Origin of the sequence: Leifsonia williamsii, from assembly GCF_030433685.1 — a bacterium.
GTDB classification, from domain to species: Bacteria; Actinomycetota; Actinomycetes; order Actinomycetales; family Microbacteriaceae; genus Leifsonia; species Leifsonia williamsii.
On the sequence record NZ_JAROCF010000001.1, the window covers coordinates 2,032,932 to 2,089,069 of the forward strand.

Annotated in this window: 53 protein-coding genes (2 of these 53 cut by a window edge); 41 read left to right on the forward strand and 12 right to left on the reverse strand. The window is 70.8% G+C overall.

Translation table 11 applies throughout. The annotated features are described in order from the left end of the window. Positions 1–22, reverse strand: the start of a protein-coding gene (gene cysK / locus P5G50_RS09515) for a cysteine synthase A (RefSeq protein ID WP_301210707.1). The gene continues 917 nt to the left of window position 1, outside the view; the window shows 22 of its 939 coding nt (coding positions 1–22); it begins with the start codon at positions 20–22; the stop codon falls past the left edge of the window. A gap of 87 nt (positions 23–109) precedes the next feature. On the opposite strand from cysK, the gene prmC reads away from it, so the two are divergent. Further along, positions 110–985 carry a peptide chain release factor N(5)-glutamine methyltransferase gene (gene prmC / locus P5G50_RS09520; protein WP_301210706.1) on the forward strand — a complete coding sequence of 292 codons (876 nt, stop codon included), beginning with the start codon at positions 110–112 and terminating at the stop codon, positions 983–985. On the opposite strand, the gene P5G50_RS09525 is transcribed toward prmC, so the two are convergent. Beyond that, on the reverse strand, positions 982–1,956 hold the full coding sequence (locus P5G50_RS09525) for a TetR/AcrR family transcriptional regulator (protein WP_301210705.1): 975 nt from the start codon (positions 1,954–1,956) through the stop codon (positions 982–984). The two genes, prmC and P5G50_RS09525, sit on opposite strands and share 4 nt — an antisense overlap. 118 nt (positions 1,957–2,074) lie before the next feature. On the opposite strand from P5G50_RS09525, the gene P5G50_RS09530 reads away from it, so the two are divergent. Next, positions 2,075–2,986 carry an ATP-binding cassette domain-containing protein gene (locus tag P5G50_RS09530; protein ID WP_301210704.1) on the forward strand — a complete coding sequence of 304 codons (912 nt, stop codon included), beginning with the start codon at positions 2,075–2,077 and terminating at the stop codon, positions 2,984–2,986. Continuing rightward, positions 2,983–3,795 (forward strand): ABC transporter permease, encoded by an 813-nt coding sequence (locus tag P5G50_RS09535; RefSeq protein ID WP_301210703.1) that lies wholly within the window; start codon positions 2,983–2,985, stop codon positions 3,793–3,795. The genes P5G50_RS09530 and P5G50_RS09535 overlap by 4 nt, the downstream gene beginning before the upstream one ends. Here the strand turns inward: P5G50_RS09535 and P5G50_RS09540 are convergent, their stop codons facing one another. Further along, a complete protein-coding gene (locus P5G50_RS09540) occupies positions 3,796–4,428 on the reverse strand; it encodes an HAD family hydrolase (protein WP_301210702.1) in 633 nt (210 codons plus the stop codon). 85 nt (positions 4,429–4,513) lie between these two features. Here P5G50_RS09540 and P5G50_RS09545 point away from each other — a divergent pair, with 85 nt between their 5' ends. The 13 genes from P5G50_RS09545 (at position 4,514) to P5G50_RS09605 (ending at position 15,360) form a co-directional block, all read left to right on the forward strand. Beyond that, positions 4,514–5,224 carry an L-threonylcarbamoyladenylate synthase gene (locus P5G50_RS09545; protein ID WP_301210701.1) on the forward strand — a complete coding sequence of 237 codons (711 nt, stop codon included), beginning with the start codon at positions 4,514–4,516 and terminating at the stop codon, positions 5,222–5,224. 1 nt (position 5,225) lies between these two features. Further along, the gene (locus P5G50_RS09550) at positions 5,226–6,524 is read left to right on the forward strand and encodes an MraY family glycosyltransferase (protein WP_301210699.1); all 1,299 of its coding nucleotides are present in this window, start codon (positions 5,226–5,228) and stop codon (positions 6,522–6,524) included. Beyond that, entirely contained in the window at positions 6,521–7,015 is a 495-nt protein-coding gene (locus P5G50_RS09555) for a Cg1360 family ATP-synthase-associated protein (RefSeq protein WP_301210698.1), read from the forward strand. The genes P5G50_RS09550 and P5G50_RS09555 overlap by 4 nt, the downstream gene beginning before the upstream one ends. Before the next feature lie 172 nt (positions 7,016–7,187). Further along, on the forward strand, positions 7,188–7,985 hold the full coding sequence (atpB, locus tag P5G50_RS09560; RefSeq protein ID WP_301210696.1) for a F0F1 ATP synthase subunit A: 798 nt from the start codon (positions 7,188–7,190) through the stop codon (positions 7,983–7,985). 51 nt (positions 7,986–8,036) lie between these two features. After that, positions 8,037–8,258, forward strand: coding sequence for an ATP synthase F0 subunit C (gene atpE, locus P5G50_RS09565; RefSeq protein ID WP_064111451.1), 222 nt, complete (start codon positions 8,037–8,039; stop codon positions 8,256–8,258). A gap of 32 nt (positions 8,259–8,290) precedes the next feature. Further along, positions 8,291–8,845 carry a F0F1 ATP synthase subunit B gene (locus P5G50_RS09570; RefSeq protein ID WP_301210695.1) on the forward strand — a complete coding sequence of 185 codons (555 nt, stop codon included), beginning with the start codon at positions 8,291–8,293 and terminating at the stop codon, positions 8,843–8,845. Continuing rightward, the gene (locus P5G50_RS09575; protein ID WP_301210694.1) at positions 8,845–9,636 is read left to right on the forward strand and encodes a F0F1 ATP synthase subunit delta; all 792 of its coding nucleotides are present in this window, start codon (positions 8,845–8,847) and stop codon (positions 9,634–9,636) included. Before P5G50_RS09570 ends, P5G50_RS09575 begins: the two co-directional genes overlap by 1 nt. A 23-nt stretch (positions 9,637–9,659) precedes the next feature. Next, positions 9,660–11,297 carry a F0F1 ATP synthase subunit alpha gene (gene atpA / locus P5G50_RS09580; RefSeq protein ID WP_301210693.1) on the forward strand — a complete coding sequence of 546 codons (1,638 nt, stop codon included), beginning with the start codon at positions 9,660–9,662 and terminating at the stop codon, positions 11,295–11,297. A 30-nt stretch (positions 11,298–11,327) separates the two neighbouring features. Then, a complete protein-coding gene (locus P5G50_RS09585; protein WP_301210692.1) occupies positions 11,328–12,227 on the forward strand; it encodes a F0F1 ATP synthase subunit gamma in 900 nt (299 codons plus the stop codon). Between the two features lie 36 nt (positions 12,228–12,263). Further along, complete coding sequence (gene atpD, locus P5G50_RS09590) at positions 12,264–13,727, forward strand: F0F1 ATP synthase subunit beta (protein ID WP_301210690.1); 1,464 nt, start codon at positions 12,264–12,266, stop codon at positions 13,725–13,727. 1 nt (position 13,728) lies between these two features. Continuing rightward, positions 13,729–13,989 carry a F0F1 ATP synthase subunit epsilon gene (locus P5G50_RS09595; protein ID WP_301210689.1) on the forward strand — a complete coding sequence of 87 codons (261 nt, stop codon included), beginning with the start codon at positions 13,729–13,731 and terminating at the stop codon, positions 13,987–13,989. A gap of 1 nt (position 13,990) precedes the next feature. After that, entirely contained in the window at positions 13,991–14,548 is a 558-nt protein-coding gene (locus tag P5G50_RS09600) for a P-loop nucleotide/nucleoside kinase family protein (RefSeq protein ID WP_301210688.1), read from the forward strand. Beyond that, complete coding sequence (locus P5G50_RS09605; RefSeq protein ID WP_301210687.1) at positions 14,548–15,360, forward strand: YaaA family protein; 813 nt, start codon at positions 14,548–14,550, stop codon at positions 15,358–15,360. The genes P5G50_RS09600 and P5G50_RS09605 overlap by 1 nt, the downstream gene beginning before the upstream one ends. A gap of 324 nt (positions 15,361–15,684) precedes the next feature. Here P5G50_RS09605 and P5G50_RS09610 read toward each other — a convergent pair whose 3' ends face one another. Together P5G50_RS09610 and P5G50_RS09615 are read right to left on the reverse strand one after the other, a co-directional pair. After that, positions 15,685–16,365 (reverse strand): DNA-3-methyladenine glycosylase I, encoded by a 681-nt coding sequence (locus tag P5G50_RS09610; protein ID WP_301210686.1) that lies wholly within the window; start codon positions 16,363–16,365, stop codon positions 15,685–15,687. Continuing rightward, entirely contained in the window at positions 16,362–16,859 is a 498-nt protein-coding gene (locus P5G50_RS09615) for a methylated-DNA--[protein]-cysteine S-methyltransferase (RefSeq protein WP_301210684.1), read from the reverse strand. The genes P5G50_RS09610 and P5G50_RS09615 overlap by 4 nt, the downstream gene beginning before the upstream one ends. Before the next feature lie 113 nt (positions 16,860–16,972). Between P5G50_RS09615 and P5G50_RS09620 the strand changes: the two genes are divergently transcribed. Next, positions 16,973–17,944 (forward strand): aldo/keto reductase, encoded by a 972-nt coding sequence (locus P5G50_RS09620; protein ID WP_301210682.1) that lies wholly within the window; start codon positions 16,973–16,975, stop codon positions 17,942–17,944. 43 nt (positions 17,945–17,987) lie between these two features. On the opposite strand, the gene P5G50_RS09625 is transcribed toward P5G50_RS09620, so the two are convergent. Then, on the reverse strand, positions 17,988–18,803 hold the full coding sequence (locus P5G50_RS09625; protein ID WP_301210680.1) for a DUF1206 domain-containing protein: 816 nt from the start codon (positions 18,801–18,803) through the stop codon (positions 17,988–17,990). Between the two features lie 108 nt (positions 18,804–18,911). Between P5G50_RS09625 and nusA the strand changes: the two genes are divergently transcribed. From nusA to P5G50_RS09650, 5 genes are all read left to right on the forward strand, one after another. Continuing rightward, on the forward strand, positions 18,912–19,916 hold the full coding sequence (gene nusA, locus P5G50_RS09630) for a transcription termination factor NusA (protein WP_301210678.1): 1,005 nt from the start codon (positions 18,912–18,914) through the stop codon (positions 19,914–19,916). A gap of 80 nt (positions 19,917–19,996) precedes the next feature. Continuing rightward, positions 19,997–20,275, forward strand: coding sequence for a YlxR family protein (locus tag P5G50_RS09635; RefSeq protein ID WP_301210677.1), 279 nt, complete (start codon positions 19,997–19,999; stop codon positions 20,273–20,275). 79 nt (positions 20,276–20,354) lie between these two features. Next, entirely contained in the window at positions 20,355–23,129 is a 2,775-nt protein-coding gene (gene infB / locus P5G50_RS09640; RefSeq protein ID WP_301210676.1) for a translation initiation factor IF-2, read from the forward strand. An 86-nt stretch (positions 23,130–23,215) separates the two neighbouring features. Further along, positions 23,216–23,710 (forward strand): 30S ribosome-binding factor RbfA, encoded by a 495-nt coding sequence (gene rbfA, locus P5G50_RS09645; protein ID WP_301210674.1) that lies wholly within the window; start codon positions 23,216–23,218, stop codon positions 23,708–23,710. A gap of 79 nt (positions 23,711–23,789) precedes the next feature. Continuing rightward, positions 23,790–26,357 carry a LuxR C-terminal-related transcriptional regulator gene (locus P5G50_RS09650; protein ID WP_301210672.1) on the forward strand — a complete coding sequence of 856 codons (2,568 nt, stop codon included), beginning with the start codon at positions 23,790–23,792 and terminating at the stop codon, positions 26,355–26,357. A gap of 33 nt (positions 26,358–26,390) precedes the next feature. Here the strand turns inward: P5G50_RS09650 and P5G50_RS09655 are convergent, their stop codons facing one another. Together P5G50_RS09655 and P5G50_RS09660 are read right to left on the reverse strand one after the other, a co-directional pair. Continuing rightward, positions 26,391–27,293 carry a class C sortase gene (locus P5G50_RS09655; RefSeq protein ID WP_301210671.1) on the reverse strand — a complete coding sequence of 301 codons (903 nt, stop codon included), beginning with the start codon at positions 27,291–27,293 and terminating at the stop codon, positions 26,391–26,393. A gap of 85 nt (positions 27,294–27,378) precedes the next feature. After that, on the reverse strand, positions 27,379–28,932 hold the full coding sequence (locus P5G50_RS09660; protein ID WP_301210669.1) for a SpaH/EbpB family LPXTG-anchored major pilin: 1,554 nt from the start codon (positions 28,930–28,932) through the stop codon (positions 27,379–27,381). A 404-nt stretch (positions 28,933–29,336) separates the two neighbouring features. On the opposite strand from P5G50_RS09660, the gene P5G50_RS09665 reads away from it, so the two are divergent. The 7 genes from P5G50_RS09665 (at position 29,337) to P5G50_RS09695 (ending at position 41,251) form a co-directional block, all read left to right on the forward strand. After that, on the forward strand, positions 29,337–32,864 hold the full coding sequence (locus tag P5G50_RS09665; protein ID WP_301210667.1) for a VaFE repeat-containing surface-anchored protein: 3,528 nt from the start codon (positions 29,337–29,339) through the stop codon (positions 32,862–32,864). Positions 32,865–32,998: 134 nt separating this feature from the next. Further along, positions 32,999–34,144 (forward strand): lysyl oxidase family protein, encoded by a 1,146-nt coding sequence (locus tag P5G50_RS09670; protein ID WP_301210665.1) that lies wholly within the window; start codon positions 32,999–33,001, stop codon positions 34,142–34,144. A gap of 239 nt (positions 34,145–34,383) precedes the next feature. Beyond that, on the forward strand, positions 34,384–37,920 hold the full coding sequence (locus P5G50_RS09675) for a VaFE repeat-containing surface-anchored protein (RefSeq protein ID WP_301210663.1): 3,537 nt from the start codon (positions 34,384–34,386) through the stop codon (positions 37,918–37,920). Between the two features lie 182 nt (positions 37,921–38,102). Then, positions 38,103–39,185, forward strand: coding sequence for a lysyl oxidase family protein (locus P5G50_RS09680; protein ID WP_301210661.1), 1,083 nt, complete (start codon positions 38,103–38,105; stop codon positions 39,183–39,185). A 31-nt stretch (positions 39,186–39,216) separates the two neighbouring features. Then, on the forward strand, positions 39,217–39,627 hold the full coding sequence (locus P5G50_RS09685; RefSeq protein WP_301210660.1) for a hypothetical protein: 411 nt from the start codon (positions 39,217–39,219) through the stop codon (positions 39,625–39,627). Next, positions 39,628–40,947 (forward strand): hypothetical protein, encoded by a 1,320-nt coding sequence (locus P5G50_RS09690; RefSeq protein WP_301210659.1) that lies wholly within the window; start codon positions 39,628–39,630, stop codon positions 40,945–40,947. Positions 40,948–40,960: 13 nt separating this feature from the next. Continuing rightward, positions 40,961–41,251 (forward strand): YciI family protein, encoded by a 291-nt coding sequence (locus tag P5G50_RS09695; RefSeq protein WP_301210657.1) that lies wholly within the window; start codon positions 40,961–40,963, stop codon positions 41,249–41,251. 22 nt (positions 41,252–41,273) lie between these two features. Here the strand turns inward: P5G50_RS09695 and P5G50_RS09700 are convergent, their stop codons facing one another. Then, positions 41,274–42,143 (reverse strand): HhH-GPD family protein, encoded by an 870-nt coding sequence (locus P5G50_RS09700; protein ID WP_301210656.1) that lies wholly within the window; start codon positions 42,141–42,143, stop codon positions 41,274–41,276. A 98-nt stretch (positions 42,144–42,241) separates the two neighbouring features. Here P5G50_RS09700 and P5G50_RS09705 point away from each other — a divergent pair, with 98 nt between their 5' ends. Then, positions 42,242–42,811 (forward strand): nucleoside/nucleotide kinase family protein, encoded by a 570-nt coding sequence (locus tag P5G50_RS09705; protein WP_301210655.1) that lies wholly within the window; start codon positions 42,242–42,244, stop codon positions 42,809–42,811. 84 nt (positions 42,812–42,895) lie between these two features. On the opposite strand, the gene P5G50_RS09710 is transcribed toward P5G50_RS09705, so the two are convergent. Next, positions 42,896–43,903 (reverse strand): ketopantoate reductase family protein, encoded by a 1,008-nt coding sequence (locus P5G50_RS09710; protein WP_301210653.1) that lies wholly within the window; start codon positions 43,901–43,903, stop codon positions 42,896–42,898. Positions 43,904–44,006: 103 nt separating this feature from the next. Continuing rightward, positions 44,007–45,518, reverse strand: coding sequence for a DHA2 family efflux MFS transporter permease subunit (locus P5G50_RS09715; protein ID WP_301230585.1), 1,512 nt, complete (start codon positions 45,516–45,518; stop codon positions 44,007–44,009). Positions 45,519–45,588: 70 nt separating this feature from the next. On the opposite strand from P5G50_RS09715, the gene P5G50_RS09720 reads away from it, so the two are divergent. Genes P5G50_RS09720 through P5G50_RS09745 form a run of 6 tightly spaced genes read left to right on the forward strand, consistent with a single transcriptional unit; the run spans position 45,589 to position 50,174 of the window. Continuing rightward, positions 45,589–46,218 carry a TetR/AcrR family transcriptional regulator gene (locus P5G50_RS09720; protein WP_301212605.1) on the forward strand — a complete coding sequence of 210 codons (630 nt, stop codon included), beginning with the start codon at positions 45,589–45,591 and terminating at the stop codon, positions 46,216–46,218. Next, a complete protein-coding gene (truB, locus tag P5G50_RS09725; RefSeq protein WP_301212604.1) occupies positions 46,215–47,123 on the forward strand; it encodes a tRNA pseudouridine(55) synthase TruB in 909 nt (302 codons plus the stop codon). Before P5G50_RS09720 ends, truB begins: the two co-directional genes overlap by 4 nt. Further along, the gene (locus tag P5G50_RS09730) at positions 47,120–47,488 is read left to right on the forward strand and encodes a hypothetical protein (RefSeq protein WP_301212603.1); all 369 of its coding nucleotides are present in this window, start codon (positions 47,120–47,122) and stop codon (positions 47,486–47,488) included. The genes truB and P5G50_RS09730 overlap by 4 nt, the downstream gene beginning before the upstream one ends. A gap of 42 nt (positions 47,489–47,530) precedes the next feature. Further along, positions 47,531–48,010, forward strand: a complete 480-nt coding sequence (locus P5G50_RS09735; RefSeq protein WP_301212602.1) for a hypothetical protein — start codon at positions 47,531–47,533, stop codon at positions 48,008–48,010. Continuing rightward, entirely contained in the window at positions 48,007–48,948 is a 942-nt protein-coding gene (locus tag P5G50_RS09740; RefSeq protein WP_301212601.1) for a bifunctional riboflavin kinase/FAD synthetase, read from the forward strand. The genes P5G50_RS09735 and P5G50_RS09740 overlap by 4 nt, the downstream gene beginning before the upstream one ends. Next, positions 48,948–50,174, forward strand: coding sequence for an MFS transporter (locus P5G50_RS09745; RefSeq protein ID WP_301212600.1), 1,227 nt, complete (start codon positions 48,948–48,950; stop codon positions 50,172–50,174). The genes P5G50_RS09740 and P5G50_RS09745 overlap by 1 nt, the downstream gene beginning before the upstream one ends. 105 nt (positions 50,175–50,279) lie before the next feature. Here the strand turns inward: P5G50_RS09745 and P5G50_RS09750 are convergent, their stop codons facing one another. Next, positions 50,280–51,233: an ROK family protein gene (locus P5G50_RS09750; protein WP_435870920.1), complete on the reverse strand. Its 954-nt coding sequence runs from the start codon at positions 51,231–51,233 to the stop codon at positions 50,280–50,282. Between the two features lie 83 nt (positions 51,234–51,316). Here P5G50_RS09750 and P5G50_RS09755 point away from each other — a divergent pair, with 83 nt between their 5' ends. The 5 genes from P5G50_RS09755 to P5G50_RS09775 form a co-directional block, all read left to right on the forward strand. Further along, on the forward strand, positions 51,317–52,312 hold the full coding sequence (locus P5G50_RS09755) for a sugar-binding transcriptional regulator (protein ID WP_301212598.1): 996 nt from the start codon (positions 51,317–51,319) through the stop codon (positions 52,310–52,312). A gap of 1 nt (position 52,313) precedes the next feature. Next, on the forward strand, positions 52,314–53,342 hold the full coding sequence (gene deoC / locus P5G50_RS09760; RefSeq protein ID WP_301212597.1) for a deoxyribose-phosphate aldolase: 1,029 nt from the start codon (positions 52,314–52,316) through the stop codon (positions 53,340–53,342). A 22-nt stretch (positions 53,343–53,364) separates the two neighbouring features. Next, entirely contained in the window at positions 53,365–54,861 is a 1,497-nt protein-coding gene (locus tag P5G50_RS09765) for an aldehyde dehydrogenase family protein (RefSeq protein ID WP_301212596.1), read from the forward strand. Next, positions 54,858–55,718 (forward strand): aldehyde dehydrogenase family protein, encoded by an 861-nt coding sequence (locus P5G50_RS09770; protein WP_301212595.1) that lies wholly within the window; start codon positions 54,858–54,860, stop codon positions 55,716–55,718. Before P5G50_RS09765 ends, P5G50_RS09770 begins: the two co-directional genes overlap by 4 nt. An 81-nt stretch (positions 55,719–55,799) precedes the next feature. Further along, positions 55,800–56,138: the 5' portion of an SGNH/GDSL hydrolase family protein gene (locus tag P5G50_RS09775; RefSeq protein ID WP_301212594.1), read on the forward strand. The gene runs 255 nt beyond the window's last position; 339 of the gene's 594 nt are visible here — the first part of the coding sequence; the start codon lies at positions 55,800–55,802; its stop codon lies off the right edge, out of view.

Sequence of the window (56,138 nt, forward strand, 5' to 3'; positions counted from 1 at the left end):
TGTCGTAGATCTGGCCGGTCATGGGTCTCTTCCTCGTGACGGATGGACGGTGTGGGGAAGGCAGGAGCGTCACCCACTCTAATCCCGCACGCTATAGGCTCGACGGGCGATGTCATCCGAAGCGCCAGCCCCCACCGTCCGCACCCTCCGAGACGCCACCGCCGCCGTGCTCGCGCGCGCCGGGGTGCCCGATCCGGAGGTCGACGCCGAACTGCTCGTCGGCCACGTCCTCGGCGTGAGCAGGGGCAGGGTCCAGGCCCTCGCGGTGATGGGGGAGGAGGTGTCGGCCGACGACGCCGCGCGCCTCCGCGAGTACACCGAGCGCCGTGCCGCCCGCGAGCCGTTGCAGCACATCACGGGCGTCGCGCCGTTCCGCTCGCTCGAGCTGGCCGTCGGGCCCGGCGTCTTCGTGCCGCGCCCCGAGACGGAGCAGGTGGCGCAGTTCGCGATCGACGCCCTGCGCGCCGTACCGTCGCCGGAGCCCGTGGCCGTCGACCTCGGCACGGGCAGCGGCGCGATCGCCATCGCGCTCGCGACCGAGGTGCCGCACGCCAGGGTGTTCGCGGTCGAGAACTCACCGGAGGCGTTCGTCTGGGCGCGCGGCAACATCGAGGCTTCCGGGGCGACCAACCTCCGCGCGGTCTTCATCGACCTCGCCGACGCGCTGCCCGAGCTCGACGGCACGGTCGACGTCGTCATCTCGAACCCGCCGTACGTGCCGGACGACGCCATCCCGCGCGACCCGGAGGTGCGCCTCCATGATCCCGCCGCCGCGCTGTACGGCGGACCGGACGGGCTGGATGTCGTGCGCATCATCTCCGGCGTCGCCCGCCGGCTGCTGCGACCGGGCGGCACGCTGGTCCTCGAGCACGGCGAGCTGCAGGGGGCGCAGATCCGCGACCTGCTGACCGCCGACGGCTGGCGCTCGGCGGCGACGCAGCGCGACCTGACGACGCGCGACCGCGCGACGACGGCCGTCCGCTAGCCGCGCTGGGCCGCGCGCTCCTTCTCCCGCTCGGCGCGCTCCCGCTCGCGGTCCGCACGCTCCCTCGCGCGGGCGATCGCCTCGCGCTCCCGCTTGCGGGCCTCGCGCAGGGCGGACTCCGCCTCCCGTCGCGCCTTCGCCGCCTCGCGCACCGCCTTGTCGCGGGGGAGGGACTCCGGCCGGGCGGGCGCCGCCGCTGCCGGCTCGCCCGCGGCCCGTGCCGCGACATAGCGCTCGATGCCGTCGAGGATGCGCTCCAGCCCGAAGGCGAAGTCGTCCTGCTCGTCCTCGCCGTCGGAGTAGGCGCCCGAGAGCACGAGCGGCGCGAGGTCGGGGAACCGCTCGGGCGTGACCAGCGCCGCCAGCGCCGCGGTGAACGCCTCGCCGTGCTGCGGGGGCGCGTCGTCGCCCCGTGATCGCGCGACGTCGCGCTCGACGACACCGACCGCGCGCGCGTACGACGAGAGCAGCAGCGCCGTCGACATCTTCTCGGCGTCGCTCAGCGGCAGCGGCCGCATCTCGCGGAGGCCCCAGTCGAGCACCGCGAGGTTGTTCGGCATCAGCGGGACGCCCGAGATCGGGATGTCGGGGAACCAGGGGTGCTCCTGGATGACCTCGATCGTCGCCATCGCCCAGCGGCGCAGCCCGGACCTCCAGTCGTCCGTGTCGCCCTCCGCCGGGATCGGGATGTCGCACACCGCGTCCTGCATGAGCGCGAGCACGTCGTCCTTGCCCGTGACATAGCGGTACAGCGACATGGTCGTGAACCCGAGCTCGCTCGCGATCCGGCTCATGGAGACGGCCGCGAGCCCGTCCGCATCGGCCACCGCGATGGCGGTGTCCACGATGCGCTCGACGCTGAGCTCGCGCTTCGGTCCGCGCTGCGGCGCCTCGGCGACGCCCCAGCTGAGCGCGACCGCCCGGGGGAGCGCCTCCGCGGCGTCGGCCTGCTCCTGCCCGGCCTCGACCATGCTGCGCCCCTTTCGGATCGGTTGTTGACACCCATCCTAGAACTGTGTATCACTTAAACAACCGTATGCGACATAAACAGTTTGCAGCATAAACAGAAGACACGGAAAGGAGCCGCGCATGATGACAGCGGCGATCGAGGTCACGGGCCTGCGCAAGGCGTTCGGCGAGCAGACCGTCCTCGACGGGATCGACCTGCGGGTGGAGGCGGGGGCGGTCTTCGCCCTCCTCGGCCCGAACGGAGCGGGCAAGACGACGCTCATCTCCATCCTCACGACCCTGGTGCAACCGGATGCGGGGACCGCCGCGGTCTGCGGCCACGACATCCTCACCGACCCCGACGGGGTGAAGCGCTCGCTGAGCCTCACCGGCCAGTCCGCCGCCGTCGACGGTGTGCTGACCGGCGAGGAGAACCTGCGCATGATGGCGCGGCTCTCCGGCTTCGACGCACGCGGCGCGCGGTCACGCGCCGCCGAGCTGATCGAGCGCTTCGATCTCGCTGCCGCCGCGCGCAAGCGCGTCGCCACCTACTCCGGCGGGATGCGGAGGCGGCTCGACCTCGCGCTCAGCCTGGTCGCGACCCCGCCGGTCATCGTGCTCGACGAGCCGACGACCGGCCTCGACACCCGCAGCAGACAGGCGCTGTGGGAGATCATCCTCGACCTCGCCGCGCGCGGCACGACGGTCCTGCTCACGACCCAGTACCTGGAGGAGGCGGACCAGCTCGCCGGCCGCATCGCCGTGCTCGACCGCGGCGCGATCGTCGCCGAGGGCAGCGCGGCCGAGCTGAAGGCGCGCGTCGGGGGAGAGGTGGTGGAGCTGCGCGGCGCCGATGACGTCGTGCTCCGCGAGGTGCCGACCGACGGCAGCCTCCTCGCCCTGCGCGCCGCGATCGACGTGCTGGACGCCGAGCTGGCGAACCGGCCGGTCTCCGGCGCGACCATCGCGATCCGCAAGCCCACCCTCGACGACGCCTTCCTCGCGCTCACGACCACGACATCCACCCCGAACCGGCAGGAGGCCCTCCGATGACCGCCATCGCATCCACCCCGCGCACGAGCACCGCGCCGCTCGACCGGACCCCGTCCCGGCTCACCGCGACCACCGTCTTCATCGGCCGCAGCGTGCGCCACTCCCTCCGCAACGTGGAGGCGCTGACCATGGCCGTCGTCCTCCCGGTGATGCTCATGCTCCTGTTCACCTTCGTCTTCGGCGGGGCGCTCGACGAGGGCGGCGGCTACGTCGACTACGTCGTGCCGGGCATCATCCTGCTGTGCGCGGGCTTCGGCGCCTCCAGCACGGCGGTGGACGTGGCCGACGACCTGGGCAACGGCATCGTCGACCGGTTCCGCACCATGCCGCTGCGCGCCGGTGGCGTGATCACCGGGCACGTGGTCGCCAGTCTGCTGCGCAACCTCCTCGCCACCGGTGTGGTCATCGGCGTCGCCCTGCTGGTCGGCTTCCGCCCGACCGGCGGCCCGCTGGAGTGGCTCGCGGCGATCGGCGTGGTCGCGCTGTTCATCCTCGCCATCACGTGGCTGTACGCCGCCATCGGGATCGCGGCGAACAGCCCCGCGGCCGCGAGCGGCTACGGCTTCGCGCTGCTGTTCCTGCCCTACCTGTCGAGCGCGTTCGTCCCGACCGACACCATGCCGGAGTGGCTGCAGTGGGTCGCCGAGAACCAGCCCATCACGCCGATCATCGAGACGATCCGCGCGCTCCTCTTCGGGCGCGACCCGGGTGCCGACCTGTGGTGGGCGATCGGCTGGTGCGCGCTGATCATCGCGGGGGCGTACGTCTGGGCGGCCTGGCTGTTCCGGCGTGCGTCCGGGCGGCGCTGACTAGCGGTCCCGCTCGGCGAACGCGTGGATCGCGGCGACCATCGCCTCCGTGTCGAAGGTCCCGTCCTCGCGCTTCGTGAGCCGGTGGGCGTGCATCCCGGCCGCCCGCGCCCCCTCGACGTTCGCCGCCGAGTCGTCGAACAGGATGGCGTCCTCCGGCCTCACGCCGAACCGCCCGAGCGCGCGCGTGTAGATGCGCCGCTCGGGCTTCCGCGCGCCGAGCACCGCCGAGACCAGGTCGTTGTCCTGCAGCACGTCGACGATCTCGGGCGTCAGCACCGGCAGCGAGTCCTTGAACGGGATCGGGTTGTTCGACAGCAGCGACACCGTGCCGAGCGTCGCGGCCTCGTGCAGGGCGGCGATGGAGCCGGGGATGGGCGTCATGGCGGCCTTGCGCGCCTCCTGCCACTGCTCCAGCGTGAGCGTCGCACCGGTGACGTCGGCGAACGCCTCCAGGTACTCCTCGCTGGTCGCGTACTCGCCGATCTCGGCCGCTCGCTCGAAGCCGCCTGCCCACCAGGTGGAGGCCAGCCGGTACTGGCTCACCCCGCCCAACTGCGCGAGCCGGGGCAGGCGCTTGTGGAAGTCGTAGTCGTAGAGCGTCTTGTCGCAGTCGAAGAAGTAGACATCCATCGAGACCAGTATCGACCGTCCCGGCTGGGCGTCCCCTCCCTGGCGCAGGAGGCGCGGAGGTGCCGCGGCTATCATTGGGGGCGTCATGGCTCCCATCTACGACTGCTCGGTCGACTCCGAGCTCCTCTCCGGCATGCGTCTGGCCCGTGCGGCGATCGGGCGCGGCGAGCTCGTCGTCATCCCCACCGACACGGTCTACGGCGTCGCCGCCGACGCCTTCTCGCCGGCCGCGGTGCAGCGGCTCCTCGATGCGAAGGGCCGCGGCCGCCAGTCGCCGCCGCCCGTGCTCGTGCCGGGCATCCCGACGCTCGCGGCCCTGGCCGAGTCGGTCCCGCCCGAGGTGGACGCGCTCGTGAAGGCGTTCTGGCCGGGCGGCCTCACCATCGTGCTGCCCGCGGCGCCCTCGCTGGTCTGGGACCTCGGCGAGACCCGCGGCACGGTGGCACTGCGGATGCCGCAGGACACCATCGCGCTCGAGCTGCTCTCCGAGACCGGCCCGCTCGCCGTCTCGTCGGCGAACCTCACCGGCCGCCCGGCCGCCCGCACGGCCGCCGAGGCCGAGGCGATGCTCGGCGACTCCGTCTCCGTCTACCTCGACGGGGGAGAGGCGGGCTCGGCGTACGAGCGCGTCGAGGGCAAGGACTCCTCGTCGACGATCATCGACGCGACGGCGCTCGCGTCCGGCTCCGGCCCGCTCCGCATCCTCCGCCACGGCGTGATCTCGGCCGAGCAGCTGCGCGAGGTGGTCGGCGACGCCCTGCCGGAGGAGTCGGCAGAGACCCGCTCGGGCACCTGACGTGACCCTCCTCCTCGCCCTCGCCCTGATCTCGGCCGTCATCACGTTCGGGATGTCGCTCGTCGTCTGGAAGCTGGCGCTCAAGTACAAGCTGTACCCGGCGGTCAGGGCCAGGGACGTGCACACCCGGCCGACGCCGCGGCTCGGCGGGATCGCGATGTTCCTCGGCATCCTGGTCGCCTTCGGCGTCTCCTGGCTGCTGTCGAGCCAGTTCGGCGTGCTCTCGCTGATCTTCTCCGACTCCGGGCCGATCCTCGCCATCCTCGGCGCGGCCCTCCTCATCGTCGTGATCGGCGTCGCCGACGACATCTGGGACCTCGACTGGATGACCAAGCTCGCCGGTCAGTTCGTGGCCGCCGGCCTCGTGGCCTGGCTCGGCGTGCAGATCTACTCGCTGCCGATCGGCGGGCTCACCGTCGGCTCCCCGGTCATGAGCATCGTGCTCACCCTGTTCGCGATCGTCCTCGTGATGAACGCCATCAACTTCATCGACGGGCTCGACGGCCTCGTCGCCGGGGTCGCGCTGATCGCCAACGGCACGTTCCTCATCTACACGTACCTGCTGCAGCGCGAGATCAGCCCCACCAACTACTTCAGTCTCGCGGGCGTCATCGCGGCGATCCTGGTCGGCGCGTGCGCCGGCTTCCTGCCGCTCAACTGGCACCCGGCCAAGATGTTCATGGGCGACGCGGGAGCGCTGTTGATCGGCCTGCTGATGGCGACCTCCGCCATCTCGGTAACGGGGACCATCAATCCCGAGACGCTGCAGACCCTCGGCAAGTCGTCGCTGGTGCCGGCGTTCATCCCGATCATCCTGCCGTTCGCCGTGCTGGTCATCCCGCTGCTCGACTTCAGCCTCGCGGTGATCAGGAGGCTGCGCGCCGGCAAGTCGCCGTTCAGCGCCGACCGCAAGCACCTCCACCACCGCCTGCTCGACATGGGCCACACGCACCTGCACGCGGTCCTCATCTTCTACGCGTGGACCGCGGTGCTCTCGATCGGCTGCCTGCTGTTCTTCTTCGACCCGTACTGGATGGCCATCGTCTTCGTCGCCGTCGGGCTCGTGGTCTGCACCGCCGTCACCCTCGCCCCGCTGAGCCGCCGCAAGGCCAACGAGGCCGCCGCGGAGCTCGCGCCCGCCGGGACGAGGGAGGCCGTGGAGACCGCGCGGTACGACGCCCTCGACGCCGCCAGCGAGGCCCACCGCGCGGCCGCGCAGCCCGTCGTCGTCACCACGGGGGCCGTCCCCGCCGAACAACCCGCATCCACCCCGCCCGCGCAGACCGAGGAGAACCGATGACCGACCCCCAGGACGGCGCCCCCGCCCCACGGCCGGCCCAGCAGCCCGCCCAGCCCACCTCGACCCCGGTGCTGCGGGACGTGCTCAAGTACGGCCTGATCCTCGCCGGCGTCATCGCCGTGGCCGGGATGCTGCTCGGCGGCCTCTTCGCCGGCTGGATCGGCGTCACCAGCGCGTTGATCGGCACGGTGATGGCCGCGGTCTTCCTCAGCATCACCGCTCTGAGCATCCTGATCGCCAACCGGTTCATCGGCTCCGACCTGTTCGTCGGGCTGTTCTTCGGCATCGTCCTCGGGGGCTGGATCCTCAAGTTCGTGCTGTTCCTGGTGCTCGCGATCGTGCTGCGCGACCAGCCGTGGATCAACCCCGTCGTGCTCTTCCTGAGCCTGATCGCGGGGGTGATCGGGTCGCTCGTCGTCGACATGATCGTCGTGTTCCGGTCCCGCGTCCCCTACGTCAGCGACGTGACCCTCCCGGGGGAGAAGCGCTGAGCCGTTTTCGATTCGTTACCCTGCGAAAACTCTTGTAGAGTTGTCGTGATCCCCCCACCCGAACGCGCCACCAGCTTCATGGGCGCGGTATTCCCGGGTGTCCACCGTTCGTCGTCGCGAGAGCCCTCGGCTCGACGCCCCGAAACAGGAGATAGCGCTGTTAGCTAACGCTGTGAACCTGCTGGTCCAGGCCGCAAGCTCCGATGATGGAAGCTTCCAGGGTCCCTCGATCAACGAGTTCTTCCCCCCGACCCTGTTCACCATCGGTGGCCTCGAGTTCAACCGCATCATCGTCGTGCGCCTCCTCGCCACGATCGCCCTGATCCTCATCTTCTGGCTCGGCACCCGCCGCATGAAGCTCATCCCGGGCCGCTTCCAGTCCGTCGTCGAGATGGGTCTCGACTTCGTGCGCGTGAACATCGCGGAGGACCTGCTCGGCAAGAAGGACGGTCGTCGCTTCCTGCCGCTGCTGACCACCATCTTCTTCATGGTGCTGTTCTTCAACATCACCGGCATCATCCCCTTCCTGAACATCGCCGGCACGTCGGTGATCGCCGTGCCGCTGCTGCTCGCGATCGTCGCGTACGTGACCTTCATCTACGCCGGCATCAAGAAGAGCCCGAAGAACTTCTTCAAGAACGCGCTCTTCCCGCCCGGGGTGCCGTGGTTCCTCTACATCATCGTGACGCCGATCGAGTTCGTCTCGACGTTCATCCTGCGCCCGATCACGCTGACCCTCCGACTCCTGATGAACATGGTCGTCGGGCACCTGCTGCTCGTCCTGTTCTTCACGGCGACGACGTTCTTCTTCTTCAACGCCGGCGGTTTCTGGGCCCTCTTCGGAATCGGCACCTTCGCCTTCGGCTTCGTCTTCACGCTCTTCGAGATCCTGGTCGCAGTCCTGCAGGCCTACGTCTTCGCGCTGCTCACCGCTGTCTACATCCAGCTGGCAGTCGCCGAGGAACACTAAGAACGATCCGCGCACCCGCACGGATCGCCATCACGGAAGGAAACACACAACGTGGACATCGCTGCAATCAACGGCAACATCGCCACCGTCGGTTACGGCCTCGCCGCCATCGGCCCGGCCATCGGCGTGGGCATCGTCGTCGGCAAGACCATCGAGGGCGTGGCCCGTCAGCCCGAGCTGGCCGGCCGTCTCCAGGTCCTGATGTACATCGGTATCGCGTTCACCGAGGCGCTGGCCTTCATCGGCATCGCGACCTACTTCATCTTCGTCTGAGTCCCCTTCAGCCCGTCCTGTAAGGAGGAACGATGCTTAACGGCGTGCTCAGGGCCGCCACCGAGGAACAGCACAACCCGCTGATCCCCGCGTGGCCCGACATCATCGGCGCGCTCATCTGCTTCATCGTCATCCTGTTCTTCTTCTGGAAGCTCGTGCTTCCGCGCATGAAGAAGCTGCTCGATGAGCGTGCTGAGGCGATCGAGGGCAACATCGCGAAGGCCGACGAGGCCCAGCACAAGGCCGAGGCGCTGCTGGAGGAGTACACCGCCCAGCTCGCCGACGCGCGTGCCGAGGCCGGTCGCATCCGCGAGCAGGCCCGCACCGACGGTCAGAAGATCGTCGCCGAGGCCAAGGAGACCGCGACGGCCGAGGCCGCGCGCGTCACCGCGTCCGCTCAGGCGCAGATCGAGGCCGAGCGTCAGAGCGCGCTCGTCTCGCTCCGCAGCGAGGTGGGCTCGCTCGCGATCGACCTCGCCTCCGGCGTGGTCGGCGAGGCGCTCACCGACGACAAGAAGTCGCAGGCGATCGTCGACCGCTTCCTGGCCGACCTCGAGGCGAGCGAGAAGGCAGGGTCGAGCAAGTAATGGGAAGCGCCACCAGAGAAGCATTGGCCCGGTCCGCGTCGGCTCTGGCCGGTCTGGGATCCAAGGCCGATCTGGCGACGGCTGAAGACCTGTTCGCCGCAGGACGAGTCGTCGCCGACTCCGCCCAGCTCCGTGCGGTCCTCAGCGACCCCTCGGCGGACGCCGCCGGCAAGAAGGCCCTCGTGCAGCGCATCTTCGGATCGCTGTCCGCGCCGGCCGTCGAGCTGCTGACGGTCGTCGCCGGCGAGCGCTGGTCCGGACAGGACGACCTCACTGCCGCCATCGAAGAGCTCGGCATCCGCTCGATCGCCGCTTCGGTGCCGGCCGACGTCGACCTCGTCGCCGAGCTGCTCGCGTTCGGAGGCGCCGTGACCTCCGACGCGCAGCTCGAGCTCGCGCTGCGCAGCAAGCTCGCGGACCCGCAGGCCAAGGCGGCTCTCGCCGAGCGCCTCCTCGCGGGCAAGGCGTCGGCGCAGACCGTCGCCATCGTGCGCCAGCTGGTGCTGCAGCCCCGCGGGCGCAGCATCCGCGAGGCGCTGCGCGAGGCGACCCGCGCCGTCGCCGCCCAGCACGGACAGACGCTCGCGACCGTCACCACGGCCAAGCCCCTTCCGGCGGCCCAGGTGGAGCGGCTGCGTGCGACGTTGTCGGCCACCTACGGCGAGCTCAAGCTCTCCGAGGTCGTCGACCCGGCCATCATCGGCGGTCTGCGGGTGCAGATCGGCGACGACGTGATCGACGGCAGCGTCGCGTCGCGCCTCAACGAACTACGACTTCAGCTGGCGGGCTGACCGCCTCTACAGAGGGAACAACCATGGCAGACATTCAGATCAGCCCCGACGAGATCCGGAGCGCGCTCCAGGACTTCGTCACCACGTACGAGCCGAGCAGGGCGGAGACCACCGAGGTCGGACACGTCCTCGACGCCTCCGACGGCATCGCGCACGTCGAGGGCCTCCCCGGCGTGATGGCCAACGAGCTCATCCGCTTCGCCAACGGCACGCTCGGCCTCGCCCAGAACCTGGACGAGAACGAGGTCGGCGTCGTCATCCTCGGCGAGTTCGACGAGATCGTCGAGGGCATGGAGGTGACCCGCACCGGCGAGGTCCTCTCGGTCCCCGTCGGCGACGGCTACCTCGGCCGCGTGGTCGACCCGCTCGGCAACCCGATCGACGGCCTCGGCGAGATCGCCAGCGAGGGCCGCCGCGAGCTCGAGCTCCAGGCACCCGGCGTCATGCAGCGCAAGTCGGTGCACGAGCCGCTGCAGACCGGCATCAAGGCGATCGACGCCATGATCCCCGTCGGCCGCGGTCAGCGCCAGCTGATCATCGGCGACCGCCAGACCGGCAAGACGGCCATCGCGATCGACACGATCATCAACCAGAAGGCCAACTGGGAGTCGGGCGACGTCAACAAGCAGGTCCGCTGCATCTACGTCGCGATCGGTCAGAAGGGCTCGACCATCGCCTCGGTGAAGGGCGCCCTCGAGGACGCCGGCGCGATGGAGTACACCACCATCGTCGCGGCCCCCGCCTCCGACCCGGCCGGCTTCAAGTACCTCGCCCCTTATACCGGCTCGGCCATCGGCCAGCACTGGATGTACGGCGGCAAGCACGTCCTGATCATCTTCGACGACCTGTCGAAGCAGGCAGAGGCCTACCGCGCCGTGTCGCTCCTCCTCCGGCGTCCGCCGGGACGCGAGGCCTACCCGGGTGACGTCTTCTACCTGCACTCCCGCCTGCTGGAGCGTTGCGCCAAGCTCTCCGACGAGCTCGGCGCCGGCTCGATGACCGGTCTGCCGATCATCGAGACCAAGGCGAACGACGTCTCCGCGTACATCCCGACCAACGTGATCTCGATCACCGACGGCCAGATCTTCCTGCAGTCCGACCTGTTCAACGCCAACCAGCGCCCCGCGGTCGACGTCGGCATCTCGGTCTCGCGCGTCGGTGGCGACGCCCAGGTCAAGTCGATCAAGAAGGTCTCCGGCACGCTCAAGCTCGAGCTCGCCCAGTACCGCTCGCTCGAGGCGTTCGCGATGTTCGCCTCCGACCTCGACGCGGCCAGCCGCCGTCAGCTCGCCCGTGGCGCCCGCCTCACCGAGCTGCTCAAGCAGCCGCAGTACTCGCCGTACCCGGTGGAGGAGCAGGTCGTCTCGATCTGGGCCGGCACCAACGGCAAGCTCGACGAGGTCGCGGTGGAGGACGTCCTGCGCTTCGAGTCGGAGCTGCTCGACCACCTGCGTCGCAACACCGACATCCTCACCACGCTGCGCGAGACGAACGTCCTCGACGACGACACCGTCTCCAAGCTCGGCGCCGAGGTGGACAAGTTCAAGCTCGAGTTCCAGACGGGTGAGGGCAAGCCGCTCGCCTCGGTCGGACGCGAGGAGTTCGAGGCCATCGCCGAAGAGGACGTCGACCAGGAGCGTATCGTCAAGGCCAAGCGCTGAGACGCGCGCGGCTAGGTATTTAGGAGACACATGGGAGCCCAGCTTCGGGTCTACCGGCAGAAGATCCGCTCTGCCCAGACGACCAAGAAGATCACCCGTGCGATGGAGCTGATCTCCGCCTCACGCATCCAGAAGGCGCAGGCGCGAGTGGCCGCCTCCTCGCCGTACGCCCGCGCGATCACGCGCGCGGTGTCGGCGGTGGCGACCTACTCGAACGTCGAGCACGTGCTGACCACCGAGCCGGAGAAGATCGAGCGCGCAGCGATCGTCATCTTCTCGTCGGACCGCGGTCTGGCCGGCGCGTTCAACTCGAACGTGCTCAAGGAGTCCGAGAAGCTCGCCGAGCTGCTGCGGAGCCAGGGCAAGGACGTCGTCTACTTCCTCGTCGGACGCAAGGCGCAGGGCTACTTCAGCTTCCGCCGCCGCGCGTTCGAGCGGGTGTGGACCGGCAACACCGATGCGCCCGAGTTCGAGCAGGCCAAGGAGGTCAGCGACGCGATCCTGGAGTCCTTCCTGCGCGACGCCTCCGACGGCGGCGTGGACGAGATCCACATCATCTACAACCGCTTCGTCAGCATGCTGACCCAGGAGCCGCAGGTCGTCCGCCTGCTCCCGCTCGAGGTCGTCGAGGGCGTGGAGGAGCCGGACCGCACGCAGGTCCTGCCGCTCTACGAGTTCGAGCCCGACGTCGGCACGGTGCTGGACTCCCTGCTCCCGGTGTACATCGAGAGCCGCATCTTCAACGCGATGCTGCAGTCGGCCGCCTCCAAGCACGCCGCGACGCAGAAGGCGATGAAGGCGGCCAGCGACAACGCCGACAAGCTCATCACCGACTACACCCGCCTGGCCAACAACGCCCGACAGGCCGAGATCACGCAGCAGATCTCCGAGATCGTGGGCGGCGCGGACGCGCTGAGCTCCGCCAAGTGACCCGGACGAACGTCTAACACGAGAAGAGAACGAATCATGACTACCGCTACCGCCGAAGCCCAGGCTTCGACCGCGCAGCCGGCCGGCGTGGGACGCATCGCCCGCGTCACGGGTCCGGTCGTCGACATCGAGTTCCCGCACGACTCGATCCCGGGCATCTACAACGCCCTGAAGACCACCATCACCATCGGCGACCAGTCGACCGAGATCACGCTCGAGGTCGCGCAGCACCTCGGCGACGACCTCGTCCGCGCCATCGCCCTGAAGCCGACCGACGGCCTGGTCCGCGGCGGCGAGGTGCGCGACACCGGCGCCCCGATCAGCGTCCCGGTCGGCGACGTGACCAAGGGCAAGGTGTTCAACGTCACCGGCGACGTCCTCAACGCGGAGCCGGGCGAGACCATCGAGATCACCGAGCGCTGGCCGATCCACCGCCAGCCGCCGTCGTTCGACCAGCTCGAGTCCAAGACCCAGCTGTTCGAGACCGGCATCAAGGTCATCGACCTCCTCACCCCGTACGTGCAGGGTGGCAAGATCGGCCTCTTCGGCGGTGCGGGCGTCGGCAAGACCGTCCTCATCCAGGAGATGATCCAGCGCGTCGCACAGGACCACGGCGGTGTCTCGGTGTTCGCCGGTGTCGGCGAGCGCACCCGTGAGGGCAACGACCTCATCCACGAGATGGAGGAGGCGGGCGTCTTCGACAAGACCGCGCTCGTCTTCGGCCAGATGGACGAGCCGCCGGGGACCCGTCTCCGCGTCGCGCTCTCGGCTCTGACGATGGCGGAGTACTTCCGCGACGTGCAGAAGCAGGACGTGCTGCTCTTCATCGACAACATCTTCCGCTTCACCCAGGCCGGTTCCGAGGTGTCGACCCTGCTCGGCCGCATGCCGTCCGCGGTGGGCTACCAGCCGAACCTCGCCGACGAGATGGGCCTCCTCCAGGAGCGCATCACCTCGACCCGCGGTCACTCGATCACCTCGCTGCAGGCGATCTACGTGCCGGCCGACGACTACACCGACCCGGCGCCGGCGACCACGTTCGCGCACCTCGACGCCACGACCGAGCTCTCCCGCGAGATCGCGTCGAAGGGTCTGTACCCGGCCGTCGACCCGCTGACCTCGACCTCTCGCATCCTCGACCCGCGTTACCTGGGCGAGGACCACTACCGCGTGGCCACCACGGTCAAGCAGATCCTCCAGAAGAACAAGGAGCTGCAGGAGATCATCGCGATCCTCGGTGTCGACGAGCTGTCCGAAGAGGACAAGATCACCGTGTCGCGCGCCCGCCGCATCCAGCAGTTCCTCTCGCAGAACACCTACATGGCGAAGAAGTTCACCGGTGTCGAGGGCTCGACCGTCCCGCTGAAGGACACCATCGAGTCGTTCGACGCCATCGCCAAGGGCGAGTTCGACCACGTGGCCGAGCAGGCCTTCTTCAACGTCGGTGCGATCACCGACGTCGAGGAGAAGTGGGCGCAGATCCAGAAGGAGAACAGCTGACATGGCTGTCCTCAACGTGAGCGTCGTCGCCGCCGACCACGAGGTGTGGTCGGGCGAGGCGAGCATGGTCGTGGCGCGGACCGTGGAGGGGCAGATCGGTATCCTGCCCGGCCACGAGCCGCTGCTCGCCATCCTCGCCGAGGGCGAGGTGCGCGTCACCCTGAACGGCGGGGAGTCCATCGCGGCGCAGGCCGACGACGGCTTCCTCTCCGTCGAGAACAACACGGTCACGATCGTGGCCCGTCAGGCGGAGCTCGTCTGACATGACCGACAAGGCAGCCCCGCTGGAGCGGCAGTTCGGAGACGTCCGCGTCCCCGTCCTGGTCGCGATGGCGGGGCTGCCCGGTTCGGGCAAGTCCACCATGGCCGAGATCCTCGCCGGCCGGCTCGGTGCGACCGCCATCTCGGTGGATCCCATCGAGGCGGCCATCCTGGCCGCCGGGATCGACGCCGACCAGCCGACCGGCCTCGCCGCGTACCTCGTCGCGGAGAAGATGGCCGAGCAGGTGCTCCAGTCCGGCCACTCGGTGGTCGTCGACGCGGTCAACGCCGTCGAGCCGGCGCGCCTGCAGTGGCGCGACCTGGCCCAGCGGTGCCAGGTGAAGCTCCACATCATCGAGACGGTCTGCACCGACGACGCCGTCCACGAGGAGCGCCTGTCGAAGCGGACGGGTCTCGTCACCGGGTACGCCGTCGAGCAGAGCATCGCCGACTACGACGAGTGGCGCGGCGCGGCCGCGTCGCTCCCGCGCATCAGCCTCGACACGTGTCGCCCGCTCGGCGAGAACGTCGAGGCGGCGCTGGCCTTCCTGGAGCGGTAGTGCTGATCCTCCTCCCGCCCTCCGAGACGAAGAGGGACGGGGGAGCGGGTGCGCCCCTCGACCTCGGTGCCCTCCGTTTCCCGTCGCTCGCGCCGATCCGCCGCGAGGTGGTGGAGGCGGTGCTCGCGCTCTCCGAGGATCACGACGCCACCCTCCGCGCCCTGAAGCTCGGCCCGAAGCAGGCCGGAGAGGTGGAGCGCAACCGCGCCATCCCCTCCTCGCCGACGCATCCGGCGCTGCTCCGCTACACGGGCGTCCTGTACGACGCGCTCGACGCCGACTCTCTCACCGAGGCGCACTGGGCGTACGCGGCCGAGCACGTCGCGGTGCAGTCGGCGCTGCTGGGCATCGTCGGAGCGGCCGACCCGATCCCCGCCTACCGGCTCTCGTTCGACTCGCGTCTCTCGACGGAGCGGGGCGTGCCCTCCCTCAAGAAGCGGTGGGCCGCAGCGGGAGCCGCCGCGCTCGTGCAGCGTCCCGGGCTGATCCTCGACCTGCGCTCGGAGGGCTACGCCGCCCTCGCTCCGCTCCCTGACCGCGACGGCGCCCATTACGTGCGCGTCCTGGCCCGCGACTCGGGCGGGCACGTGCGCGCGCTCAACCACTTCAACAAGCAGGCGAAGGGGCTCTTCACGCGCGCCCTGATCGAGGCGGGGGTGGTGCCGGCCACCACCGACGAGCTGCTCGCGTGGGCCGCCGACGAGGGGTACGAGCTCACCCCGGCGGACGACGGGACCCGCGATCTCAACCTGGTCGTGCCGGAGGTGGCCGGCGCGCCGGGCAGGCTCATGGCTGTGCTGCGCGCCTCCTGAGGCGAGTGCTCCGGTGCGGCCGCGCCTGCGGCGTGATCGCGCCGGCCCTGCGGTCGGGCCGGGAATGCGGTCGGGCCGGCAGTAGCGTTGTCCGGGGCCGTTCTCGCTGGTGGAGCGGCGTCCGCTCGTGCCCGACCGCACGCGGATTCACACCGTCCCCACCCGGCCCCGGCTGAACGTGGAACACGTCCGTGACGCACGCCGCCGGCCCGACTGGGCGAGTAGACGGCACCCCCGCGGCGCCGCCTGCTCGGATCTCACGATCCTTTCTCGCTTGTGGTGAGCATAACTCAGTTTTAGGACTTCAACAAGGATGCGCGCGGGTCAGGCGCGGAAGCATCCCTCCAGGTGGTCGTCGACCATCCCGGTCGCCTGCATCAACGCATACATCGTGGTGGGCCCCACGAAGCGGAACCCGCGGCGCCGCAGCTCCTTGCTCATCGCCGTCGACTCGGGTGTCACGGCCGGGATGTCGGCCCATTCGCGAGGCCGACGTGGCGACGGCTCCGGAGCGAAGCTCCACATGAGCTCCTCCAGGGGGACGTCGAGGGCGAGGACCGCCTTCGCGTTGTTGATCGTCGCCTCGATCTTGCCCCGGTGCCGGATGATGCGCGCGTCCACGAGCAGCGCCTCCACCTCGGCATCGCCCATGGCGGCGACGCGCTCGGGCTCGAACCCGTGGAACACCTCCCGGAACGCGGGCCGCCGCCGCAGGATCGTGATCCACGACAGCCCGGCCTGGAACCCCTCCAGGCACAGCTTCTCGTAGAGCGCGCGCGGATCGTGCTGCGGCGTGCCCCACTCCTCGTCGTGATAGCGCCGGTACTCCGCGTCGTTCGCCGACCAGGCGCAGCGAGCCACTCCGTCATCGCCGACGATCACCGGCTGTCGCGCGGACACAGGTGCCGCCGCGGGGGCGTCCACGGGTGCATCCACCGCGGGTGCCGCAGCAATCCCATCGGGTGCGCCGGCGGGGGAGGAGGTCGTCTCGTCCGTGGTGCTCATGCGGCCAGCGTGATCCCCTCGTGCTCGAGGAGCCACAGCTTGGTCGGGATGCCCTCGCCGCCGCTGTACCCGGTCACGCGACCACTGGTCGAGAGCACGCGGTGGCAGCCGACGATGATCGGAACGGGATTCGCGCCGACCGCTCCGCCGATCGCCCGCCCGTAGCGCGGGTAGCCGAGCATGGCCCCCAGCTCGCCGTACGAGGTGATCGTGCCGAAGTCGAGCCGGGCGAGCTCCTCCCACACCGCCCGCCGGAAGGGCGTGCCCTCGAGCCGGACCGGCACGTCGAAGCGGCGCCGCTCGCCGGCGAAGTACTCGCCGAGCTGGCTCGCGGCGGTGTCGAGCACGGCGTTGCTGCGCTCGGGGTGCTCGTCGAGTGGGAGGCGGCTCTGGCGCTCGATCGCGAGGGAGGTGACGGCCTCGCCGTCGCTGGTCAGCTCGATGCGGCCGATCGGACTCGGCAGCCGGAGGAGGTATTCGGTGGAACTGCTCATGGGTCGACTCTAGGCGGAGCCGCCGACGCCGTCTCGCGGGAATCGGACATCGGGGACAACGGTCACGAGCCCCCGGCCTGTGGAGAAAATCGCGGCCGCCTAGACTCGAAGCCATGGCGAACATCGAGTACCGCACCCTGGGCGAATCCGGCCTCATCGTCTCCACGATCGGCCTCGGCTGCAACAACTTCGGCCGCAAGGACACGGCGACCGAGACCCAGGAGGGCACCGACGCCGTCATCGGCGCTGCGATCGACGCCGGCGTCACGCTGTTCGACACCGCCGACATCTACGGCAAGGAGCGCGGCCTCTCCGAGACGCTCATGGGCCGCTCGCTCGCCGGCAAGCGCGACAAGATCGTCCTCGCCACCAAGTTCGGCCAGGACATGCAGGGCGCGAACGGCCCGGACTGGGGCGTCCGCGGCTCCCGCCGCTACATCCGGCTCGCGGTGGAGGCGTCGCTGCGGCGCCTGCGCACCGACTGGATCGACCTCTACCAGCTGCACGTCCCCGACCCGGTGACCCCGATCGAGGAGACGCTGGAGACGCTCGACGACCTCATCGCCGAGGGCAAGATCCGCTACATCGGCCACTCGAACCTGTCAGGCTGGCAGATCGCCGAGGCGGAGTTCACGGCGCGGCTGGGCGGCCACCCGAAGTTCGTCTCGGCGCAGAACGAGTACAGCCTCCTCGCGCGCGACGCTGAGCGGGAGGTGCTGCCGGCGGTGAACCGGTACGGCCTGGGCTTCCTGCCCTACTTCCCGCTCTACAACGGGCTGTTCACCGGCAAGTTCAGCCGGGAGGGCGGCCCGAGCGACAGCCGCATCATGATGATCCGCAAGCACCTGCTCGACAACGCGCCGTGGGACCGGATCGAGCGCTATCAGGCGTTCTGCGACGAGCGCGGCGTGAGCATGCTCGCCGCGACCTTCGGCTGGCTGCTGGCCCAACCCGGGCTGACCTCCGTCATCGCCGGTGCGACCAAGCCGGAGCAGATCGTGGCGAACGCCGAGGCGGCGACCGCGTGGACGCCGACCGCCAAGGAGGCGGCGACCATCTCCGCGATCTTCGAGCCGGCCGCCTAGCAGGGCGCCGTTCGCTCAGAGCGAACGAGCCCCCGGCCGCTGCTCACAACCGCGCGGCGACCGCCCGCACGCACCAGAACACCCCGTACGCGATCAGTCCGAGCGCGATCAGGATGAGCAGCACCGGCCCGAACGGGATCTGCAGCAGCGCCTTCAGGCTGCCGTCGAGCCCGCCGGCCTTCTCCGGGTCGTACGTCACGGCACCGGCCACGACGAGGCCGCCGACGATGATCAGCGCGACGCCCTTCGAGACGTAGCCGACCCTCCCGAGCGTGCGGGTGGCAGTGGCAAGGCGGTTCGGCGGGAGGCGCATGTCCTTCTCGAACCGGTGGGTGACGCCGTTGCGGATGAACACCGCACCGGCCACCGCGATGCCGATGCCGATGGCCGCGAGCACGAAGACCCCGCCCGGCATCTCCAGCAGCCGCGCGCTCATCGACTTCTCCGAGTTCGACGCGTCCTGCTTGCCGCCCATCGCGATGGAGATCGCGATCACGGCCAGGGCCGCGTAGACCACGCACTTCACGATCTCGGTGACCCGGGTCCCCGCCCGCGGCGACATGATCGCCACGAGGATCTGCCAGAGGGAGAGGAAGACGAGCCCGACGATCACGAGCCAGACGGCGAAGAGCCCGCCGGGCACGGCGACCAGCGCCTGCAGCGCGCCGGACTGGTCGGCGTTGCCGCCGCCTCCGCCTCCGCCGCTGCCGCCGCTGCTCAGGCCGCCGATCGCCAGGGCGAGCGCGATGGCGCCGATGAGGATGTGCAGCACGCCGATCGAGGCGAGGCCGACCCGTGCGAGCACCCGCACGGCGGGGTTGCCTGCGACGCGCGAGGCGGCCCTGGAGGGGGAGGTCATGCACCGCACGGTACGCGACGTTCCCGCCTTCGGGAATCTCGGGTACCGTAGTGAGTCGAGTCCGTCGCGCCATCGTGCGGCGGCGCAATCTGAATAGAGGAGGCCGGCATGGACATCGACCTCAGCGTCTTGCGTCTCATGGAGCGCGAGAAGGAGATCCCGTTCGACGAGCTGGTGCAGATCATCGAGCAGGCGATCCTCACCGCGTATCTGAAGCACACCAATCAGGCCGACCACCGTCACGGCCACGGCGAGCCTCCGGCCGCCCGGGTGCACCTCGACCGCAAGACCGGGCATGTCACCGTCTACGTGCCGGAGCGCGACGAGGAGGGCAACGTCATCGGCGAGGCCGAGGACAGCCCCAGCGACTTCGGCCGCATCGCTGCGTTCGCGGCCAAGCAGGTCATCAACCAGCGCCTGCGCGACATCGCCGACGACGCGGTGCTCGGCGAGTTCCGCGGCCGCGAGGGCGACATCGTCGCGGGCGTGATCCAGCAGGGTCCGAACCCGCGCATGGTGCACATCGACCTCGGCAGCGTGGAGGCGATCCTCCCGCCCGAGGAGCAGGTGCCCGGCGAGGACTACGCGCACGGCTCGCGCATCCGGGTGTACGTCACGAGCGTGTCGAAGGGGCCGAAGGGTCCGTCGATCACGGTGTCGCGCACGCACCCCGCGCTGGTCCGCAAGCTGTTCGCGCTCGAGGTCCCCGAGATCGCCAGCGGCGTCGTCGAGATCGTCTCCCTGGCTCGGGAGGCGGGCCACCGCACCAAGATGGCGGTCCGCGCCACCGAGCCCGGCGTCAACGCCAAGGGCGCCTGCATCGGCGAGCTCGGTCAGCGGGTCAGGGCGGTCACGGCGGAGCTCAACAACGAGAAGATCGACATCGTCGACTACTCGCCCGATCTCGCGACGTTCGTCTCGAGCGCGCTGTCGCCGGCGAAGGTCACCAGCGCCTTCGTGATCGACGAGTCGCTGAAGGCCGTGCGCGCTCTCGTGCCCGACTACCAGCTGTCGCTCGCGATCGGCAAGGAGGGCCAGAACGCCCGCCTCGCCGCGAAGCTCACGGGCGCGAAGATCGACATCCAGCCGGACTCGATCCTCGACCGCGACTAGCCGGAATGCCGCGGGGAGCCGTCGCGTTGTTCAAACCGTGGCCTCCCGCCGTTTCGGCGCCCATGCGCCGGAGGGGTAAGATGGAAGCTGTCAGAACGTGCGTCGGATGCCGTTCTCGCGCTCAGCGGTCCTCACTTCTGAGGGTCGTCGCCCAGGAATCGCAGATCGTGGTGGACCCGTCCGCCACGCTGCCGGGGCGGGGCGCGTGGCTGCATCCGACTTTCGAGTGTCTCGACAAAGCCCAGAACAGGCGGGCCTTCGGGCGCGCCCTCCGGGTGGAGGGGACCCTCGACACCGCGGCCATCCGGTCGCACCTCACGAGAGAACAGGCTGAAGAAGCAGTGACTTCACATGAGTGAGAACCGATGAGCGGCTCGAAATGAGAACCGTCCGCAACTAACGCCTGCCCTGTCTGGGTAGGCCCAGACAGGAGAATTTGTGGCTGCAAAACCACGCGTACACGAGGTCGCGAGCGAGCTCGGCGTCGACAGCAAGGTCGCGCTCGCGAAGCTCAAGGAGATGGGCGAGTTCGTCAAGGGCCCGTCCTCGAGCATCGAGCCTCCGGTGGCCCGCAAGCTGCGTGCCGCCCTCGAGGCCGAAGGACACACCACCGACAAGGCGCAGCAGGCGCCGAAGGCCACCGCGCCGTCGGCGGGCGCCCCGCGTCCGCAGGCCCCGCGCCCGGCGCAGTCGTCCGAGCCGCAGGAGGCGCGCTCCGGCGCCCCCAAGCCGCAGGCGCCGATGTCGGTCGCCGAGCGTCAGGCTGCCGCCGAGAAGGCTGCCGCCGAGAAGGCTGCCGCCGAGAAGGCCGCCGCTGCTGAGGCGACCCCGCAGGCCAAGCCGGAGGCCGCGTCCGACGCGGTCAAGCCGTCCGGCCCGCGCCCCGGCGGCGGGTCGATCCCGCGTCCGGGTGCCCCGCGCCCCGGCAACAACCCCTATTCGTCGAACCAGGGCATGGGCCAGCGCCCGAGCAACCCGCGACCGGGCAACAACCCGTTCGCGAGCTCGCAGGGCATGGGCCAGCGGCCGTCGCCGGGCAACATCCCGCGTCCGGCGCCGCCTCGCCCCGGCTCGCCGCGCATCGGCGCGCCCGGTCAGGGCGGCCAGGGTCGTCCCGGCGGCCAGCGCCAGGGTGGCGGCGGCGGTCGTCCCGGCTTCCAGCAGCGCCCCGGTGCCGGTGCCGGTGCCGGTACCGGCGGCGGCTTCCAGCGTCCGGGCGGCGGCTTCAGCGGCCCCCGTCCCGGTGGCGGCGGCGGTCGCGGTCGCGGACCGGGCGGCGGCACGGCCGGCGCGTTCGGTCGCGGCGGCGGCAAGAGCAAGGCCCGCAAGTCGAAGCGCGCGAAGCGTCAGGAATTCGAGATGCGGGAGGCCCCGTCGCTGGGCGGCGTGAGCGTCCCCCGCGGCAACGGCAGCACCGTCGTCCGGCTGCGCCGAGGCGCCTCCATCTCGGACTTCGCCGACAAGATCGACGCGAACCCCGCGTCGCTGGTCACCGTCCTCTTCCACCTGGGTGAGATGGCGACCGCGACCGAGTCGCTCGACGAGGCCACCTTCGAGGTGCTCGGCGAGGAGCTGGGTTACAAGATCCAGGTCGTCTCGCCCGAGGACGAGGACAAGGAGCTCCTGGAGGGCTTCGACATCGACCTCGACGCCGAGCTGGAGGGCGAGTCCGACGAGGACCTCGAGATCCGTCCGCCGGTGGTCACCGTGATGGGTCACGTCGACCACGGAAAGACGCGCCTCCTCGACGCCATCCGCAACGCGAACGTCGTGGCGGGCGAGGCCGGCGGCATCACCCAGCACATCGGTGCGTACCAGGTGTGGACCGAGCACGAGGGCATCGAGCGCGCCATCACCTTCATCGATACCCCTGGTCACGAGGCGTTCACCGCCATGCGTGCCCGTGGTGCCCAGGTGACCGACATCGCGATCCTCGTGGTCGCGGCCGACGACGGCATCATGCCGCAGACGATCGAGGCGCTGAACCACGCCCAGGCGGCCAACGTGCCGATCGTGGTCGCGGTCAACAAGATCGACAAGCCGGAGGCGAACCCCGCCAAGGTGCGTCAGCAGCTGACCGAGTTCGGTCTCGTGGCCGAGGAGTACGGCGGCGACGTCATGTTCGTCGACGTGTCCGCCCGCAACGACATCGGCATCCAGGACCTCCTGGACGCGGTGCTGCTGACGGCCGACGCCGGGCTCGACCTGCGCGCCAACCCGAACAAGGACGCGCGCGGTGTCGCCATCGAGGCGAAGCTCGACAAGGGCCGCGGCGCCGTCGCGACCGTGCTCATCCAGTCCGGAACCCTGCGCGTCGGCGACGCGATCGTGGCGGGCACCGCCTACGGCCGCGTCCGTGCGATGGCCGACGAGAACGGCGACCCGGTCCTCGAGGCCGCGCCGTCCCGCCCGGTCCAGGTGCAGGGCCTCTCGAGCGTCCCGCGCGCCGGCGACACCTTCCTCGTCACCGAGGAGGACCGCACGGCCCGTCAGATCGCCGAGAAGCGCGAGGCCGCCGAGCGCAACGCGCAGCTGGCGAAGGCCCGCAAGCGCATCTCGCTCGAGGACTTCACCCGGGCCCTGGAGGAGGGCAAGGTCGAGGCGCTCAACCTCATCATCAAGGGCGACGTGTCCGGTGCCGTGGAGGCGCTGGAGGAGTCGCTCATGAAGATCGAGGTCGACGAGTCGGTCAGCCTCCGCATCCTGCACCGCGGTGTCGGCGCGATCACCGAGTCGGACATCGACCTGGCGACCATCGACAACGCGATCGTGATCGGCTTCAACGTCCGCCCGGACGTGAAGGCGCGCGAGCGTGCGGCCCGCGAGGGTGTGGACGTCCGCTTCTACTCGGTCATCTACAACGCCATCGAGGACATCGAGAACTCGCTCAAGGGCATGCTCAAGCCCGAGTTCGAAGAGGTCCAGTCCGGTGTGGCCGAGATCCGCGAGGTGTTCCGCTCCTCCAAGTTCGGCAACATCGCCGGTGTCATCGTCCGGTCCGGCACGATCACGCGCAACGCCAAGGCGCGCGTCATCCGCGACGGCGCCGTGGTGGGGGACAACCTCGCCATCGAGTCGCTGCGCCGGTTCAAGGACGACGTCACGGAGGTCCGTACGGACTTCGAGGCCGGTATCGGACTCGGCAAGTACAACGACATCCAGATCGGCGACGAGATCGAGACGACGGAGCTTCGCGAGAAGCCGCGCGTCTGATCCAGAGCGCTCCGAAGGCCCGGCGGTTCGTCCGCCGGGCCTTCGGGCTTACGGCCCTCGGGCCCACGGAAGGTAGGAGGCACACCATGGCCGATCCGGCACGCGCGAGGAAGCTCGCGGACAGAATCAAGGTCATCATCGCCAAGCGGCTCGACCGCGGCCTGCGCGACCCGCGCCTCGGCTTCGTCACGATCACCGACGTGCAGGTGACCGGCGACCTCCAGCACGCCACGGTCTTCTACACCGTGTACGGCAGCGAGGAGGAGCGCCAGGGCACTGCTGCGGCGCTCAAGGCGGCGACCGGGATGCTGCGCACCGAGGTGGGCAAGAACATCACGGCCCGGCTCACGCCGACCCTCGAGTTCCAGCTCGACGCGATCCCCGAGAACGCCGCCCACATCGAGGACCTGCTGCGCCAGGCGCACCAGCGCGACACCGAGGTGGCCGACCTGGCCGCCTCCGCGCAGTACGCCGGCGAGGAGGACCCGTACATCAAGCCACGCGACTACGACGCGGAGGAGGACGACGAGCTCGACGGGGACGACGACCTCGACGGCGACGAGGCGGCCGACCGCCGCTGAATCGACCCGTTGCGCACCGCGACGCCCGCACGAGAAGATATTTCTCATTCGGGTTCCGGTGCGAAGCGAGGTCACGTCCATGTCCGTCGGGGGAGCGGAGGCACGGCGCGTCTTCCAGAGCGCCACGTCGGGCAGGAACGTCGAGCTCGTCGGCCCCCGCCTCTCCGGCAGATCCCACGTCTTGCGCCTGGTCGAACAGGAGTATCGGCGGGCGGGCTACACCGTCGTCGTCGTGCGGGGTGCCGGTGACCAGCTGCCACTGGCGGCGCTCCGTCTTGCTCTCTCGGATGCCGCGGAGCTGACGCGCCCCGGTGCGCCCGCCCCGGCCAGGATCGCGGGCATCCTCGCGGAACGGCGGCCGGCGGCGGTCCTCGTGGACGACGCCGACCGGCTCGACCAGCCGTCGTGGGAGGCGGTCGCCCTCGCTCATCGCACCGCCGGATTCCCCATCGTCGCCGCGGTCGGCCGAGGAACGAGCGTTCACGACCCGCGGGCGCTCGGGCAGCTCGCGCCTCCGGTGCGGGTGGCGCTCGAGCCGCTCTCGCTCGACGACGTCCAGGACGTTCTCGTCCACCTGCTCGACGGCGACGTCGCCCCGACGCTCGCCTCGCGCCTGCATACGAAGTCGGGCGGCCGGATCGGCCTCGTGACGGCTCTCGCCGGTGCGGCGGTCGCCGAGGGTCGCATCCGTCGCCGAGAGGAGACGTGGACCGACCTCCCCGACCTCTGGTCGGACGCGCTCGCGCCCGTCTACGACGCTCTGCTCGCCGACGCCGACGAACCGCTCGCGGAGGCCGTGGAGATGCTCGCGCTCGCCGGCGTGATCGAGCTCGACACCGCCCTCCGTCTCGTCGGGGAGGAGCGGGCGGAGCGATTGGAGCGGGCGTCGCTGCTCCGGGTGTTCATGGTCCGCTCCCGGGCGATGGCTGCCGTGGAGCCGCCCGGGCTCACGGACTATTTCCTGCATCGACCGCACTCCGCGCGCCGCAGCCGCCTCCTGACGGCGATCGAGGCGCTGTCGGCGGCGCAGCGCGACTCCCGCAACGCTCCGGTGCCGTCACGCGCGCTGCCCGAGCCCGTGGCGGGCACGACCGAGCTGCCTCAGCTCGCCCACATGTTCCGCGACGCCTTCGCCGGCGCGTCCAGCGCAGCGGCGTCGGAGTGGCGGCAGACGCGGTCGGTCTCCGCCGCCGTCCGCGTCCTCTCGCTGCAGCTCACGGGGCCGGTCGACCACCAACTGGTCGAAGAGATCCTGAGCGGCACGCTCCTCGACGGCGCCGCCGAGGAGGATGCGCTCGCGTTCCGCTTCCTGGCCTCGCGCTGGCGGCTGACCACCGGCGAGGGGCCGGAAGCGGCGATCGACACGCTCCGGGAGGGCGTCTCGCCGGACGCGGTGTTCTCTCCTGCGGTGGAGGCTCTCACGATCTGCCTGCGCATGGAGACGTCCGCCGTCGCTGCCGACGCCGTCGTCGCCCTCGAGCGCCGTGCCGCCGGGGAGGATCCGAACGCCGCCGTCGCGCGTCTGGTGCTCGCGTTCGCCTCCATCGTCTCCGGTCGCGGCCGCGAGGCGCTCGCACACCTCGACGCCATGCCCGCGCCCGTTCGAGGCACCATCCTCGCCGCGCAGCACGAGTACGCGTACGGTCTCGCGCTGTACGCGGCCGGCCGGCTCGAGCAGGCCGCCGAATGGGCGGGTTCGCACCTGCAGCGCTGCCTGGCCGAGGCCGATCGGGATGGACTGGTCGGACATGCGTACGTGGCGGTTCTCGCGCGTGCGGCATTGGGGCAGTTCGACGAGGCGTTCAGCACGGCGCAGCTCGTCCTGAGCACGGGCGCCACCGCGGGTCAGCTGCTGTTCGCTCCCGATCGCGCGGTGTTCGTGGTGCTGGCTTTCGTCGCGATCCGCACCGGCAGGGGTCCGGCCGCCCGCTCGCTGGCCGGTCGGGCGGCCGACCTGCCCGGTCGCAGCGACGCCCTCCCGTTCGGATCGACCTCCATGGTGGAGGCCGCGAGACGTTCGGCGGAGGGGGCGGGCGAGGAGGCGGCGGCCGCGTATCGCGATCTCGCCGACGCGGTCCGCGACCGCGGATATCTGCTGGCGGCGGAGACGCTGGAGCTGCTCGCGGTGCTGGCGCATTTCGATGTGGAGGCGGCCGCGAGCCTGTCCACGGCCGGGGGTGCGGCGTCCGGCGACCTCTACCGCGCGTGGATCACGGGCCTGACGGCACAGGCCGCCGGCGACGCGGACGGCCTCGTGGAGGCCGGACGCGACCTCGGCGCGCTGGGCGCGCGCGATCAGGCGATGAAGCTGCTCGGCCAGGCGGCCCGCCTCTACCGGGCGCGCGGGGACGACGCCGGGGCCGAGCGGGCGCAGGGCGAGCTCCGTCTCCTGCTCGATGAGAGCGTCCACACGGCGGGCGGCGCCATCGACGATCTCGGGCTGAGCGAGCGGGAGGCCGACATCATCCGCGAGATCGCCGCCGGCCGCTCCAACGTGGAGATCGCCGGCCGGCTGGGCGTCAGCGTGCGCACGGTCGACTCCCACCTGCGGAACATCCGGCAGAAGACCGGGGCGGTCGATCGTGATGATCTTGCCCGGATCGCCGGACGGTCCGCGCCCGCAGCGACGGAGCATCCGGTTCCGTGACGTTCGCGATGCGAGCCGTGCGAGCTGCTCCGCTCACGCGTCGCCGGTGACGGGGGCCCTTCGGTACGGACCGCGCCGCCCCTCGCTCCGCCTGATGAGCGGGTGCAGCACGTAGGCGGCGCCGAGCAGCGTGGCCCCGGCCGCGATGACCGCCCACCAGGGGAAGGGAGCGGCAGGGGCGACCGTCGCCGACTCCTGGGCGAGCGCGTCCGGGGCGGCGATGCGCTCACCGCGGACCAGCAGGCGGTGGGAGTTCACGTGGAGCGGTGTGCACGTCACGAGCGTCACGTAGTCCTTCCCCGGGACGATCTGGAGCGCGCTGATGTCGTCCGGCTCGACCACGGCGATGTGGTCCACCCGGTAGAAGAGCGGTTTGTTCACGGTGGTGACGCTGAAGACGTCGCCGACCTTCACCTTGCCGAGGTCGGTGAACATCGTGGCTCCGACGAGCCCCGAGTGCGCGGTGATGACGGCATGGGTGCCAGGCCCGCCGATGGGCAGCGACGACCCGTAGAGGTGTCCGGCTCCCAGGTCGAGGGTGTGCGGGCTCGTCCCGTGCATGACGGGGAGGCTGAGGTCGATGGAGGGGATGGTCACGCGGGACATCACCTCCACCCCGGGCACACGGAGCTGGGTTTCGTAGTCGGCCTCGGCCGCGGTCGCGGGGGCCGCAGCGGTCTCGTCCGCGAGCTCGTACGGGTCGCGGAGCACGCCCTCGGGAAGGTTCGCGTTGTAGCGCTGGGCCCGTTCCAGCAGGTCGTCGACGCGCGTGGGGCTCAGGGCCGCCGAGTTCGTCGCAAAGCTTCTGAGCTGTGAGGCGTGCGCCTCGTCCGAGAACCACGTCGAGGCGGGCGGGTACAGCATGAGGCCGACGCCGAAGGCGACGGCCGTGACGGACAGGAGCCTGCGCCTGAGGGGGTGGCGGGTGCCGGCCATCGGTTCTCCTCTTCTGGTCGGGTACGGGGACGACGGCAGGCCGGGGGAAGGGAGGTGTTCTCCTTCCCCCGGCCTGCGGCGGGGATCAGCTCTGCTGGGCAGGCTGACGGCGTCGGCGGACCGTCATGTAGACGACACCGGCGATCACGACGAGTGCGCCCGCGCCGTAGAACAGGGTGGCGCTGAGGGGGGAGCCGGTGAAGGGGAGGGTGAAGCCGTCGTTGTGCTTGGCGTTGTCGATCTCGAGGGTGGTGGCGTTGGCGCCGAGGCCCATCGCGGTGGTCTTGATCGGCTCGGCGAGCAGCTCACGGCCGGTGGGGGCCTTGGTCTCGACCAGCCAGAAGTACTGGTACTTCGGGTCGGTGGTGGAGGTGAGCTGCTGGTTGTCGGCGAAGTCGGACTGCCGCAGACCGGTGATGGTGACGGTGCCGTCGGCGCCGGTGGTCCACGTGCTGGTGCCGTCGATGGTGATCGCGTTGGTGCCCGCAGCGGCGTCGGCCGCGGTCGGGTAGAGCTTGAACTGGGCGCCGGCGAGGGAGAGCGCCTGGTTCTCGGCGGCGCGCTTGTGGATCTTGATCGCGGCGAGCTTGGTCTCGACCGGGCCGACGGGTACCGGGGTCGTGGGGATGTTGGGGTCGGTCGGGGTGCCGGGGGTGGTCTCGCCGGGCTTGCCGGGCTTGATCGCGAAGCTGGCCTGGTTGGGGTAGACCCAGGCGACGTTGATGATGTCGCCGTCGATGCCGATGCCGTTGCTGACGGCGTTGACGATGGTGTCGAGGACGACCTTCACCTGCGCGGAGGCGTCCGCGGTCTTCGCCGCGGCGAGCTTGTCGCGGCCGGTCGCGGTGAACTCGACGGTCACGGTGTTGGACGCGGCGTCGAAGCTCGTGGTGTAGTCGGTGCCGGAGCTCAGGGCGGGGCCGGAGGTGAGCGTGACCGTGGCGGTCTTATAGGTCAGCCGCGTGTCCAGCGGGTCGACGATGCGGTAGCCGTCGGTGGCGGGGCCGGCGGGGATGTCGCCGAGGATGGTCCAGACCACGGGGCCGCCCATGGCGATCTCGGTGGCGTCCTTGACGGTCTTGGAGCCGCCGACCTTCGAGTTCTTGGGGTAGACGTGGACGTCGTACATCCACTTGTCGAGGTTGGCCGGGTCGGTCATCGGGACGGTGATCAGGAACGGCGCGGCCGGGGTGACGCCGGCGGGGTACTTGGTCTCCGTGACGTAGTAGAGGCCGAGGTCGAGGTTGCTCGCCTTGGCGATGCCCGTGCTGGCGGTCGTGACCACCGACTTCGTGGCCGACAGCTGGCTCTGCGCCTGTGCGGGGGTGAGGGTGGTCGCGGTCTTCCAGCCGGCGTTCGTCGTGAGATCGACGTTGTTCACCTTCGTGATGGTGAACTCGACGCCCTGCATCGGGGTCAGACCCGCGAGGTCGCCGTGGTCGGCGCCGTCGGCCTCCACACCGGGGCCCGCGGCGGGCATCTCGTACTTGTGGATCGTGATCGAGCCCTTCTTGGTGGCGTCGATCGTCGACGGGGTGACGGCTGCCGACGCCATCGATGCGCCGGCGAGCGCGAGCAGCGCACTGGCCGCCGTAGCGGCGACGAGCTGCACGGCCCGCTTGGTGATGCGTGAATGCACGGGAGTTCCTTCTGCTTTCTCTGTCGGGATGCATCCACGGGAAGTGCCGTGGCGCCCGTCAGAGAATAAGAAATATCGCCGACTGGTCGCGGGCTGTCCACCGGACCTACGTCGGTGCAGCCGAGGGAGTACGCGACCGCATCCAGGGCAGAGGGAGTCCAGGGCCCCGTCGTACGCCCGTCGGCCACTCGCGTAGGCGGTAGGGGACGGTGCGTAGAGCGAATGCGGCGCGGACGCGTTTGTCGCAAGGCCGGCGCGTAACGGCTCAGCCCTGCGAGGGGATGCCGTGGAGGGCCGACGTACGCTCTCGATCCAGGCCCGCAGACAGAACCGCCCGACCGAGTCGCAGGCGCGTGTATCTGCCCGGCCCCACGAAACCAAGCACGACTCGAGGAAGCCCCGCAATGAACCCGATCGAAAAGCGCCCGTCCCGCCCGGCCCCCGCTGCCGTCGCCTCCCGGCGGCGGAAACAGAACACGACGCACGTCTCCGATCGGTGGCGCCGGTCACTGGGCATGGCGCTGGCGTGCGGCATCGTGCTCGGCGGCGGCACGGTCACCGAGCAGCTGTTCGCACCGGCTCCGACCGCGAACGCGGCGACCGCTGTGTCCGGCATCGTCAACTCGTATCAGGCGGTGTCCGCCGTCTCCGGGACGGCGGTGACCGTGACCGGCTCGGTGACGGGCGCGGGTACGGCGTTCAAGGTCGGCGACCAGGTGATGCTGATCCAGATGACCGGTGTCTCGCCGGCGGTGTCCGGTTCGAACTTCGGTCACTACGACAACACGACGATCACGGCGATCTCGGGCAGCACGATGACGCTCGCCGCCGTCACAGCGACCTACAGCCCCAGTACGGAGAAGGTGCAGCTGGTGCGCACCTACACCGATACCGGGACGACGACCGTCACCGGGGATGTGAAGGCGAAGGCGTGGGACGGCACGACCGGCGGCGTCATCGCGATGGCGGGAGACGCGCTCGCGCTGACCAAGAACATCGACGCGTCGGGCTCGGGGTTCACCAGCGCGAACCCCCCGACCAAGGCCGTCGTGCCGACGAAGTCCTCCGGTGCGGGTCAGACCACTGGGCGCGGTCAGGACGGTCGACAGGGGCCGCCCGCCACGTCGGCCAACTCCGCGGGTACGGGGATCCAGATCACGGCCAAGCGTTTCGGCATCGGCGGCGGAGGGCTCGGCGGTGGTGGCGGGACGACCGGCACGTCGGCGGGAGGCGGCATGGCCGGCGGCGCCACGGACGGCAACGGCAAGGCGGCGGCCGGCGCGAACGGCGGTGACGCCATCAAGAAGGGACTCACCGGAGACGAGACCTGGTTCGGCGGCGGCGGCGGCGCAGCGGGTGGCGGCGGCGGCATCCTCGGTGGCGGCGGTGGTGGCGGCGGCCTGGCCTCGGGCGGCGGCGGCGGCACGGACGGCGGCGGCAGCGGCGGCGAATGGACCGGATGGGAAGGCCTCGACAAGGGTCTCGGTTCCGGCGGCGGCGCCTCCGGAGGTGTGGGAAACGGCGGCAACGGTGTCGTCGGCGCCTCGAACGTCTCGAGCAAGGATTCGAACGATGAGGGAAGTCCCGGCGGCGGCGGCGGATCGTACGGCGGCGGCGGCGGTGCGGCATCGAACTACGAGGGCGGTTCGATGGGTGCCGGCGGCGGTGGCGGCGGCAGCTGGTACGGCGGCGGCAAGGGAGGCACCGGTGGAAACGGCTACGGCTTCGCCTTCCCGTCCGGAGGCGACGGCAATGCTCCCGTCGGCACCGCCGTACCCGACGCCAGGAACGGTCTGAACCCCGCGAACCCGTATCTCATGATGGGCGGTGCCGGCGGCACCGGGTCGCAGGAGGCCGGCTCGAGCGCCGGCGGCGCCGGCGGCGGTGTGGTGTATCTCGACTACACGACGATCACGAGCTCCGGTGGCAACGTGCTGTCCAACGGTGCGGCAGGAGTCTCGCCCGCCGGCGGCGGCGCGCACTCGGGGTCGGGTGGCGGCGCCGGTGGACAGATGCGGATCCGCGCGCGGACCTTCAGCGCACCCGTCAAGCTGTCGGCCAGCGGCGCGATCGGCGGGCAGCCGACGGCGAACAAGTACCACGCCGGCCTTCCGGGGTCGGGTGGCGGCGGCGGTGGGATCTGGCTGGAGACGGCCACCACCAGCCCGACCTGTCCGGCGCCCACCGTCTCGAACGTGACCTTCGCGATCTCCGGCGGCCAGGCGGGCAACACGATCACCAACCCGAAGAACGCGGCGTCGACACCCGTCGGCGGTACCGGTGGTGACGGGCTCGCCTGCGTCACCAGGCTCAAGCTCCCGCCGACACTGACGACGGTCGCGCTCGACAAGGCAGACGGCGATCACCTGCTGCCTCAGTCGGGTGGCACGGTAAAGGACACCCTCACCTACACGGACCTGACGCCGGGCGCCACCTACACGGCCAAGGGCACGCTCTGGGACAAGGCGACGGCGAAGGCGACGTCGATCACGGGGTCGACGACGTTCACGGCCGACGCCTCGGGATCGGGGACGGTCGATGTCGAGTTCGCCGTGCCCGGCGGCAACTACGGGAAGTCGTTGGTGGCCTTCGAGTCGATCTTCGATGCGGCGAACACGGTGGTGGTGTCGCATGAGGACCTGGCGGATGCGGCGCAGACGGTGTCGATCGCGGAGGTGACGACGGTGGCGGTGGACAAGGCGGATGGCGACCACACGCTGACGGCGGCCGGCGGTGTCATCCAGGACACGCTGACCTACAAGAATCTCGTGCCGAATGCGCCGTACACGGCGAACGGCACGTTGTGGGACAAGGCGACGACGACGGCGACATCGATCACGGCGACGAAGACGTTCACCGCCTCCTCGACAGGGTCGGGGACGGTGGTGGTGGAGTTCGCGGTGCCCTCCGGCTTCGGTGGGAAGACGCTGGTGGCCTATGAGCGGATCATGTCCGGCTCCACGCTGGTGGCGAATCACGAGACGATCACCGACAGCAACCAGACCGTGACGCTGCAGGTCAAGCCGTTGATCGTGAACAAGGTCGACGAGACCGGCCGGCTCATCGGCGGCGCGACCTTCCAGCTCTGCCAGGAGGTGATCGCTCAGCTCGTGTGCACCGGCCTCCCCGGGTTCACCTCGACGGCGGCGGGCGTGTTCAGCATCTCCTCGCTGCCGGCGGGGACGTACCAGCTGAAGGAGACGCAGGCTCCCGCCGGCTATTACGCTCTGGCGGATCCGGTCCGGTTCACCGTCGCCGCCGACGGCACGCTGGCGCTGCTCTCGAGCGACCCGAATGTGACGCTGAGCGACGAGACGATCACGGTGAAGGACGTCGCGATGCCGGTCGACATCGTGAAAGTCGGCTCGGACGGAGCCACGAACGTGCCGTTGAACGGTGCGGCGTTCCTGGTGTTCCCGTTCAGCGGGTTGGACGCGCAGGCCCGCGTCGCCGTGCCGGACAGCGTGGCGCCGGTGCCCGGTGTCTGGTACAGGGTCAACCCGGCGAACGTGGCGGCGTACCAGAAGGTGCAGTCTGCGCACCCCGGCTGGACGTTGACCTTCACGGCTGACGCGGCGGTCCCGGCCGGGACGGTGCGGTTGTCAGGGCTGGTCGCGGGGACGCAGTACGCATTGGTGGAGATGGTGGCGCCGACCGGGCACGCGCTCCTGGCGGAGCCGGTCCAGTTCTCGATCGACGCGGGCAAGACCATCACCGTGGCGCAGGCGGGCTTCCATCCGGAGGCCGTCGCGAAGAACAACCAGCTGACCATCACCGACCCGTCCACGGTCGTCCTGCCTTTCACCGGCGTCAACGCGGGCTGGCAGTACGGCTCGGCCGGAGCCGTCGTGCTCCTCCTCGGAGCGGGTGCGTACGTGCTCCTGTTGTGGAGAGCGCGGCGTTCGACGCGACGAAAGGTCGCTCAGGACTGAGTGCAGGACGCGTACGACGGGGCCCCGCATCGCCGGGGCCCCGGTCGACCGACCCGTAGCCGATCGCCATCCGCGCCGAAGGGGGGCACGCGGCTGGCTACGGTCGCCTGCGGGTGTTCGAGGGAAGGAGACGCATGATGCGGCGTCAGAAGGTCCGGCTGCTCTTGGCGGGCGCCGTGGTTCTATCCATCGCCGGCCCGATCGCCGGGATCCAGGTCGTCCAAGCCCTTCAGGTCTACGAGACCCCGGTGGTGAGCAAGCCGGACCCGGGAGGCGTCGCGGGGTTCGCCTTCGCCGATCGCAACGGCAACGGCAGGCACGACTCCGACGAGCCTGCGCTCGACGGCTGGAAGGTGAGCGTCTATTCGACCGGGACGCTACCGCTGGAGACGACGAAAGCCGATGCGAACGGCGTCTTCCGGTTCTCCGAGATCGACAACATCACGCCGGGACACCCCGAGGTCCGGCTTCACGTCACGCCCGTCATGGAGGGGCGGGCTGCGCTGCCGGAGGGCGCCTCCAGCTCCCGGCTCGAGCAGAGCTTCACCGCGAGACTCGGGTCGACGGTGGAGCTCCCCGTCGCCTCGTACCGGCTGTGTCCCGAGCTCAAGGGATGCCCAGGCGTCCGCCTGCCGGACCTCAGGCCGCTCCTCGACGCGACGGGATACGACGAGAAGCTCTACCCGCCGCCGACGGCGACGTTCGTGGACACCGCGGAGAAGCCGGGCCGGGTGCTGCTCCGCTTCGCGAGCTCCAACGCGAACCTCGGCGGTCTTCTGCATCTGATGGCCGAACCGGTGAAACCGCTCGCGGACGGACGGGCGGTGCAGCAGCGCGTCTACGGCGACGGGGCCGTGTACGTGGCCGAGGCCGGGACCTTCGCGTACCACCCGACGCACCGGCACTTCCATTTCGGGGACTTCGAGACGTACGAGCTGGTCGCCGACGATCGGAAGACCGTGTTGCGCTCGGGTGAGAAGGTGAGCTTCTGCCTGACGGACATCCTCCCCGCCGAGGGTGCGGGAGAGACGCCGAAGCGCGACGATGGCGAGCTGTTCCTCAACCTCCCGCCGCTGGAGTGCGGAGAGCACGAGCAGGGCATCAACGCCGGCTGGTCCGACTATTACGGGCCGAGGCTTCCCGACCAGTGGATCGACGTGACGGGCCTGCCGTCTGGCCGGTACTGGGTGCGCATCACGGTCAATCCGCAGCATCGCATCCTCGAGTCCGACTACACCAACAACGTCGCCGAGTTCCCCGTCGACTATCGGGCTCCGTAGAGCGTTCACCGCAGCGGGCACGCATGGTGGGCCGATGCGCGTAGGAGGGTCACGACCACACGTATCTCTGGCGGGACGCCGTTGCGTCCGCTCGCTTCCCGGCTGCGGGGTACCCACACCGCTCCTAGTCTCGTCGAGACCTCCGCCTTCGCGCGAGGTCATCGACGTGACCCAGGTGTCGGTCGGGAGTTCGCACGCGCCCGGCCGAAGTGTCATCGCGTGCTGCAGAGGAACCCGAAATGAATGTGAACGACGTTGGCCGCTCCGGCCGGGCGTCCGCTCCGGCTGCCGCGCGGCGACCCCGCGCGAATCTCCTTCCGGTCGGCTGGTTGCGCCGGTCGCTGGGCATGGCGCTCGCGTGCGGCATCGTGCTGGGCGGCGGCACCGTGACGGAGCAGATGCTCGCTCCGGTGCCCGCCGCCGAAGCCGCCACCTCGGTCTCCGGCGTGGTGAATTCGTATCAGGCCGTGTCCGCGGTGTCGGGCAACGCCGTCACGGTCACCGGGGGAGTCACGGGAGCCGGCACTCCGTTCGCCGTCGGCGACAGGGTGCTGCTCATCCAGATGACCGGTGTGTCGCCCGAGGTGCCCGGCTCCAACTTCGGCAATTTCGACGCCACCACGATCACCGCGATCTCGGGCAGCACGATCACCCTGGCCGCCATCGCCCGATCGTACAGCCCCGCTTCGGAGAAGGTTCAGCTCGTTCGCACGTACACCGACGGCGGCACCACGACGGTGAGTGGCGACGTGAAGGCGAAGGCCTGGGACGGAATCACCGGCGGCGTCGCCTCCCTGGCGGGGCAGAGCCTCCAGCTCAACGCCAACATCGACGCCTCGGGCACAGGGTTCACGACGGACAAGCCGCCGACCACCCAGATCGTCGGCGCGCGGTCCTCCGGACAGGGCCAGACGAGCGGCCGCGGCTTCAACGGCGCGAACTTCTCCGGCGAGTACCTCGACGACCTCGAGGACGCCAAGTTCACCGGTTCGGCCGGCGTCGGTGGCGGAGGCCAGACGGGAGGCGGCGGGGCGGCGTCCAAGTCGGGCCGAGGCGGAGTGGGCGGCGGCATCGCTGGAGGCGCTGACAGCGGCATCGATGGTGTGTACACCAAGGCCGCGGGTGTCGACGGCGGTCGCGCGAGCGGCGACCCCAAGGAACTGTGGGACAAGGGCGCCCTCGGCGGCGCCGGCGGCGGCGGTGGCGTCGTCGGCGGAGGCGGTGGCGGCGGGGCCGCCGCCTCCGGCGGTGGCGGCGGGAGCGACGGCGGCGGCTCCGCCGCCTCGGTCCTCGTCGAGTACTCGTCCAATCGGTACGGCAGCGTCACGACGCAGCGCTCCGGCGGCGGCGGCGGCGGGGTCCGCAGCGTCGGCAACGGCGGTGACGGCCTGGCCGGCTCCTCCAAGGGGAACGAAGGCGCCGCCGGCGGTGGTGGCGGCTCCTACGGTGGCGGCGGAGGCGTCGCGGACAACTACGTCGGAGCCGGTGGCGGTGGTGGCGGCAGCTGGTTCGGGGGGAGCGCGGGAGCGCCTGGCGGCGGCCCCACCGAGTTCGGCCCGAAGCAGCCCGCCGGCGGCAACGGCAATACGGCGATCGGTGCGTCCATTCCCGATGACCGTCACTATCTCAACGCCACGAACCCACGGCTGATGATGGGCGGTGCCGGTGGACGGGGCTCCAGCGAGCAGGGGCTGACCCTCGGCGGTGCCGGTGGGGGCATCATCGTCCTGGCCTTCGACTCCGTCTCCGCAGCAAGCAACAAGCAGATCAAGTCGAACGGGTCCGACGGTGTTGCGCCTCCCGGCGGCGGCTCCCATTCCGGATCCGGCGGAGGGGCCGGAGGGCAGATGAAGATCAGCGTCGGCAGCCTGAACACGAAGGTGACGATGTCCGCTCTCGGTGGCGTGGGCGGCGCAGCGACTGGCAACTACGACCATGGCGGTGTGCCCGGTGGCGGCGGTGGTGGCGGCGGCGTCTGGCTGGAGACCTCCACCGCCAGTTCGACCTGCCCGGCGACGAACGTCCCGAACGCGACCTTCGCACTCTCGGGAGGCTCGGGCGGTTCGCAGATGGCAGACCCGAAGACCGGTGGCCTTGCGGGTGCCGCGGGTACCGGCGGTATCGGCCTGCCGTGCGTCAGCAAGTTGAAGCTGCCGCCGACGTTGTCGACGGTCGCGGTGGACAAGGCCGACGGGGATCATGTGCTGACCCAGTCGGGTGGCACGGTCGTCGACACCCTGACGTACTCGAACCTGACGCCGGGGGTCACCTACACGGCCACGGGCACGCTGTGGGACAAGGCGACGGCCAAGGCGACCCCGATCACGGCATCGAAGACGTTCACCGCGGACGCGTCGGGTAACGGGACGGTCGCCGTGGAGTTCACGGTCCCGAGCGGCTACGGCGGTGCGTCATTGGTGGCCTTCGAGAAGATCCTCGACGCGGCGAACGCGGTGGTGGTGTCGCACGAGGATCTGGCGGATGCGGCCCAGACGGTGTCGATCGCGGATCTCGCGACCGTGGCGGTGGACAAGTCCGATGGGGACCACACCCTGACGGCGTCCGGCGGCACCATCCAGGACACGCTGTCCTACACGAATCTGGCGCCGAACACGTCGTACACGGTGAACGGCACGCTGTGGGACAAGGCCACGACGACCGCGACGTCGATCACGGCGACGAAGACGTTCACCGCGTCGTCGACGGGCACGGGGACGGTCGTGGTGGAGTTCACGGTGCCGTCGGGCTTCGGCGGCAAGACCCTGGTCGCGTATGAGCGCGTCCTGTCGGGTGCGACGCTCGTCGCGAGCCACGAGTCGATCTCGGACAGCAACCAGACGGTCACCCTGCAGACGAAGCCGCTGATCGTGAACAAGGTCGACGAGACGGGCAGGCTGATCGACGGGGCCACGTTCGGGCTGTGTCAGGAGGTGCTGGCGCAGATCATCTGCACCGGCCTGCCGGACTTCTCCCGAACCGCGGCCGGCGTGTTCAGCATCGCCACGCTGCCGGCGGGGACGTATCAGCTGAAGGAGACCAAGGCGCCCGACGGGTATTACGCGCTGGCGAATCCCGTGCGCTTCTCCGTCGCAGGGGACGGCACGCTGACGCTGCTGTCCACGGACCCCGACGTGACGCTGAGCGATCAGACGATCACGGTGAAGGACGAGGCGATGCCGGTCGACATCGTGAAGGTCGGTTCCGACGGCACGACCAACGTGCCGTTGAACGGTGCGGCATTCCTGGCGTTCCCGTTCAGCGGGCTGGATGCGCAGGCCCGCGTGGTGGTGCCGGACACCGTGACGCCCGTTTCGGGTGTCTGGTACAGGGTCAACCCGGCGAACGTGGCGGCGTACCAGAAGGTGCAGTCTGCGCACTCCGGCTGGACGTTGACCTTCACGGCTGACGCGGCGGTCCCGGCCGGGACGGTGCGGTTGTCAGGGCTGGTCGCGGGGACGCAGTACGCGCTGGTGGAGATGGTGGCGCCGACCGGGCACGCGCTTCTCGCGGAGCCGGTCCAGTTCTCCGTCGACGCGGGCAAGACCATCACGGTCACGCAGGCGGGCTTCCATCCGGAGGCGGTTGCGAAGAACAACCAGCTGACCATCACCGACCCGGCGTCGATCATCCTGCCCTTCACCGGGACGGGTGCCCCGTGGCAGTACGGGGCTGCCGGGATCGTGCTGCTGATCCTGGTCGCGGCCGCGGTGCTCCTCGTCCGCCGACGCAATGGGAATCAGCAGACACCCACCGAGCAGGCTCCGGCCACCCACTGAGCCGGCGCCGCAACGGCGATACGCGACCGTCGACCCTCAGGCGCCCCGCATCGGCGCCTGAGGGTCGACGCGCGCCGCTTATGGTCGCAACCGCGCGACGACGAATGGAGTGAAGAATGAAGGCGAACCCCGATCGCAGGCCACGGGTCGGGTCGCGGCGCAGGCTCAGGCCGATCCTTGCGATGTCCGTCGTGGTGGCCGTCGTCGTCGTGGTCGCGGGCTTCCAGGTCGTGCGGGCGTCGGCGACGTACGCGACCCCCGAGGTGGCCGCTCCGGTCGAGGGCGGGGTCGCGGGGTTCGCGTTCGCCGACCGCAACGGCAACAAGCGTCACGATCCTGACGAGCCGCCGCTGCGGAAGACGAAGGTGAGTGTCTACTCGACCGGCAATCTGCCGCTGACGAGCGTCCGCACGGACGCCGCGGGCGTCTTCCGGTTCCCGCGGATCGCCAACGTGACCCCGGGGGAGTCGAGTGTCCAGCTGCACGTGACGCCCGTGATGGAGGGGCGCGCCGCGATCCCCGACGGCGTCGAGACACAGTTGGAGCAGGCGTTCGACGTGAAGCTCGGCGCGACGACGACGCTCGCGGTGACCTCGTACACCGCGTGCGACTCGCTCGACGACTGCCCGGGGGCGCGGTTGCCGGATCTTGAGCCGATCCTCGACGCCCCCGACGGCTACCCGAAGCCGGACAAGTACATCGTCGACACGACGGAGAAGCCGGGCCGAGTCCTCCTCCGGTTCGCCAGCGCGCTGGTCAACCACGGCGGGATGCTGCACCTCGTCGGCGAGCCCGTGAAGCCTCGGGCGGACGGCCGGGCCGTGCAGCAGCGCATCTACGGCGACGGCGTCGTGTACCTGCACGAGGCCGGGTCCTTCGTCTACCACCCCACGCACCGCCACATCCACTTCGGGGACTTCGAGCGGTACGACCTCCTGGCCGAGGACGGCACGGTCGTCCGCACCAGCGACAAGATCAGCTTCTGCCTGACCGACCTGTGGCGCGTGGAGGGCTCGCCCCCGAAGTCCGGAGACGCCTTCCTGAACCTGGCCATCCTGCGCTGCGATGCGCAGGAGCAGGGCGTGAACTCGGGCATCGGCGACTACTACGGACCCCGCCTCCCGGATCAGTGGATCGATGTCACCGGCGTGCCGTCGGGGAAGTACCGGCTGCGCCTGACCCTGAACCCCGAGCACCGGTTGCTCGAGTCGGACCTGACCAACAACTCCATCGAGATCCCCGTGGACTACGTCTCACCGGAGTGAGGCGCCGACTCCACCCCTGAAAGGAACCACCATGCGCATCGTCCCCCTTCTCGTCATCGGCGCGGTGACCGCCGGACTGCTCGGAGGGTGCGCTGCACCGTCGGCCCCGTCGGGCGGATCGTCCGCGACCGGAGTCCCGACGGCATCCCCGTCGAACCCTCCGCACTCGCACGGCGCGTCGGCCCCGCAGCTGGACATCTCGCTCGTCGGCGGCGCCGTCTACCCGCAGGGCGAGCGCCTCACGGTCGCTCGCGGCCAGGAGCTCACCGTGGGCATCCTCGCGGACAATCCCGGCGAGCTGCACGTGCACTCCAAGCCGGAGCAGCACATCGCGTTCGAGGCCGGATCCACGATCCACGTAGTGACTTTCTCGGTACCAGGTGTGGTCGAGATCGAGGACCACGCGAGCGACACCGTGATCGCCCAGGTCGAGGTGAAGTGAGTGCTGCGGGCGCACGGGCTCGGAGGAGGGGCTGACCTCCCGATCCCTCCCGAACTCGCGATCGCGGGCGGCGCTGCCGCGTTGGTGCTGTCGTTCGTCGTGCTGGTGTCGGCGTGGCGGCGACCGCGGTTCGCGGGACCGGCCGCCGAGGGATCGGCCGCCACCGAGGGGCGGACGCTGCCGAGGACGACGGCGGTGGTCGACCACCCCGCCACCCGATGGAGCGTCCGGATACTGGGCGCGGCGCTCTTCCTCTTCGCGGCGACGGCCGCCGTCCTGGGGCAGGACAACCTGACCAATCCTGTCTTCGGGATCGTGTACGTGTGGCTGTGGGTGGGGATCGTGCCTGCCTCCCTGCTATTCGGGCCGTTCTACCGGGCGATCAGCCCGGTGCGGACGGCGCACCTGGTGCTGTCGAGGATCTCCGGCAACGATCCCGGGAGCGGGGTGGTGCGCGCGCCGCGGCGGCTCGGGCTCTGGCCGGCGGCGGTCGGACTGTTCGCCTTCGTGTGGCTGGAGCTCGTCGTGCCCGACGGGACGGCACTGGCCACGGTGAACCTGTGGTTCACCGTGTACCTGCTGGTGACCTTCATCGGGGCGTCGGTGTTCGGGACGCGGTGGCTGGAGCAGGCGGACCCGTTCGAGGTCTTCTCGACGCTGGTCGGCCGGCTGTCGCCGTGGGGACGCTCGGACGGAGGGTTGCTGGTCGTACGCAACCCGTTCCGCAACCTCGCCGGCACGCCGGTCGAGAGCGGGCTCGTCGCAGTGGTCGCCGTCCTGCTCGGAAGCACGGCCTTCGACAGCCTCCACTCGTCGAGCGGGTGGCTGAGCTTCGTGCAGGCGGCGCCGGTCGACGCGTTCGTGCTGAACTCTGCGGCGCTGCTGCTCACGTGCGCGGTGGTCGGCGCGGTGTTCGCCCTGGCGTCCGGCTTCCGCGCCGGGGAGCTGGCTCATTCGCTGGTGCCGATCATCATCGGGTACTTCGTGGCGCATTACCTGTCGTACTTCGTGGAGGTCGGGCAGCAGACGCTCATCTACGCGAGCGACCCGCTGTCCGACGGTGCCGACCTGTTCGGGACCCGGTCGTGGGAGGTCGACTACTGGCTGTCGTACCAGGTGACACTGCTCGCGTCGGTGAAGGTGGTCGCGATCGTCGCCGGGCACGTGGTCGGGGCGGTCTCGGCGCACGACCGGTTCCTCGCGGTGCTGCCGGTGGGGCGGCGCGTGACCGGGCAGCTCCCGCTGCTCGCCGTGATGGTGCTGTACACCTTCACCGGGCTGTATCTGCTCTTCGGCGGGCCCAGCGCCCCCGCGCAGTGATTACGCTGACCGCATGTACGCGGTCACCTTCTACGACATGGACGCCGACGCCGGGCCCGCGCTGTTCGAGCGGGTGAGGGAGGTGTACCCGCGGCATCGTGCCTACCTGGACGCGTTCGCGACGGGCGGCGAGATCCTGCTGATCGGACCGCTCGGGCCCACGCCGGCGGGCGGCGCGATGGCGATCTTCCGGTCGCGGGAGGCGGCCGAGCGGTTCGTGAGCGGTGATCCGTTCGTGCTGGAGGGGATCGCCGAGCGCTATCGGATCGTCGACTGGGATCCGCTGGTGTTCGCGGAGGCGTGAGCGGCGGAGGCGTGAGCGGCGGTCAGGGCAGCGTGTAGCCTCCCGCAGCCTCCACCGCCAGGCCGTCGGCGAGCAGGCCGGCGAGCGCCCGGTCGCGTTGGGCGGCGTCGTGCCAGACGCGCTCCAGCTCGGCGGCGGTGACGGGGAGGTGGGAGGCGCGCAGCTCGGCGAGGATCAGGCCGCGGACCTGCCGGTCGCTGCCCTCGTACTTCTTCTGCACCGCCTTGCGCGGCCCCTCGTACGGCGGATAGCCGGCGGCGCGCCACGCGCAGCGGTCGGCCAGCGGGCAGGCGTCGCAGCGCGGGGAGCGGGCGACGCACACGATCGCGCCGAGCTCCATCATCCCGGCGTTGAAGGCGGCTGCGACCGCGCGGTCGCGGGGGAGAAGCGCCTCCATCGCCGCAAGGTCGCGCTTGGCACTCGGCGGGCCGGGCTCGCCCTGGGCGTCGATCGCGCGCGCGATCACGCGCCGGATGTTGGTGTCGACGACGGGATGGCGCTCGCCGTAGGCGAAGACGGCGACCGCGCGGGCCGTGTAGTCGCCGATGCCGGGGAGCGCCAGGAGCTCGGGCACGTCGTCGGGGACGACGCCGCCGTGCCGCTCGGTGATCGCGGTCGCCGCGGCGTGCAGCCAGAGGGCGCGGCGCGGGTAGCCGAGCGAGCGCCAGGCGCGCACCGCCTCCCCGGGCGGGACCGCGGCGAGGTCGGCGGGGGTCGGCCAGCGGCTCAGCCACTCCTCGAGGTGGGGGATGACGCGGGTGACCGGGGTCTGCTGCAGCATGAACTCGCTGACGAGGGTGCCCCAGGCGGTGAAGCCGTCCCTCCGCCATGGGAGGTCGCGGCGGTTCGCGTGGTACCAGTCGACGACGGTCTCGGCGAAGGAAGCTGGCACCTCCACAGGCTACGCGAATGCGGCTACGCGAACGCGGCTACGCGAAGCCGGGACTGCGGGCCGGGCGCGCGGCGGTCGCCCGGCCTATGCTCGGGGGCATGAGACTGCCGCCGACGCCGCGCGTGCTGTTCCTGCGGGAGCTGGTGGGGGAGGTGCTGCGCGTCGCACCGCTCGGCCGGGTGATCGTCGCGGTGGACGGGCGCGGGGTGGAGCGGTTCGCGGACGCGCTCGCGGAGGTGTTCGAAGAGGCGGGGAACGACACCTTCCGCGCCTCCATCACCGACTTCCACCGGCCGCGCGCCGACCGCACCCGGCTCGGGCCGGAGACGCCGGAGTCGTACTACCGCCATTCGTACGACTACCGGACGCTGCGGAGGGTGCTGCTCGACCCCTTCCGGCTGGCGGGGAGCACGGGGTTCCAACTGGCGGCGTTCGACGAGGTGCGCGACGTTCCGGTGGAGAGCCGATGGCTGACCGCCGGTCCGGACGCGGTGCTGATCATCGACGGCGAATTCCTGCTGCGGCCGGAGCTGCGCGACCGATGGGACGCGTCGGTGCTGGTCGTGAGCGCGCCCGAGGACCCGGTCTACGAGGCCGACGCCCGTCCGCGGGAGCATTCCGACCTCCTGGTCGACAACTCCGACCCCGCGCACCCGATCAGGGCCTGACCGCCGAGTACGCGGAAAGTCGCCCGGAAGCGGCCGAGTACGCGGATTCTGCGCGTACTCGGGGGTTGCCTTGCCGGGGCAGCGCTAGTCGAGGAGGGGGCGGAGGCGGTCGGCGACGGTGGCGGGCGGCAGGAAGGCGCCGCGGACCTCCACCTCGTGCACCAGAGCGGTGAGCATGGCGTTGATCGGAGCGGGCCGGCCGATCGCCCTCGCCTCGGCGACGACCGCGCCGTTCAGGAAGTCGATCTCGCTCAGCTGGCCGCGGCGGATGCTCTGCAGGGTCGATCCGGGGTTCGGGGTGGCGCCCATCCGCCTCCGCATCAGCAGGGGAACGGCCTGCGCGGCCCACCGCGGAGCGCGGGCGAGGAAGCGGAGGATGCGGTCGTCGAGGCCCTGGATGCTGCCGTAGTGGACGCCGCGGGCGAGGCCGATGCGGGTCGCCTCCTGCATGCTCGCGGTCACGATGCGGCGCAGGGCCGGGTCGCTCAGCGTCTCCTGCACGCTCAGGCCGGTGATGGCCGGCATGGCGTTGATCTGGTTGACGATGAGCTTCGTCCACTGCGCGCCCGTGAAGTTGGGGATCGCGAAGGCGGGCATCGCCGAATTCAGGATGCGGGCGGCGTCGACGGCGACGCGAGGGGCGTCACCGCTGCCGGCGCCGAGGTAGGTGTTGGCTGCGGTGGTGACGGTGACGCGGCCCGGTGAGAGGAAGCTTGCGGCGTACAGCGCCAGTGCGCCGACGCAGTGCGAATGCGGCAGGAGGCGCATGGCGTCGTGGAGCCCGGTGAGACCGTTCTGCACGATGACGACCGTGATGCCCTGCAGGAGCGCGGCGTTCTCGGTGATCGCGGCCTCGGCGTCCTGCGCCTTGGTGCAGACGAAGGCGAGTTCGGGGGCGGTCGTGAGGGTCTCGGCGGCGGCGGCGGGATGCGCGGTGTGCGCGCCCCAGCCTCCGTCGAGCTGGAGGCCGTGCTCGCGGATCGCGGCGAGGTGCTCGCCCCGAGCGGTCACCGCGACCTCGTGCCCGGCCCGGTCGAGCAGGGCGGCGATGGTGCCGCCGATGGCCCCCGCTCCGATGACGCCGATCCGCATGCCTCCAGCCTATTCGGGAGGGCCTGCAGGGAACGAGTTGGCGCGACATGCCGCCTCCGAGTGGGGGGGGCGGCATGTCGCGCCACGTGGATGGAGCTGAGGGTCAGTCGGCGAGGACCGGGGCGGGTTCGGCGTGCTCGGCGGCGCGGAGCGCGGCGGCGCCGGCCGCGCCGATGGGCGCGGAAGCGGCGGCGGAGGCGGCGGCCGCGGCGGCCGCGGCGCGACGGTTCGGGAGGGCGAGAGCGATGAGCGCGGCGGCGGCGAGGGCGGCGGCGCCGACCCAGACCGCGGGGACCGCGGCGTCGACGTAGCCGGTCGGCGTCAGCGTGCCTCCGGCGCCGGTGAACACCGCGGTCAGCACCGCGACGCCGAGGGCGACGCCGATCTCGCGGAGGGTGGAGTTGGCCCCGGAGGCCTTCGCGTGGTCGGCGGTGCGCATGTTCGCGAGCACCGCGGTCGAGCTCGGTGCGAACACCAGGCCCATGCCGATGCCGGCGAGGAGGAAGGGCGGCCACATCTCGGAGTAGGGCAGGTCCGCCGCGAGGGTGATCGCGATCCAGCCCATGGCGACGGCCATCAGGGTGAGGCCGGCGACTATCGGGAGGCGGGTGCCCGTCCGCGACGAGAGCAGGCCGGTCAGCGGCGCGACTACCATCGGCGCGAGGGTCCACGGCATCGTCATGACGCCGGCTTCGAGCGGGGTGTGGCCCTGCACGACCTGCAGGAACTGGATCAGGATGAAGATCGCCCCGAAGATGCCGAAGCTGAACGTCGCGCCGACGAGGTTCGCCACCGTGAAGCTGCGGTCGCGGAACAGTCGCAGCGGCAGCAGCGGGGCGGAGGCGCGGCGCTCCCAGAGCACGAACGCCACGAGCAGGGCGGCGCCGGCGATCAGGGGGATCAGCACCTCCGCGCTGCTCCAGCCCGCGTCGTTGCCGCGCACGATGCCGTAGACCACGCCGAGCACGCCCGGCCCGGCGAGGAGCAGCCCGACGAGGTCGGCGCGGACGCGTGCGCCGAAGCTGTTCGGCAGCGCGGCGAGGACGAGCGGGACTGCGATCACGCCGAGCGGGACGTTCAGCCAGAAGATCGCCTGCCAGTTCCAGCCTTCGACGACCGCGCCTCCGATCAGCGGGCCGAGCGCAACGCCGAGGCCGGAGATTCCGCCCCAGATCCCGATCGCCACCGGTCGGAGGCCCTCGCTGACGCTGCCGGCCAGCAGGGTGAGGGAGAGGGGGAGGAGGGCCGCCGCGCCGACGCCCTGCACCGCACGGGCGGCGATGAGCATCCACGGCTCCGTCGAGAGGGCCGCCGCCGCGCTCGCGAGCGTGAAGACGGTGATGCCGGCGAGGAAGACGCTGCGCCTCCCGAACCGGTCGCCCAGGCCGACGGCCATGAGCATGAGGGTCGCGAAGGTCAGCGTGTAGGCGTTGACGACCCACTGCAGCTCCTCGATGGAGGCGGTGAGGTCCTTCGCGATCACGGGGAGGGCGCTGGTGACGACGAGGTTGTCGAGCGTCGCCATGAACATCGGGAGCGATGCGGCGACGATGGCGAGCCACACCGGGATGCGGCGACGTGCCGCTGCGGGCGGCTCGGCGAGGGAGGCGGTCATGAGAGCTCCATCGGGTTGTAATCGAATGATTACTCCGTACGATAAGTAATCGGCTGATAACCTGTCAAGAGTGAGCGACAAGATCAGCGAACGGATCTCCTCCGCCGAACGGCGTGAGCAGATCCTCGGCGCGGCGGCCGTGGTGTTCGGCGAGCGCGGTTATTTCGGCGCGACCACCGACCAGGTGGCGCGGGCGGCCGGCATCAGCCAGCCGTACGTGGTGCGCATGTTCGGCAGCAAGGAGAACCTGTTCGTCGAGGTGCTCGGCCGGTCGCTCGACAAGCTGCTCACGGCCTTCGCGGAGACGCTCGACCAGTGGAAGGCCGACGGGAGGCCGACGAGCGACGATCCGGCGTACAACGAGCTCGCCCGCCGTCTCGGACTGGCGTACGTCAACCTCATCGAGGACCGCGGCATCCTGCTCTCGCTCATGCAGGCGTTCAGCATGGGCCACGACGCGGCGATCGGCGGCAGGGCGCGTGACGGCTTCATCACGATCTACCGGATGCTGCGCGAGGAGGGCGGCTTCGCGGCCGACGACGCACGCTCCTTCCTCGCGGAGGGCATGCTGCTGAACACGCTGCTCGGCCTGCGCCTCCCCGACGAGTACGGCCACGACGCCTGCGCGACCGAGCTCCTGGAGAGCACCTTCCGCACCAAGCTCGACCTCGTGCTGCAGGCGACGGGAGGCCCCGCATGACCGCCAGCGGACTGCTCCTCGTCGACAAGCCGGGAGGCTGGACCAGCCACGACGTCGTCGCGCGCACCCGCAGGCTGGCCGGCACGCGCAAGGTCGGCCATGCGGGGACGCTCGACCCGATGGCGACCGGGCTGCTCATCCTCGGCGTCAACTCCTCGACCCGGCTGCTCACCTACATCGTCGGCGCCGACAAGGAGTACCTCGCGACCATCCGGCTCGGCTCATCGACCACGACCGACGACGCCGAGGGGGAGACCGTCGCCGAGGCCGCCCCGGAGGCGCTCGCCGCGGTGACGAAGGACGCCGTCCTCGACGGCATCGCCGCGCTGACCGGCGAGATCGAGCAGGTGCCGAGCGCGGTCAGCGCGATCAAGGTCGACGGCAAGCGGGCCTACGCCCGGGTGCGGGCCGGCGAGGAGGTCGTGCTGGAGCCGCGTGCGGTGACCGTCAGCGAGTTCGAGCTGCTGGGCGTCGACCGCTTGGCCGCCGCCATCGACCTGCAGGTGCGCGTCGTGTGCTCCTCCGGGACCTACATCCGCTCGCTCGCCCGCGACCTCGGCGCCGCTCTGGGCGTCGGCGGGCACCTGACTGCTCTGCGACGCACGCGTGTCGGCGCGTACCACGTGCGGGACGCGCACGACCTCGATACGCTCGACGTCGGCGCGGCCCTGATCCCCGCCGCCGACGCGGCCTCCCGGCTGTTCGAGCGGCTGGAGCTCACCGAGCAGCAGGCGATCGACCTCACGCACGGCCGCCGCATCCACATCGCCGACCGGGAGGGACCCGGAGGCGAGCCCGTCGCGGCGATCGCGCCGAGCGGGCATCTCGTGGGGCTCGTCGAGTTCCGCGGAAAGGAAGCGAGGACCCTGGTGAACTTCCCGGCCGACGAGATCGCGACCGCATGATCGAGTGGTTCACGACGGTCCAGGTGGTGGTGGCCGTCCTCGCGGGTCTGCTGTGCCTGGTGCTCGGGCTGGCCGGGCGCTCGCCCAACGACTTGTCGATGGGCGCCGTCGCGCTCGTGGAGCTGCTGCTGCTCGCGCAGGTCGTGATCGCCCTGATCGCGCCCGCGGCGGGCAACCCGCCCTCGGGCAGCCTTCCGGAGTTCTGGATCTACCTCATCTCGGCCGTCATCCTCCCGGCGGCCGGCGGCTTCTGGGCGCTGATCGAGCGCAACCGCTGGAGCACGGTCATCCTCGGCGGCGTCTGCCTCGCCATCGCGGTCATGGTGTACCGGATGGGACAGATCTGGTTCGTGCAGGGCGCCTGAGGACGTTCAGGGGGACACGGGGCCGCCGGTAGAATCGAAGCGATGTCCCACCACACCCTGCCCGCGCACCACGACGCCGCCGAGCGTCCGAAGCGCCGCCGCATCTCCGGCATCGGCCGGGTGCTCGTCTTCGTGTACTTCGTCCTCGCCCTCGCGGCGACCGGTCGCAGCGTGTTCCAGATCATCGACCGCTTCCAGGAGGCGCCGGTCGCCTTCACCCTGTCGGCCATCGCCGCCGTGGTCTACATCGTGGCGACGATCGCCCTGATCGCCCCCGGCCGGGTCTGGTACCGGATCGCGTGGGCGACGATCAGCTTCGAGCTGGCCGGCGTGCTGGTCGTCGGCACGCTGAGCCTGTTCGCGCCCGCGACGCTGGGCCTGAGCGACATCGACCCGTTCGGCCGCGACGCCACCGTGTGGTCGGTGTACGGGATGGGCTACCTCTTCGTGCCGCTGGCGCTGCCGATCCTCGGCCTGCTGTGGCTGCGCCGTCACCGGCCCGGCGCGGGAGCGGCCTCGTGAAGGTCTACACCTCCGTCGCCGGGCTCCCGGACGGCTTCGGCCCGAGCGCGGTCACCATCGGCAAGTTCGACGGCGTGCACACCGGGCACCGGGCGGTCATCGACCGGCTGCGCCAGGTGGCGCAGGAGCGCGGTCTCACCACGGCCGTCATCACCTTCGACCGCAATCCGCTGGAGCTGATCGCGCCCGAGAAGTGCCCGTCGTCGCTGGTGAGCAACGAGCAGAAGCTCGACCTGCTCGCCGGCACGGGCGTCGACGCGACGCTCATGCTCGCCTTCGACCGCTCGCTGGCCGATCTGCCGCCGGAGGAGTTCGTGCACCGCATCCTGGTCGACCGCCTCCACGCGGCCGCCGTGCTGGTGGGAAGCGACTTCCGCTATGGCGCGCGCGGCGCCGGCGACGTGGAGCTGCTGCGCGTGCTCGGTGCGAAGTACGGCTTCGAGGTGGTGCTGATCGACGACGTCCGGCCCGAGCACGGCCGGCGCGTCTCCTCCACCTGGATCCGCGAGCTGCTCGCCGAGGGCGACGTGCGCCACGCGGCCCGGCTGCTCGGACACGTGCCGACCGTGCGCGGTCTCGTCGTGCACGGGGCGAAGCGCGGGCGCGAGCTCGGCTTCCCGACCGCGAACCTCTCGCCGGAGTCGGAGGGGCTCATCCCGGCCGACGGCGTCTACGCCGGCTGGCTCGCCGATGCGGGGGAGCGGTACCCGGCCGCGATCTCCGTCGGCAACAACCCGACGTTCGAGGGCGTGCCGCACAAGCAGGTGGAGGCGTACGTCCTCGACCGCGACCTCGACCTCTACGGGCACCGCGTCGAGGTGTCGTTCGTCGAGCGGATCCGTGGCATGGTCGCCTACGAGGGGATCGAGCCGCTGATCGCCCAGATCGCCGACGACGTCGAACACGCCAGGGGCATCCTGACCGCAGAGACCGCCTGATGGCGGACGCCTCCGACGCCGCGGGAGCGCCGCGGCCGCTGTGGCATGGTCGCGCGATCGCGCTGGTCGGCATCCTGCTCGTCGCCGCCAACCTGCGGACCGCCGTCGCTGCGCTGTCGCCGATCTTCGCGGAGATCCGCACCGAGTTCCCCGTGTCGAGCATCGGCGTCGGGCTGCTCGGGATGCTGCCGCCGGTGTGCTTCGCCGTCTTCGGACTGGTCGCGCCCGCCTTCACGCGGCGGTTCAGCCTGGAGTCGGTGCTGCTGGCCGCGCTCGGGGTCATGCTGGCCGGGCATCTCGTCCGCGCGCTCGCGGGGTCGTTCCCGGTGCTCGCGCTCGGCTCGGCCATCACGTTCGCCGGGATGGGCGTCGGGAACGTGCTGCTGCCTCCGCTGGTCAAGCGGTACTTCCCCGACCGGATCGGGCTTGTGACCGCTCTCTACGCGACCGTCATGTCGGTGAGCACGCTGCTGCCGCCGCTGATCGCGGTGCCCGTTGCGGACGCGGCAGGATGGCATGTCTCGGTCGGCATGTGGGCGCTGGTCAGCCTCCTCGCCGTCCTCCCGTGGCTGCGGATCATCGTGACGCACCGGCCGGCGCACCCCGGCAACGACGTGGAGGTGGAGGAGGCTCAGCCCGCGCTCGTCGGCCGCGTCTGGCACTCCGCCCTCGCCTGGGCGATGGCCGTCGTGTTCGCCGTGTCGAGCCTGAACGCCTACGCGATGTTCGCGTGGCTGCCGCAGCTGCTGCACGACGTGGCGGGGACGCCGCCCGCCGAAGCGGGGGCGCTGCTGTCCGTGTATGCCGCGATGGGAATCCCCGCCGGACTGCTCGTGCCGCTGCTCGCCGCGCGGATGCGGAACGTGGCCGTCGTCATCTACGCCGCCGTCGCGTTCTTCGTCGTGGGGTACCTCGGCCTGATCCTGGTCCCGTCGACCGCGACCTGGCTGTGGGTGACGCTGGCGGGGCTCGGGCCGCTGCTGTTCCCGCTGTGCCTGGTGCTGATCAACAAGCGCACACGCACGCACGAGGGGTCGGTGGCACTCAGCGGCTTCACGCAGGGGCTGGGCTACACGCTCGGCGCGCTCGGCCCGTTCGTGGTCGGGCTGCTGCACCAGCTGACGGAGTCGTGGACCGCCGCGCTGATCTTCCTCACCGCGACCGCGCTGGCCGCTGCCGCCGCCGGCGCGGTCGTCGCCCGCCCGCACTACCTCGAGGACCGCTAGCCACGCGCGCCGAGTACGCGCATCCTCCCTCCGAAACCGCCGAGTACGCGCATTGTCCGCGTACTCGGCGGTTTTCGGGCGAGATCGCGCGTACTCGCGGGACGGCTACGCGGGGAGGAGGGTCGCGCGGTGGATGAGGGCGGCCGCGCCGATCAGGGGCCCCTCGGAGGAGAGGGCGCTCGGGACGATCCGCACCTTGCGCACGAACGGGAAGTAGTGGTGGTCGATGACCTCGCGCATCCGGTCGAACAGGTCGGGCGTCGAGTGCGAGAAGCCGCCCCCGATCGCCACCAGCTCCAGATCGAGCAGCGCGGTCGCCGAGGCGATGGCGCGGCCGACCGCCTGACCGGTGCGGGCGATCGCGTCGCGCGCGATCGGGTCGCCCGCGGCGTACGCGGCCGCGAGCTCCTCGCCGGTCGTGCCCGCGAAGCCCTGCGTGCGCGCCCAGGCGACGGTGTGCGGGCCGGAGGCCATGGCCTCCAGCGCCGACGCGTTGCCGAAGGTGTCCTCGCCGACGATGTCGCCGACCTCCACGTGGCCGATGTGCCCGGCGTTTCCGGTCGGGCCGGTGATGACGCGGCCGTCGACGATGAGGCCGCCGCCGATGCCGGTCGAGATGACCATGCCCATGACGTTGTCGACGCCCTGCGCGGCGCCCACCCAGTGCTCGGCCATCGTGATCGCGACGCCGTCCATCTCCAGGGTGACCGGGATGTCGAGGCCGAGACCGCCTTCGCCGGCGCCGACCACCGACGCGATGAAGTCGCGCAGCGGATAGTCGCGCCAGTCCGGCACGTTGAGCGGCGAGACGAGCCCGCGGCGGCGGTCGATCGGACCGGCGCAGCCGATGCCGACGCCGACGATCTCCGCACCCTCCGGCAGGGCGGAGGCCGCGGCGCGCACGACGTCGCCGACCGACGACTCGAGGTCGGCGACCGAGGCGGTGCGGCCGGTGGGGCGGCGGTGACGGGAGTCGGGGACGAGGCGGCCGTCGCTGTCGACGAGGGCGGCCTCGACCTTGGTCCCGCCGAAGTCGACGGCGAGGGCGAGGGGAGTCAGCACCCTGCAACGATAGACGAGAAGCCGGATGCTCATTTGAGCAGCCGATGCGCATGCGTTGCACCTCTGCCTACACTGTTCTGGTGGCCCTGAACGATACCGACGAGATCCTCGCCGTGAAAGCCGCAGAGCTGTACTACGAGGCGGGCAAGACCCAGGACGAGATCGGCGTCGCCCTCAACGTGAGCAGGTGGAAGGTCGGCCGCCTGCTCGTCGCCGCGCGCGAGCACGGCTTCGTCCGGATCGAGATCGTGCACCCCTCCGCCCGCCGCTTCTCGCTGGAGCGCGAGCTGTGCGGGTTCTACGGACTGGAGGACGCCGTCGTCGTCCCGGCGGCCGAGTCCGACGCCGACGTGCAGGCCCGCGTGGCGCAGGCCGCCGCCGACTACCTGACCACCCTCCGTCCGGTCCCGCGCACGCTCGGCGTGAGCTGGGGCCGCACGCTGCACGCTGTCGCCGCGCGCCTCCGCCCCGGCTGGGCCGTCGGCGTGAACCCCGTGCAGATCAACGGGAGCGTGTCGAGCACCCGGCAGGCGACCGCCGCCGCCGACACCGCCGTCGTCATGGCGCGCAAGGCCCAGGGCACCGCGACGCTCCTCCCGAGTCCGGCGATCTTCGAGCACGCGGCGACCCGTCGCGCGATCGAGGCCGACCGGTCGGTGCAGTCCGTGCTGCAGCTCGCCCGCAGCGCGAACGCCTACCTGTTCAGCGCGGGCGTGGTCGACGCCAGCTCGGTGCACGTCGACTCCGGCTACCTCTCGTCGTCGGACGTCGCCGGCCTCGCCGCGAAGGGCGCCGTCGGCGACGTCGTCGGGCGCTTCATCACCGACACCGGCGCTGTCGCCGACCCCGAGCTCGACGGCCGCACGCTCGGCATCTCGCTGGAGGAGCTGCGCTCCGCCCGCACGAGCATCGCCGTCATCGCCGGCGAGGCGAAGCACCGGGTCGCCCACGCCGTCGTCGCGAGCGGGCTCTGCACCACGCTCATCACCGACGAGGCCACCGCCAACGACCTCCTCGGCCGCTCGGTCCCCTCTCAGGACCGCACCGGCTCCGACGCCATCACAGTGAAGGAATGACGTGACCATCGAATCCACCACCCCGCCCGTGCGCGCGCTCGCGCCGGCGGCCCGCGCCGTGGAGGTGCTGGGCGGCGACCTGACCGAAGGCTCGCTGCGCCGCTACCTCGGCGGCATCCCCGGTGTCGACGCCGTCGGCCTGGAGCAGCGGGCGGCCGGACTCGGCACCCGCTCGATCAAGACCTCCAGCAAGGCCTGGGCGCTCGACAAGGTGATCGAGCTGATCGACCTGACGACGCTCGAGGGCTCCGACACCCCCGGCAAGGTCCGGTCGCTCGTCGCCAAGGCGATCACGCCCGACCCGTCCGACCCGGCCACGCCGCGACCGGCCGCTGTCTGCGTGTACGGCGACATGGTCCCGTACGCGGTGGAGGCGCTCGGCGCGCACCACTACGCCGCGGACACCGACGCGGGCATCGCCGTCGCCGCGGTGGCGACCGCGTTCCCGAGCGGCCGCGCGTCCCTCCCCGTGAAGCTCGCGGACACCCGCGACGCCGTCGCCGCCGGGGCCGACGAGATCGACATGGTCATCGACCGCGGCGCCTTCCTCTCCGGCCGGTACGGACTCGTCTTCGATGAGATCGTGGCCGTCAAGGAGGCGTGCCGCCGCGAGGACGGCACCTCCGCCCACCTCAAGGTCATCCTCGAGACCGGCGAGCTGAACACCTACGACAACATCCGCCGCGCCTCCTGGCTGAGCATCCTCGCCGGCGCCGACTTCATCAAGACGTCGACCGGCAAGGTGAGCCCCGCCGCGACGCTGCCCACCACCCTGCTGATGCTGGAGGTCGTGCGCGACTGGCACCTCCTCACCGGTGAGGAGATCGGGGTGAAGCCGGCGGGCGGCATCCGCTCGGCCAAGGACGCCATCAAGTACCTCGTCACGGTCGCCGAGACCGTCGGCGAGCACTGGCTGCAGCCGCACCTGTTCCGGTTCGGCGCCTCCAGCCTCCTCAACGACGTGCTGCTGCAGCGCCAGAAGGTGGCCACCGGCCACTACTCCGGCGCCGACTACGTGACGATCGACTGACCCTCCACCCCGAAGGCACACCATGAGCTTCCTCGAATACGCCCCGGCCCCCGAGTCGCGGTCGATCCTCACCCTCCGCGACCAGTACGGCCTCTTCATCGACGGCGAGTTCGTCGACGGGAGCGGCACGCCGTTCCAGACCATCTCGCCCGCGACGGAGGAGCACATCGCGACGATCGCGACGGCCGACGCCGCCGACGTCGACCGCGCGGTGACCGCCGCCCGCCGCGCCTACGACCGCGTCTGGTCGCGGATGAGCGGCAGCGACCGCGGCAAGTACCTGTTCCGCATCGCGCGCCTCGTCCAGGAGCGCGCACGCGAGCTCGCCGTCGCCGAGAGCCTCGACAACGGCAAGCCGATCAAGGAGAGCAGGGATGTCGACGTCCCGCTCGTCGCGGCCTGGTTCTTCTACTACGCGGGCTGGGCCGACAAGCTGGAGCACGCGGGCCTCGGGCCTGCGCCGCGCGCCCTCGGCGTCGCCGCGCAGGTGATCCCGTGGAACTTCCCGCTGCTCATGCTGGCGTGGAAGATCGCACCGGCTCTCGCGGCGGGCAACACCGTCGTGCTGAAGCCGGCGGAGACCACGCCGCTGACCGCGCTGCTGTTCGCCGAGATCGTGCAGCAGGCCGACCTCCCCGCCGGCGTCGTCAACATCGTGACGGGCGCGGGGGAGACCGGCCGCGAGCTGGTCTCGCACCCCGACGTGAACAAGGTCGCCTTCACCGGCTCCACCGCCGTCGGCCGCGAGATCGCGCGCTCGGTCGCGGGCACCGACAAGAAGCTGACCCTGGAGCTCGGCGGCAAGGCGGCGAACATCGTCTTCGACGACGCGCCGATCGACCAGGCCGTCGAGGGCATCGTCAACGGCATCTTCTTCAACCAGGGCCACGTGTGCTGCGCGGGCAGCCGCCTCCTGGTGCAGGAGAGCGTGCACGACGAGGTCGTCGACCGGCTCAAGCGCCGGCTGTCGACTCTGCGCCTCGGCGACCCGCTCGACAAGAACACCGACATCGGCGCGATCAACAGCGCCGAGCAGCTGCAGCGCATCCGCGAGCTCTCCGACATCGGGGAGGCGGAGGGCGCCGACCGCTGGACCGCCGACTGCGCGATCCCGGAGAACGGCTTCTGGTTCGCGCCGACGATCTTCGACAACGTCTCGACCAGCCACCGGATCGCCCGTGAGGAGATCTTCGGCCCTGTGCTCTCGGTGCTGACCTTCCGCACCCCGGCCGAGGCCATCGCCAAGGCCAACAACACGCCGTACGGCCTCTCGGCCGGCATCTGGAGCGACAAGGGCAGCCGCATCCTCGCGATCGCCGACAAGCTGCGCGCCGGTGTGGTCTGGGCCAACACCTTCAACCGCTTCGACCCGGCCAGCCCCTTCGGCGGCTACAAGGAGTCGGGCTACGGCCGCGAGGGCGGCCGTCACGGTCTCGGCGCCTACCTGGTGCCGGGCCGCTCGCTGTCCGCCGCCACCACCATCCCCGCCCGCCTGACCCGCAAGGGAGCGACGAAATGAGCCGTTTGGCCGTGCCGAAGACCTACAAGCTCTATATCGGCGGGAAGTTCCCCCGCAGCGAGTCGGGCCGCACCTACGAGGTACTCTCCGCCAAGGGCGCGTTCCTCGCGAACGCGGCGAAGGGCTCCCGCAAGGACGCCCGTGACGCCGTGGTCGCCGCGCGCGGCGCGCTCTCCGGCTGGGCCGGGGCGACGGCGTACAACCGCGGGCAGGTCCTCTACCGGATCGCGGAGCTGATGGAGGGCCGCCGGGCCCAGTTCATCGACGAGATCCGCCAGGCCGAGGGCGTCTCCGAGGCCGCGGCCGGTGCGCAGGTCGACGAGGCCATCGACCGTTGGGTCTGGTACGCCGGGTGGGCGGACAAGTTCGCGCAGGTCGCGGGCAACGCCAACCCGGTCGCCGGACCGTACTTCAACATCTCGGTGCCGGAGCCGACCGGTGTCGTCGGCGTGATCGCGCCGCAGGACTCCAGCCTCCTCGGCTTCGTGAGCGCCATCGCTCCGGTGCTCGTCGCGGGCAACACGGTCGTCGTGGTGGCGAGCGAGCGCTTCCCGCTCTCGGCGATCAGCCTCAGCGAGGTGCTCGCGACGAGCGACGTGCCGGGCGGCGTGGTCAACATCCTCACCGGCTCCCCGGCCGAGATCGCGCCATGGCTCGCGTCGCACGCCGACGTCAACGCGCTCGACCTGGTCGGCGCGGGAGCGCTCGACTGGGTGGACCTGCAGATCGCGGCGGCCGAGACGCTCAAGCGCGTGCTGACGCCGGAGAACGGACCGGACGCGGCGGCGCCGTCGCTCGACCGGATCGCGTTCTTCACCGAGACGAAGACGGTCTGGCACACCAAGTCGCTGATCTGACCCGGTCGTCCGGCCCTCCCCGCCCTCCTTCCGACCTCGCTCGATGTGAGGGAGGATGGAGGGGAGGCGAGGAGGGCGCGGATGACGGATGGATACGGAACGGGTCATGGCCCGCTGGTCCTCGTCGGTGACAGCCTGACGCGCAACGGCGACTGGCCCGCGCTGCTGCCGGGCGAGGACATCGTCAACCTCGGGGTCGCGGGCGACACCTCCGACGACGTGATCGCCCGGCTCGACCAGATCGTCGAGACCCGGCCCGCCGTGGTCGCACTGCTGGTCGGGACGAACGACCTGGCCTGGCGACGCTCGGTCGAGCACATCGTGCGCAATGTCGAGACCATCCTGGTCACGCTGCGCAAGGAGCTGCCGGAGGGGCGCATCCTGGCGCAGTCGGTGCTGCCGCGCGGGCGCGAGTTCGCC

What these genes read in the sequence shown, in the direction of transcription:
- prmC (WP_301210706.1), top strand. Translation starts at nt 110, where the DNA reads ATGTCATCCGAAGCGCCAGCCCCCACCGTCCGCACCCTCCGAGACGCC.
- P5G50_RS09525 (WP_301210705.1), bottom strand. Translation starts at nt 1,956, where the DNA reads ATGGTCGAGGCCGGGCAGGAGCAGGCCGACGCCGCGGAGGCGCTCCCC.
- P5G50_RS09530 (WP_301210704.1), top strand. Translation starts at nt 2,075, where the DNA reads ATGATGACAGCGGCGATCGAGGTCACGGGCCTGCGCAAGGCGTTCGGC.
- P5G50_RS09535 (WP_301210703.1), top strand. Translation starts at nt 2,983, where the DNA reads ATGACCGCCATCGCATCCACCCCGCGCACGAGCACCGCGCCGCTCGAC.
- P5G50_RS09540 (WP_301210702.1), bottom strand. Translation starts at nt 4,428, where the DNA reads ATGGATGTCTACTTCTTCGACTGCGACAAGACGCTCTACGACTACGAC.
- P5G50_RS09545 (WP_301210701.1), top strand. Translation starts at nt 4,514, where the DNA reads ATGGCTCCCATCTACGACTGCTCGGTCGACTCCGAGCTCCTCTCCGGC.
- P5G50_RS09555 (WP_301210698.1), top strand. Translation starts at nt 6,521, where the DNA reads ATGACCGACCCCCAGGACGGCGCCCCCGCCCCACGGCCGGCCCAGCAG.
- P5G50_RS09570 (WP_301210695.1), top strand. Translation starts at nt 8,291, where the DNA reads ATGCTTAACGGCGTGCTCAGGGCCGCCACCGAGGAACAGCACAACCCG.
- P5G50_RS09575 (WP_301210694.1), top strand. Translation starts at nt 8,845, where the DNA reads ATGGGAAGCGCCACCAGAGAAGCATTGGCCCGGTCCGCGTCGGCTCTG.
- atpA (WP_301210693.1), top strand. Translation starts at nt 9,660, where the DNA reads ATGGCAGACATTCAGATCAGCCCCGACGAGATCCGGAGCGCGCTCCAG.
- P5G50_RS09585 (WP_301210692.1), top strand. Translation starts at nt 11,328, where the DNA reads ATGGGAGCCCAGCTTCGGGTCTACCGGCAGAAGATCCGCTCTGCCCAG.
- atpD (WP_301210690.1), top strand. Translation starts at nt 12,264, where the DNA reads ATGACTACCGCTACCGCCGAAGCCCAGGCTTCGACCGCGCAGCCGGCC.
- P5G50_RS09595 (WP_301210689.1), top strand. Translation starts at nt 13,729, where the DNA reads ATGGCTGTCCTCAACGTGAGCGTCGTCGCCGCCGACCACGAGGTGTGG.
- P5G50_RS09600 (WP_301210688.1), top strand. Translation starts at nt 13,991, where the DNA reads ATGACCGACAAGGCAGCCCCGCTGGAGCGGCAGTTCGGAGACGTCCGC.
- P5G50_RS09610 (WP_301210686.1), bottom strand. Translation starts at nt 16,365, where the DNA reads ATGAGCACCACGGACGAGACGACCTCCTCCCCCGCCGGCGCACCCGAT.
- P5G50_RS09615 (WP_301210684.1), bottom strand. Translation starts at nt 16,859, where the DNA reads ATGAGCAGTTCCACCGAATACCTCCTCCGGCTGCCGAGTCCGATCGGC.
- P5G50_RS09620 (WP_301210682.1), top strand. Translation starts at nt 16,973, where the DNA reads ATGGCGAACATCGAGTACCGCACCCTGGGCGAATCCGGCCTCATCGTC.
- P5G50_RS09625 (WP_301210680.1), bottom strand. Translation starts at nt 18,803, where the DNA reads ATGACCTCCCCCTCCAGGGCCGCCTCGCGCGTCGCAGGCAACCCCGCC.
- nusA (WP_301210678.1), top strand. Translation starts at nt 18,912, where the DNA reads ATGGACATCGACCTCAGCGTCTTGCGTCTCATGGAGCGCGAGAAGGAG.
- P5G50_RS09635 (WP_301210677.1), top strand. Translation starts at nt 19,997, where the DNA reads ATGGAAGCTGTCAGAACGTGCGTCGGATGCCGTTCTCGCGCTCAGCGG.
- rbfA (WP_301210674.1), top strand. Translation starts at nt 23,216, where the DNA reads ATGGCCGATCCGGCACGCGCGAGGAAGCTCGCGGACAGAATCAAGGTC.
- P5G50_RS09650 (WP_301210672.1), top strand. Translation starts at nt 23,790, where the DNA reads ATGTCCGTCGGGGGAGCGGAGGCACGGCGCGTCTTCCAGAGCGCCACG.
- P5G50_RS09655 (WP_301210671.1), bottom strand. Translation starts at nt 27,293, where the DNA reads ATGGCCGGCACCCGCCACCCCCTCAGGCGCAGGCTCCTGTCCGTCACG.
- P5G50_RS09665 (WP_301210667.1), top strand. Translation starts at nt 29,337, where the DNA reads ATGAACCCGATCGAAAAGCGCCCGTCCCGCCCGGCCCCCGCTGCCGTC.
- P5G50_RS09670 (WP_301210665.1), top strand. Translation starts at nt 32,999, where the DNA reads ATGATGCGGCGTCAGAAGGTCCGGCTGCTCTTGGCGGGCGCCGTGGTT.
- P5G50_RS09675 (WP_301210663.1), top strand. Translation starts at nt 34,384, where the DNA reads ATGAATGTGAACGACGTTGGCCGCTCCGGCCGGGCGTCCGCTCCGGCT.
- P5G50_RS09680 (WP_301210661.1), top strand. Translation starts at nt 38,103, where the DNA reads ATGTCCGTCGTGGTGGCCGTCGTCGTCGTGGTCGCGGGCTTCCAGGTC.
- P5G50_RS09685 (WP_301210660.1), top strand. Translation starts at nt 39,217, where the DNA reads ATGCGCATCGTCCCCCTTCTCGTCATCGGCGCGGTGACCGCCGGACTG.
- P5G50_RS09695 (WP_301210657.1), top strand. Translation starts at nt 40,961, where the DNA reads ATGTACGCGGTCACCTTCTACGACATGGACGCCGACGCCGGGCCCGCG.
- P5G50_RS09705 (WP_301210655.1), top strand. Translation starts at nt 42,242, where the DNA reads ATGAGACTGCCGCCGACGCCGCGCGTGCTGTTCCTGCGGGAGCTGGTG.
- P5G50_RS09710 (WP_301210653.1), bottom strand. Translation starts at nt 43,903, where the DNA reads ATGCGGATCGGCGTCATCGGAGCGGGGGCCATCGGCGGCACCATCGCC.
- P5G50_RS09715 (WP_301230585.1), bottom strand. Translation starts at nt 45,518, where the DNA reads ATGACCGCCTCCCTCGCCGAGCCGCCCGCAGCGGCACGTCGCCGCATC.
- truB (WP_301212604.1), top strand. Translation starts at nt 46,215, where the DNA reads ATGACCGCCAGCGGACTGCTCCTCGTCGACAAGCCGGGAGGCTGGACC.
- P5G50_RS09730 (WP_301212603.1), top strand. Translation starts at nt 47,120, where the DNA reads ATGATCGAGTGGTTCACGACGGTCCAGGTGGTGGTGGCCGTCCTCGCG.
- P5G50_RS09735 (WP_301212602.1), top strand. Translation starts at nt 47,531, where the DNA reads ATGTCCCACCACACCCTGCCCGCGCACCACGACGCCGCCGAGCGTCCG.
- P5G50_RS09745 (WP_301212600.1), top strand. Translation starts at nt 48,948, where the DNA reads ATGGCGGACGCCTCCGACGCCGCGGGAGCGCCGCGGCCGCTGTGGCAT.
- P5G50_RS09765 (WP_301212596.1), top strand. Translation starts at nt 53,365, where the DNA reads ATGAGCTTCCTCGAATACGCCCCGGCCCCCGAGTCGCGGTCGATCCTC.
- P5G50_RS09770 (WP_301212595.1), top strand. Translation starts at nt 54,858, where the DNA reads ATGAGCCGTTTGGCCGTGCCGAAGACCTACAAGCTCTATATCGGCGGG.